Here is a 57,671-nt window from a genome sequence, read left to right on the forward strand (position 1 = left end):
GACGACGAGTGTCGTCCCAGTCACGATGACCGTGATCATCGTCGAGAACATCGTGTCGATCATGTCGCCGGACTCGATTTGCTGTGAAAACGGTGGATCGAGGACAGCGACGGCGATGACGAATGCGACGAACACGGCACTGGTCAGGACCATGGAGACGTGAAAGCGGTTCGCGCGCAGCAGCAACCAGAGTTTAATCCGACTCTCGCCTGAGCGCTCACGCATCGTGTTGGCCGTACTGATATCGGTCTTGTCAGTCATACTGGCTCACCCGATTGGGCAGGTCGCTTGAAAACGAGGTACTTGGTGCCGCCTCCCTCGTAGTCGATCGTCTCCACAAACTCCCAGCCTTCTGCACCGAGTTGATTCAACTCTGCTTTCGGATCCTCTGCTTCTTTTTGGGTCTCATCGCGCGGTGGGCGAAGTGTCTCGTACTCCCAGCGGGTCACTTCTGATTCGGACATCACTACTAGTAGGTACTGTAGCCCTCTATACCCCCTCCACCACCGAGGTAGTGGAGACATTCCTGATACAGAATATGGTCTGCTTGGACGCCCAGCAGTACAACACGCAAGCACTCGGACATCGAAGCGGACAATGGATGGCGAGCACTCCCTCACGCCGCCGGGCCGTTGCAATGATAGTCTTGGATTCGATACGAAGCAGTCCCCCTCGGCAAACTCATCGGTGCGTTCGCGCTCGTCAGTCTCATCCCGTTCACTCTTGTATTCTTTCTCGGTGCTCAGGGTCCAGCTGCGATACTGGCAGTGATCGGGCAATTTATCCTCACCGTCGGTGCGGGGATCATACTTATGTATGTCATCGCTCGTGGGAACCACCTGTCCGGCGACTGAATCGCATTGTGTCCACCCACCGTTTGGAGTATTCCTACAAGAGGGAATCACGAAAACTTGGTGACCGATACGCACTGTGGGCCTTGTTTAGAGGCGTGATATCAGTGGTGTTAGAGCCTTACAGCTTGCTCGATATTTCTGACGGCGGCCTTAGGACGAGTTCTCTGAACTGGCCAAAGCCGGACAGCGGCTTCGTTCAATACAGGTGAAACACATAGCGAGTGTACCTCTCGAATGTTTCTAGCAGATCATCATTCTTCGCCGTCCCGGATGACCATTACCTTGACCCGATTTACGCCGTCAAAGTCGCGGAGTCGGTAGGTGAGGGTACGTACCTGCTCGGTTGGTCCCCGACAAAACAGTGATTCGAGGCACCACTCCCCCTGGTGCGTATGACTCGTGTTGAGGATCACGTCTTGATACTCGTGTTGGACTGCATGGAGTTCCTGTATCACCTCGTGGTGGCGATAATCGAATGCGACGAGCGCAACGATTTCTCCGCTTGTCTCTTTGAGGCGGGAGTGAGACTCGATGTACTCCAACATCGCTTCTCGGACCGCTCGGGATCTATTTTCGATGTCCTGCTCTTGCCAGACTCGGTCGAACTCTTCGACGACTTCGTCTGGAATATTGAAACTCGTTCGCATAGGTATTGGCTCGTCGTGTTTCTACAAGAGGTTCTCGTATGACGATGCACCTATTTCGGTATTAACAACCGTTATTCACGTCGGTAGCAGAGTCTCGATCAGGATGTTACACGGCGAAGCACTCGGTCTCTTCTTCGGGGCAGTTGTGCTCGGCGCTGTTCACGGCATCGAACCGGGTCATGGGTGGCCCGTTGCCGCCTCATATGCGCTCGACCAGACGAACAAGTGGGTGTACGGGTTCGCGGCGAGTCTCATCATCGGCGTCGGCCACCTTATCAGCAGTATTGCGATGGTGGGGGTGTTCTTCTACGCAAAAGACTACTTCAACCTCACGCAGGTCAACGAGCCGATGACGATACTCGGTGGTATCCAAATCGGCGGGCCAGTCAGCCTCGTTGCCGGTGTTCTCCTCATCGCGCTTGGGATCCGTGAATACTTTCACGGGCATTCTCACGGCAGTCACAGTGATGACGGCCACTCCGACCATCACAGCCACGACCACCACCACCACTACCACGATCTGGACGAGCATTCAAGCCATTCTCACGAGCAGGTCCATTCACACAACCACAACAATGGGCTGATCACTCGTTTGAAAGGCTTCGTTCCCTTCGTCAGTGGGCACTCTCACTCACATGATGACCCCGAAGCAACCGCTGACCGTGGCCTCCTTGGAATCGCGTGGTTCGCGTTCGTACTCGGATTCGCCCACGAAGAGGAATTCGAGATTATTGCGCTCTGCGCTGGATCAAACCACTGCCTCGAACTGATGAGTGCGTACGCCCTCACCGTCATCGCGGGTATCGTTGGACTGACGATGCTGTTGATTGCAGGCTACCAGCACTCCGAGGAGAAAGTCAAGCAGTACACACCGTACCTCCCAGCGTTTTCCGCAGCTGTCCTCATCATCGTGGGATTGGGTTTCATCACTGGAGTATTCTGACTTGCCCGTTCAATTCGCATATCTGCTTACCAGTAGATTCATTCCCTCCTCATCTGTAATTATCCCGAGTGTATCTTTGCTACCTATGGGTATCGTCTGAGAAACCCCGTTTACAGACACCCTGGACATGAATAACCGACTTCGAAATAGGCCAAACCGTAATAGTACACGGTTTTTCATAGTGTCGTACTGAGTGTCACAGTCTCATGCAAGTAATAGTCCTATTTGCTCTCGGATCGGACCATGTTATGCTGGTCGAAGGCCAGAGGAACCCACCAACACCCACACCGTGTTCATGGTAAGAGCGCGACCGGCGACAAGACGCAGCGAACGACAGTTCCGCACAACACCGCTCGCTTCGATCGGCCACCGGGAGGGGTATTCCCTTCCGGTGTCGTTCATGGTTGCCTAAGGGTTGACCTTGACTCGAGAGGTCACTTGAGCAAATCACTGATCACGCTACCATCCCGGTTTCGGCTTCTTCGAGATATCGGTCTCGCCGACCGTAGATTCCGCGGGCGGTTGATCGGTTCACACCCGTTTCGTCAGCAATGTCTCTCCATGAACGGCCGGTTTCTCGAAGTCGGATCACTTCGAGGGCAGTCGCGAACTCCCTACTCTCGCGATCGGGGATCCACCGTCTGCCGTCCTCGTCGTAGCAAAGGCCGAAGGGCGGACGTCCGTGGTCGTCCCCACGCTGTTCACGGGCATCCATCGCGGCCTGGGATTTCTTTATCTCCCGCCGTTTGACGTCGCTCCCGACGGCTCTCTGGACTCGGAAAGTGAGCTCGTCCTCCGGTGGGTTTTCGACAAACTCGAGTAGACAGTCGCTGAGGACAGCTGCCCGTTTCAGTTTCCAATAAAATTGGTCACGGGCCAGGCGCGTATCGTCCCACGCGACGAGGTAGTCGTATTCGCCGTCACGGAGTGCCTCGAGTAATGTTTCCACCTTCGGGTTCGCATCGATACGCTCCTCGTCGACGGACTTCATATGCACGCTGAATCCGGTGTGGACGCCGAGATCGATCACGTCCACCTCGTCGGCCAACTGCTCCGCGAGCGCCGGGACACGTTCGCGCTGTAACTCGAGGAAGACATCGTCGTCACTCCCTTGCGACTTGCGGATAAACGCGGCGGCTCTACTCATCAGCTTTCTCGAGAGCACAGATCCATCGAAAGCCGCGATCTCAGCGGTAGTCGGGACTCTGCCTGAGTGACCACAATATCCTTGCCCAGGTTCCGTGAACACGAACTATATGACTGACTCGACCGATCCGGACTCGTCTCCGCTATTCGAGGCCAAAGAATTCGACGAATCCTCTGTATTCTCGCCGGAAGCACTGCTGGAGAACGCCCGACGACAGAAGGACCTCCCGGAACGCTCAGTCCCGGAAATCTGTATCCTCGATCCAGATGGAGATATTATGCGCCAGTTGACGGCTACCGGTGAAGCACAAAAGGATGGAGCGTGGCCCGGCTATCACACCGACCTCTATCGGTTCGAACGAAACGGGGAGGAGTTCGGAATCGTAGGGTGTGTTGTCGGGGCACCGTTCGCTGTGCTACTTGCAGAGCAACTGTTCGCCGCCGGCTGCCAGTTTCTCATAAGCGTAACCTCCTCAGGACAGATTGTGCCCAAGGACGATCCGCCCTACTTCGTTCTCATAGAGCGTGCGCTCCGCGACGAAGGAACGAGTCACTATTACCGTTCGCCAAGTAGTTATGCGACTCTCGATGACGAGCTTCGTGTTTCGGTCGAAGAGGTGTGTAAAACTGTACCTCGACCTGTATACACGGGAGCAACGTGGACAACGGATGCCCTATTTCGGAAACAGAAACTGCAATTGAACGTGCCCGATCAGACGGAATTCTTGCTGTCGAAATGGAGGCAGTAGCACTCTACACTTTCGGCGACGTTCGAGAGCAGCCAGTCGTTTGCTTCGCCCACGTGACCAACCAAATGGGGCAGACAGAGGAGGATTTCGAGAAAGGGGCGGCAGACGGGAGTCAGGATGCATTAGAGGTGATTGACACGGCTGCTATGGCTTGGAGATCTTTGGATTGACGTATCCAGCGATAAGTTCAGGAACGATGTAATGGTGGGACACAGAATCATTCGGTGATTGATTTTCTGGTTTCCGACGAGTTTGGCTGTACGCGAATCCCGGTGATAATCACTTCCCCGTTCGCTCATCGAACGAAATCATAACTGTGGCCCGTTCGACCGATAATCGCCGTGCTGTCTGGCGATTATCGCACTTCAAATGTATGGGCGCTGCAAGCTCACAGCCACTCAGACGCCCGCAGGATTCCTCTCGTTCTGTCTAACGAACGGGGGAAAATCGCGGAGTTTAGATCGACCCGTTATCGGTTCGCGACTCACGACTATGAGTCTCGAGCCAATCGATCCGGAGACAGCACTCGAGCTGTACCTCACGGACAAGGAAGCCGAACTCGCTGAGAGTTCGATTCAGTCGCACAGGTACCGCCTCAAGCACTTTCTGCGCTGGTGTGGGATGGAAGACATCGACAATCTCAACGACCTCACCGGTCGCAAACTCCAGCAGTATCGTCTCTGGCGTCGCGACGACGGAGACCTCTCCGTCGCCAGCGAGAAGACCCAGATGGACACGCTGCGCGTATTCATCCGCTGGGCCGAGTCGATCGACGCCGTCGAACAGGACCTCTCGACGAAGGTCCGTTCGCCATCGATGACGCCAGAGCAAAATACCCGCGACGAGATGCTGGAGACCGAGGAAGCCGAAGCAGTTCTCTCGTACCTCGCCAAGTACGACTACGCATCCCGTGAACACGTCACCGTCGCGCTGATGTGGCATACGATGATGCGTGTCAGCAGCGTCAACGCCCTCGACGTCGACGACTACAATCCCGGCGAGCAGTACATCGAGGTCCACCACCGCCCGGAGACGGACACGCCAATCAAGAACAAGAAAGACGGTGATCGTCTGGTCGCGTTGTCGGATGACATCTGCATGCTGCTCGACGACTGGATCGAAGAGAAGCGACCGAACGTGACTGACGACTTCGGCCGTGAACCGCTCGTCGCGACGAGGGAGGGTCGCGCGAACAAGACTACGCTCAGGAAGTACGTCTACCAAGCAACCCGGCCGTGCTTCCGTGGAGCAGAGTGTCCTGAAGATCGGGACCCAGAAGAATGTGAGGCTGCTGTCAACGACCAGGAGGCGTTCAGGTGTCCCGCGAACGTCAATCCCCACGCCATCCGGCGGGGGAGTATTACACACTCACTCAACAGCGCCCTCCCAGACAACGTCGTCAGTGATCGAGCGAACGTGAGCCCTGCGGTCATCGAACAACACTACGACCGACGTACTGAGAAAGAGAAGATGGAACAGCGGCGGGACTACTTGGATCGACTCTGAGCACAGCATAACCGCACTACTCCACTTTATTTCTGTAATTTAGTTGCGGTGGTTATGTCTGTGATATTCAGTATATAATAATATACGTTTGATAGCATGACTACGATACTCGGAAACGAAGATCCGCTAGCAGTTGCTGCCTGAGTCTCATTTTTTACGCAGATTTTCAGAACGCAGTTCACCCTTCGCATGCCACGTTCGTGGGCGCATAGCGACGATAGCTGCGCCGAGATAGGACAGTACCACAATTCCGATGACAATCGTTCCGGGAATCATCCCGATCGCGGCACTCGTCACCCACGGCTCTGGAGAGAAAGCAGTAATACGTACGAGCCATGCAGCGAGTAACACGGTGAACAGCGGCAGATACACTCGTCGTAGACGGTGCGCTATCGCTTCCTCTGTGCTGATCTTGATCGTCGGTTCCCGATAATCCTGACTCAACGCTTCACGCCAGTTGGGATCGGGCAGCCCAGCAGAGGGGTCAAGCCCATATGCGAAGACGTTTTCCTGCAATTTCCTGACTCTGCTTCGCCAGATGTCGTATCCTCGATACCGACGGGCCTCGATCAGCAGAAAGACCGAGAGCGTGGCCACACCGATGAGAAGGATATAGTGGGGAATGTCAGGCCGCGAGAACGCCCACGTGAGGATCGCAGAGATGACGAGAACGGCCCAGTTCGTCGTTCGATCGAGGCGCTCTCGCCAGAATTTCATACGATGTATCTCGCCCCGATAGAGGTGAGCGGTGGCCGAGCTGGGCCCCATATTTTCCTCAAGAAGGCCTTCTCCCAATTCCCTGTTCTCAGAATCGCCAGGATCGATCTCCTTTGCTGAGGGTTGTGACATTAGACGAGGAGTTGAATGTCGGATTCAGCCATGTCCTGAATCGCCGTCGCTGCCCCGACACCGACGGTGATACCGTCGTAGAAGTCGTTTTCGTCGTAGTCCATCAGATCGATCGTCATCTGACAGGCCTGGAACTCGACACCCATCTCTAGGGAGGTGTCGATGAGTTCCTCGATCGTCGCCGTGTCGTTGTCCTCGATCTGTCGTTCCATCATTTTCGTCGTCATGCGATCCATACCCGGAAGCGCCGCGATCGCATTCGGGACCGGCATACTGGGATTACCGACGGAACTCAGCTTCAGATTCTTCGACTTCTCCTTGTGGAGGATGTCCAACCCCCAGAACGTGTGGAAGACCGTCACCTCGTAGCCGAACGCGGCGGCGGTACTTGCGAGGATGAGCGGCGGGTACGCCATATCGAGTGTCCCCTTCGTCGCGATGATCGACATCTTCGGCTGTTCATCGCCGCTCTCGGACTCGACATCGCTAAGCCGGTCCTCGAGTTCCGTAACTCGCTCTTCGAGTTCTGCACGGCTCAGCGGTTCCTCGTCAGCAGTGGACGTTTGTGGGGTGTCGGTACTCATTGTCTTACTCGGTCTTGCGAACGTAGTGGGTGAAGACGTCGTCACCCTCATCCTGATTGACGAGCTCCACACCCTCGGTCGTATCCGCCCAACCAGCGATGTCACTCATACTTCCGGGGTCAGTTGCAAGGACTTCCAGAACCCCGCCCTCCCCGAGTTCGTCGATGGTCTGCTTCGTCTTGACGACCGGCATCGGGCAATTCTGTCCCTTCACGTCGAGAGTCTCGGTAATTTCGTACTCAGTCATAATATTGACTACACCGTCCAATACTGTCGGCCACAATAAAAGCGTGTCGATGGTGGTCCACGTATTGAGCATTACTATAAGCACCCCAGATACTATATCGGGCGGTATACGGTCTTGATACACACATATCCAAATACAGTATTGTGTAGAGGTAGAATTACTATGCGAAGCCTTATTGGCAGGCCGTTAGTAGAAGGGGATGACGATGACCGAAGAAGACCTTCCCGCCACTGAGGAAAACGTCGAATCGATCACACCGAAACAACTGAAAGAACGGATTGACAGCGGCGAGAATGTCTTCATCCTCGACGCGCGCTCGGAAGGTGACTTCGATGAGTGGCATCTCGAAGGCGAGAACGTCGAGATCGTGAATTATCCCTATTTCCAGTTGCTCGACGGGATTCCACAGGACCTTCTCGCAGAGCTTCCCGAAGAACAGAAGATCACAGTCTTGTGCGCGAAGGGCGGTTCCAGCGAGATGGTCGCCGAGAACCTCGAGGAGGAAGGATACGACGTCAACCACCTCGAACGCGGAATGAGGGGTTGGGCACGCATCTACGAATACACTGAACTCAACGTCGACGTCGACGCGACAATTGCACAGTACCAGCGTCCATCCAGCGGGTGTCTCGCGTACCTCATCGCCTCGAACGGTGAAGCCGCGGTCATCGACCCGCTACGAGCGTTCACTGACGACTATATCCAGGACGTTCGAAATCTCGGTGCAGAACTCACGTACGCGATCGATACACATGTTCACGCAGATCACATCTCTGGAATTCGGTCGGTCGCCGAGCAGACAGACGCAACTGCGATCATGCCCGAAGCAGCGGCGGCGCGTGGCGTCGAGTACGACCGCCAGTACGAAACCATCGAAGACGGGGACGCGCTCAAAGTCGGAGACATCGAGATCGACGTGTATCATACGCCCGGCCACACGACGGGAATGACCGCATACAAAGTTGGGAACGTCCTGTTTACCGGTGACGGACTGTTCACCGAAAGTGTCGCACGCCCTGACCTCGAAGATCCCGAAGCAGCTCGAGACGCCGCGAGGACGCTTTACGAATCGCTCACCGAGAAAGTATTGACACAGTCTGACGATATGATCATCGCACCTGCGCACTGCAGCGATTCCGCAACGCCGAACGAGGACGGCACGTACACCGCTGCACTCGGTGAACTGCGAGACGCGATGGACGCACTGTTGATGGACGAAGAGTCGTTCGTCGAGTTCATCGTCTCGGACATGCCGCCGCGACCGGCCAACTACGAAGAGATTATCGCCACCAACCTCGGTCAGGAAGCGCCCGACGACGAGGAAGCGTTCGAGCTTGAACTCGGACCGAACAACTGTGCAGCGAGCGAGGAGGCGCTAACGAACTAAGATGAGCGAACTCACACCAATGCTCGCGCTCGGGGAGCTCTTTCCGCGAGGGATCCTACCGTATCTCCTCGGTGGACTGCTCGTCGGACTCGGCGCCGCAGTCATCTACCTCGCCACAGGGATCATTGCCGGTGCGAGCACGTTCCTCGAGTCGACGCTGTCGTACATCTCCGATGCGCCCCGGTTCAACCGGTTCAAGTACGTCCAGTCACGAGACTGGCGACTCGTATTCACAGCGGGCATCGTCAGCGGCGCCGCCGTGTACGCAGTCCTCTTCCAGGGCGGGATTTGGACGACAGAGGTTCAGTGGTGGCGGCTCCTGGGCGGCGGCTTCCTCGTCGGCGTCGGGACGCGTCTTGGCAAAGGTTGCACGTCGGGCCACGGCGTTTGCGGCGTCGGATCGCTCTCGAACACCTCGTTCGTGAACGTGGCGACGTTCCTCGCTATCGCGATCGGGACAGCTCAACTCGTGCAGGCGGCGGGGGTGGCACCATGAGCGGCGAGGCCGACCACCGAGAGGCCTCGGGGAAGGCGAGCGGGGAGGAACGACCCGCGAGCGGTACCCGCCGTAGCCCGCTGTTCATGCCGATAATCTACGTGGGCGGGCTGATCTTCGGCTTCGGCCTCGCGATCAGCGGCATGGCTCGCCCCGAGGTCGTACTAGACTTCCTCCAGTTCGAGGACTTCGGCCTTTTGTTCGTCATGGGTGGTGCAGCCGTCGTGACCGGGCTCACGTTCGCCGTCGCCACTGGGTATCTCGATCGGGCGCCGTTGACGGCCAGCGAGTACACGCGCCGAGTGAAAGAGTTCGACCGCAACGTCGTCGTCGGCGGGGCGATCTTCGGTGTCGGCTGGGGCCTCTCGGGTATCTGCCCGGGGGCCGCCTACGCGAGCGTCGGTATCGGTAACTATCCGATCCTGTGGGCGGTCATCGGGATGTTCCTCGGCGCGTACGTACAGGGCTACTGGCGAACGCTTCGCTCGAGCACGACCGACGTGACCGAAACCGTTTCCAGCTAACATTCGATGGTCCCCACAGAATCACCTGATACCGGGTGATCAGAGAACGGATTAACTCGCTCGGTATTGAGTCGTTTAATACCAGTAGTTGGTAATACGGCTTCTTTATTCAAAAGGAGGGTCGAAACTCACGTTCAGTATAGGCCAAGGGCATAACAGCACTGAGCCGATAACTCTCTGTACGAATATGTTCACACGGGACCGCGGTATCGGAGTCACCGAGGCGCTTCACGGATCGGCGCAGGACCCAGTTCTCGTGCTCTTCGCATTACTTACGCAACTCGGCGACGTCTGGTTCCTTTTTCTGTTAGGCGGCGCGCTCTACGTCGCTGGCGACGAGTTCCCGCGGTGGGGGATCGATCGGCGGCGTGGCCTGTTCGTCCTCGGACTCCTGCTCACCTACGTTGCTCTCATCGGGGTACTCAAGCAGTTTTTCTCGCTCCCGCGGCCACCTGGGGCGGGTGATCCCCCCGCCATTCGATGGGTTCCATCCGTCCTGCAGGCGGTGTTCGCGAACATCGCGACGGGGGACGGGTTCGGATTTCCGAGCGGGCACGCTTTCGGGAGTACGCTGGTATGGGGCGGGTTCGCGCTCGTCGTCGTGGAGGACGAACTGTCGCGCGTATGGCTCGGAGTCGCGGGCGTCGTCGTCGGTCTCGTCTCGCTCTCGCGGCTCGTCCTGGGGGTCCACTACCTCGTCGACGTCGTGGCCGGAGCCGGCCTCGGGCTGGTGGTACTGGGTGTGCTCTACGTGATCACCGACCGCGGCACTGCCCCCGGTCGCGTGCTCCTCGTTGCCGTAGCCGTCGGGGCGCTGGGGTTGATACATGGGTTCACCTTCGAGAGCGTGGCTGCGCTCGGAAGCGCCCTCGGCGCGTGGCTCACTTGGCATGGCATTGCCGATTCGACGCCAGCCCACCCGTCGAACCGCAGAGAGGCCGGTACTGGATTTGCCGTCCTCGGACTCGCGGGCGGTTTCTTTGCCCTCCTGTATGCTTTCGAACCACCACTGTTGGTCACGTTTTGCGGCTCCGCCATCGCCGTCAGTGGTGCTGTGGTCGCCCCATTGGCCGGTCAGAAACTCCTCGATCGGTGAAGTGCTCGACCACTGGGCTGAGAGGCGGCCAGGGTATTCGTCTCCACGGACGAACAATACGCAGACGTACTTAGCAAATTACCCATCTCAGTTTCAGACGTATTTCTGAATAAATAAACTGTGCTACCAACAACTGATACGGTAAGCATCGCACTCTTCTGCGGGGCGACGATCGCGGTCAGCACTGCGATGTGCTCTCGACGGTCTGTGTACTTCGGCAGAAGCGAATCGGAACACGGTGTCGGCTCGTGTCGTCATAGATGGGCACAGTATTGTGCTAACTATGCAAATACTTTTGAGTGACAGGCACCTAGTACCGGTAACTGATGCCTGACTCGATGAGTGAAATGCTTCGGCAGGATATGCAGTGTGAGGGCCTGCTGGAGTGTTTCCACAATCTCAAAGAAATCGACAAAGACGTGTTCCGACTACTGAACGAAGCCAGCGAGCCGCTCACCGTCGACGAAATTGCGGACGAAATCGACCGTGAGCGGTCGACCGCCTACCGGTCCGTCAAGCGGTTGATGCAGGCTGGGTTCATTCAGAAAGAGCAGGTCAACTACGATCAAGGCGGGTACTATCACGTCTATCTCCCGCGAGACGCCGACGAGATCGCCCAGGAGATGCAGCGGATGCTCAACGACTGGTACGCACAAATGGGCCAGCTCATCGGCGAATTCAGCGAAAAATACGGCGACACGTCCAGTCAGCCGCCGACCGTCGAAAGCTGATCTCTCTATTCTCGAACAGCGACGAGAATGAACGTCTCAGTTCGTGTCGCCTGATGTCGAATTTTGAAGCCATGATTCCGGAGCGAGGAGGCTGTCTCTTCGGCAGCAAATCGTTCGTCCAAGGGCGGACCTGTTTCTCCCAGTTCTTCGGCTGACCAGTCAGCGATAACGAGACGACCATCCGGACAAATGGCCCGTGCGAGCTCTCGCAGCGCATCTGAACCGGCAAACTCGTGATAGGTCATCGTCGAAACTGCTACGTCGAGAAAGCTGGTGTCGAACGGGAGGTCACTGATTTCTGCTGTGATGAGCTCAACGTTCACCGGTACGCCTTTGTCACGATAGTAGTCGTGCATCGCTTCCTGTACGTCGACAGCATACACCTCGCCTACGTGCGGAGCGAGGTCGTCAGTATAGAAGCCCGTCCCGCTTCCGAGATCAGCGATAACCTCCTCGTCTGATGGAGAGACACTCCAGAGGAGTTCTTCCGCAGAGAGATACCGGTAACGAGACGCCGAATCTTCTAGCTTCTCGGCCTGTTCAACCTCGAATGTATGATAGCCTATAGTGTGCAGTTGTGGCTAAACTATGTAAGGATTAGCGCTGTCACCTCCGAAGATGAGTAAAGAAGTCATCAAACCTCCGTGTACTGTCTGCTGCGTATTTCCGATAGATAGCCCAAATCATAGATATGAACGGAATCACCTCTGGTATTTCGACCAACGGATTTAATAGGTGCTGTTTCATAGTATTGGGTATAATGAGCAATACTACGATCGCCCCTTCGGAAGTCGCTCGACGCGTCCAAGAAGACGACGCCGAGGATCTCTTCATCCTCGATGTCCGCAACGAGGACGATTACGACGAGTGGCAGATTTCCGGGAGTGTGAACATTCCCGTTTACGATGAACTGCTGGACTACGATTACTCCACGCTGGAGTCGCATCTCGATGAGCTGCCCGGAAATGAAGAAATCGTAGTCGTCTGCGTTGCCGGTGTCACGTCGGCGCGCGCCGCCGAATTCCTCCGCGAGCACGGCTTCGACGCTAAGTCGATCGACGGCGGAATGAATGGCTGGGGCCGAGTTCACCGCCAGTACGAAATTCAGGACGTCAACGGGATCATCCAGATCGTCCGCCCCGGCACGGGATGCGTCTCGTACCTCGCTTACGACGATGGTGAAGCCATCGTCGTCGACCCAAGCCAGTACATCGACCAGTATCTCAACGCAGCAGACGAACGTGATCTCGAGATCGTCGGCGTCGCCGATACCCACGCACACGCCGACCACGTTTCTGGTGCTCGTCAGCTCGCCGGCGAACTCGACGTACCGTACTACTTGCATGAAGACGACGCTGGCGAACTCGACAGCGTCGCGGAACTCGAGGACGATGAAACGATTGCTGTCGGGAACCGCGAACTCGACGTGATTTACACGCCAGGCCACACGCCCGGGAGCGTCTCGTTCCAGTTCGACGATGCACTCCTCTCCGGGGACACGCTATTTCTGCGCAGCGTCGGCCGGCCTGACCTCGAGGATAGTGCCGAAGACGCAGTTCGCGAAGCGGCTGGCCAGTTGTTTGATAGTTTGGATCAGCTGACGAATCTGGCCGATGAGACTGTTGTCCTACCGGGCCACTTTAGCGACGAAGAGATTCGTCCGCTCGCTACCGAACTCGGAAAGCTCAGAGAGGAAACGACGAATGAACTTCTGAGCTACGTCGAAGACAACGACGAAACGGCGTTCGTCGAAACCATCGTGGAGAGTCTCGCTGACGAGCCCGCGAACTACAACGAGATCAAGCAGATTAACTGGGGAAAGCAGCCCGGCGGGGACACTGAAGCGCTCGAACTCGGCCCGAACAACTGCGCCGCCAACTAAAGAGATCGAATTGATTCGATTCTATCACCATCTGTGACCTATGTAGCGGCATTATCGATGGAGGGTTGGCCGACCTCGAACTCGGCCAGAACCGTTGTGCAGCCGAGTAACCTATGAGCGAGCAAACCGACCTGAAACAGGGGATTCGCGAGCACCTTGGACAGTTCTCGCTGCACGTCCTACTAGTGTTCGCGACCGGCTTGACGATTGGCTCGGAACGGACGGTCGTTCCCCTCCTGGGCGAGGACGTGCTCGGCGTCGAGTCGTTTTTCGTCATCGCCTCGTTCGTCGTCTCCTTCGGCTTCGTCAAGGCGCTGCTCAATCTCTACGCTGGCAAGTGGGGCGAGGAGTACGGCCGCAAGCCGGTGCTGGTACTTGGCTGGATCACTGCGCTTCCGATCCCAGTGATCCTCATCTACGCCCCGAGCTGGAGCTGGATCACCGTCGGGAACATCCTCTTAGGGATCAATCAGGCGCTGACTTGGAGTATGGCGATCAACGCCAAGATCGACATCGCCGGCCCCGAGCAGCGCGGGCTCGCCGTCGGTATCGACGAGGCGTTCGGCTACACCGGCGTCGCGGCGGGCGCGTGGATCACGGGCGTCATTGCAGGGCAGACGAGCCTCCGGCCAGAGCCGTTCTACTTCCTCGCAGTAGTGGTCGTCCTGGCGACGCTCATCTCGGTTTTCCTCATCAGGGAGACAGTACAGCTCGCCCAGTTGGAAGGCGACGACGATCATCACGATGCGAACTTGCCGTTCAAGGAGGTTCTGAAGCGCGCGACCTATGGTGACCGAACATTGTTTGCTGCGGCCCAGGCCGGTCATATCGAGAACTTCGTTGACACACTGTTCTGGATCGCCGTGCCGCTATATCTCACGAGTCAAGGGCTGGCTATTGAGGCCGTCGGCGTGGTCGTCGGCGTCCACAGCGCGATGTACTTTCTCCAGATCGGGACCGGTGGCCTCGCCGACCGCATCGGTCGACGCCCGCCAGTCATCGCGGGGATGTTCCTCGCAGGTGGCGGCGTCTTCGGGATGGTGTTCGTCGATAGCTACCTCACTTGGGCTATCCTGTCCGGGGTCTCGGGGTTGGGGATGGCGCTGCTCTATCCGAACCTGATGACCGTCCCGAGCGATGCGGCCCATCCGACTTGGCGGTCGGCCGGGATGGGCGTCTACCGAATGTGGCGCGACGCCGGCTACGGCGTCGGCGCGATCTTGATCGGCCTCTCGATGGAATTCGTGAACGCCGAGGCCGCCTTCTACATGACCGCGATATTGATGTTCGTTTCAGGGGCCATCGTATACCTGTGGATGGAAGAGACTCATCCCGACTTTGGTACTCACGAACCCTCGGCGCCTGCGACGGAAGCACCTGGACGACCGATACCTGAAGACTGAGGATTGCTTTTTCTGACCGTATCGGATCTCGTTTCTTCGAACTGGTCGCGTATCTTCGAACGATGTTCTGTGATGAGAATGTGCAAGCACCTGCCGCATCTTGATCCATTCAACCCTGAATCAAACCTGGATTAATAGATCCAGAAGAGACATTTCTCGATTTGGCTCTATTGGAACAGCACACGTTATGGTCACCGATCGCTACCCATCTTGAACTTCAAAACGGGAATCTGTCCCTGACCGACTGGAACGCGAGCCGCCCGAGCAATTGGGCGGGGCCGCGCTTTGGTAGGTCACGGGCGACATCCATCGTACTCGGCGGCTCACTTCCACCAATCCCGAGTTCCCAGTCCGTCTCCGACTCGAAGCGGTCGACCGCAGATTCGACCCGCTTACACACGGCGTTGGTGTCCATCGTCTTGACCTCGCCGTCCTCCATCAGTACGTCGCCGTCGACGATAACCGTCTCCACGTCGGCGGGCACCGCGTTGTTGGCAACCTGTGCCGGGATATTGGTCAGTGGCGTGAACTTCGGCTGTTCGACGTCGAGCAGGATGATGTCGGCGCGCTTGCCGGGTTCGAGACTGCCAATCTCGTCGCCGACACCCAGTGCCTCTGCTCCCTCAATGGTGAGCATCCGAACCAGTTCCATCGAGTCGTACTGGCCAGCGGATCGCTTGAGGTTGGCCGCGAGCCGAGCCTGTCGCGCTTCGCCGAACATATTGTAAGAGTCGTGCCAGTAGTGGTCGTCGATGCCCAACCCGACATCGATACCCGCGGCGCGCAGTTCTGGTACCGGCGTCCATTGGACGTCGCCATCCGTGTTCCAGTAGCAGAAGATCGACGGACAGTGCGCGACCGACGCGTCCGCGTCGGCAGTGCGCTGGACGTCCTCGTCGTCGGCGAGGCGAAAGTGGGCGGCCACCAGACGGTCGTCGAGGAGCCCGACATCGTCGAGGAGGTCAAGCGAATCCTCGGCGCCGTTTGACCGCGCCATCGTGTTGCTCTCCTTGAGTTCGAGCAGGTGCGTGTGGACGAGCAGATCAGAATATTCGTCGGCGAGGGCGGCGGTACGCTCCCAAAGTTTACGGGTACACGACCAGTCGTCGTGGGGATTGATCGTCGCCCGGATGCGGCCGTCGTAGGTGTCGTGGTACTTGTCGATGAACGTGCGGGCGCGGGCGAACTGCTCGTCGATTGAGACGTCCCAGAAGAGGTCGGAGAGCGCCATTCCGAAGAACCCGCGGAGGCCCGCCTCGCCGAACGTCTCTGCACCCGCGCTCGGCCGAACGTCCATCGAATTGACAGTGGTGACGCCGCCTGCGAGGAAGTTCAGTGCCGCGAGTTCGTACCCCGCCTCGGTGAGGGGGTCGTACTCACCCTCGGCGATGTGGCTGTAGATGGCGGTCATCCCGCTCATCATCTCCAACAGGTCAAGGTCGCTGAACGCGCCGATCAGTGGCGTCAGCTCGAGATGGGTGTGGGCGTTGACGAGACCCGGCATCACGAGTGTACCCTCACCGTCGATGACGCGGGCGGCCACGATGTCTGCATCATCGTCCCGAGACGACCGCACCTCAGTGATGCGGCCGTCCTCAATGAGCACTGTTCCTCGTTCGTAGAGCCGATTTCTGTCGTCGACCGTGAGAACGAATGCGTCGTGAATCGCGATGTCAACCGTCATTTGCGCCTACTATTCAGATTTTCATCTAATTTCTCTTATTGGTACCCGTTTTCACCCAGTTGAAAGCGCGGGCACGGTCCGGGAGTTCGAAAAAGCGCATCTCGTCTGGAGCGACTGGCCAGACCGTGGTGATCACGCGCCATTGATAGAAGAGAAGCTTGGCCCAACGGGAATCACCGACTGCGGCATATCGACCGATGTCAAACGACGGCCCCTGCCGCAGGTCGGGGACGATGCCGCGTAGGTTCGACAGAGACGTCCTCAACGTCCAGCTTGGCGCCTCCTCGTACATGTGGACTGTGTCGTATTCTACGGTTGTCTCTGTGAGACGATCATACAGTTTTCTGAACCCTTCTGTCGTACAGGTTCCAACACGGACGGCGACAACATCATCGGCAGTTGCTTTGAGCACGTCGAACATCGGGTCAAGACTACTCGCCGTGGACATGAGGTCAGAGTGAGTGGTCAGTCATTAGTGAATTATTACTGATGGCCAGACTATTCGCGCAAGAGACGCTTCACCGACTCCATACTGATAAACCGCGGTGCCTGTTCGCAATACTCCTCGTATTCGTTGCCGTAGTGTTCACGGAGCCAGGGTTCTTCGGCGAATGGGAAGAGGATATAGACGAGGGAGGTCAGGAAACCATGCACCGCTAGTTTCCGTGAGTTTGCCACAAGAATCGTCCCGACAATGAAGGTGACAAATCCGACGCTTTGTGGATTCCGAGTATATTCGTAGATGCCATCGGTGAGAAGGTCTCCTCTCGTCCACTACTTTCCATCCACCCGAGTTCGAAGAGTGCCGAGAGAGAAAACACCATGCCGAGCACCGAGAGGAGCGCACCGCCAATCCGAAGGGGTGTACTCGAGACGCGAAAGGAGTCCCAATCACGGTAGGCTAGCACGAGAAACCCGGTGAAGACAATCGAAAGTACAGACCAGTTGAACCACCATCGCCATCTGCTGTCGCCAATCGGCCAGAGACGACGGTCTGGAACAAGTGCACTGACGACGTACCCAATAATCAAGACGGCATCAGCGACGATCATGGTAAGGAGAGTTCGATCTGATCGGGAAGCCATAGACAAAGTTGGTTCCTGTCAGGACAAAATCGTTGCTGCCCATGACGACCACAACCGTTCAGGTGACCGTTTGCGTCATTCGTCGGTACCCTTCGTACACAGCCGGCATTCCGAGGGGGAGTGCGAGGAGTCCGAACCCGAGGAGGGCGTACTTGGCCCCATTCTGTCGTCGTACCGCGAGGATCATCGCGACGATACCGAACAGTGCAATCACATAGGCGGTGTTACTCCAGATTACGTCGTACGAGGAGCAGTACAGCCAGCATACGAACGTATAGGAGGGAGCGTTCCAAGTCGGCGGATTGAGTTTCGGCCAAAAGAACCGACAGTACGTCGTCCAGCCGAGCATAGCCAGCGTGGGAAAGCCAGCGAGCCACAGCGTCGAGTCGAGCGGCGTCCTTGCTCCGAATCGCCTGTAGCCAGCGAGGAACAACGTTGGAAATCCGAGGATCCATAGCCAGATGCCGAGTGTGTACGTTACTGGCCAGTGTTCGATCCGTGGCTGCTCAAAGGGGAGGCGGAGCGACTCCGGCAGTGTCGCCCACGGGAACGAGGGGTCAGGGACTGGGTTCGTGACGAACGCCACCAGACAGAGTCCCGTTCCAACGAATAGTCCGTACAGGCCCAGTGTCGTATATCGGTCAAGCCAGGCAGGGAGCGACGGTTGTCCCGTCGTGTGGCCGTGGTCGGATGGTCTCGTCATTCCTTGTATCAGTCTTGCCGTGACTCCGTGTCGCGTTCGAGTGCCTCTCGTCGCTGTTCGTATTCCTCGTCGGTCAACTCGCCGCGAGCGTATGCGAGCCGGAGTTCTTCGAGCGCTTGGTCTGAATCACTCTCACTGCTAGCGACTGCCCTGTAGATGAGGTAGCCACCGCCGACGATGGCAGCCAGGAATAGGAGTTGCATCACGATTCCGACGATAAACATCCACCCCGACATCGTTCCGTCGCCCCACATTCCTCCGCCCCACATCCCGCCCATCATCGACCCGTATCCCATCATCCCGAAGCCCATGAAGAACATCGGGAAGATGACGAACGCACCGATGATAATGAGGAGAATCGTGACCAGCCGTGTATCGTCAGTTTGTTTTGGCATATGTGTACCTCCGTGAGCCCGCCTCTAGTATTAAGTACGTGACTCCGATTCAATGCGATTTCGCCTTAGAACCACATAGAATTGGACTCTGTGAGTTTTGAACCCATAGCAAGTATCACTTGAATACCATTATATTAGGGAAATCTGCAATGGAGGAACCTTAATACTGTTTGTCTCCGATGACCAACACGTTAGCAGTTCAGAAGCAGGGCTAAGCCCTTGCAGTTGCAGGCTGATGGTTTATTCAGTTTTCGAATACTTTCTCGGGTAGAATGTTACTCCCAGAAACCGTCTCGAAGATCGAGAGTCTGAACGACGAGCAACGCGACTGCATCGAGAACTGTAACGAGGCCGCAGAGGTCTGTGAGTGGTGTGCGGACGAGTGTCTCTGGATGGAGGAGATGGAAGAGTGCGCCCGGATCTGCCGGGACGTCGCCGACCTCACGTCGATGCACGCCCGCTTCATGGCCCGCGGGTCGAACTACAGCGGTCAGCTCGCCCAGGCTTGTGCCGAGGCGTGCGAGGACTGCGCCGACGAGTGTGAGAACCACGACGCCAACCACTGCCACCTCTGTGCGGAGGCCTCCGAGAGTGCGCCGAAAGTTGCCGCCAGATGGCGAACGCATAACCGAACGACCGGTGGAACCTCCATTTTTCATCATCAAACTGCGCACTAATCACGGAGAATCCTATAGGTCTCTCCAGAATCGAACAAACCCGTCACACTACCAATCAGAGAAGACTTTCCGGCCTGAAGACTAACTAGATGGTGTGAATAGTCAGGTTCTGCACCAACCCGAATTACCAATCTCTCTAGCAATCTTGCTGGTGAAATCGTCTGCAAGTGTATCGACTGTCCCATCGGGAGGTGTACAAAATGAATCTGCTCTACCTCGGTGTTGGCGTGGTCCTACTCCTGTTGGCCGTGGTCGACCTTCTCTGGACAACGCTGTGGGTCGAGGGGAGGGCTGGTCCCCTCACGTCCCGACTGATGTCCAATACTTGGGAGGTACTCAAGAAGGTGGCCGGTGAGCGGCCCCGCGTACTCTCGTTTTCCGGACCGTTGATTCTCGTTCTCGGGCTCACCATGTGGATTGCACTGCTCTGGAGCGGATGGACGTTGCTCTTCGCAGGCGGCGAGGAGACTCTAATCGATACGCGAAACACCGGTCCAATCTCCTGGACGGAGCGGTTCTACTTCGTCGGCTACACGGTCTTCACGATGGGGAACGGGGATTTCACGCCGAACGGCGGGATCTGGCAGGTCGCAACCGCGCTCACGACGGCCAGCGGGATGCTCTTCGTCACACTCAGTGTCACGTATGTTCTCAACGTCCTCAGCGCCGTCACACAGAAACGCTCACTGGCGAGCAGCATCCACGGACTCGGTGGACAGAGTACGGAGATTCTCGAAACGAGCTGGGACGGCGACTCGTTCCAAGGACTAGACGGACCGCTAAACCTGATCGCGAACCAGCTCGGTACGCTGACAGCGAACCACAAAGCGTACCCCATCCTCCACTACTTCTTCACGACAGAGCGGTCGCAGGCACCGACGACAAACATAGCCATATTAGACGAGACGCTCACGCTTCTCCGGTTCGGTGTCGACCCAGAGCACCGTCCGAGTGAGCCAACTATCACGCAAACTCGGTCGAGCGTCCAGACGTACCTCGATGAACTCGAGAGCGGATTCGTCGGACCAGCATCACAGCCCCCACCTGCCCCCGACCTCGAACAGTTGCGCGACAGTGGGATCCCGACTGTTTCGGACGAGGGGTTTACCAACTCGCTTGTGGAGGTGGACGACCGATGTCGACTTCTACTGGGCCTCGTTGAATCGGATGCACGAAACTGGCCCAACACCGACAGCCAGTAGGAAATTACCGCCAAGTCATGTCATGAGCAACACATCCCTCACCTGTTCTTATCGGTACCCTCTCCAAATCTATCACTAACGGAGGGTTTCAACTGGGCCTTTGATTCCAAAGTTTGGACCCCACTGTACCAGGATGATAGAAGGGAAAAACCGCTAAAGAAAGAGAACCGTATGTATTTCTGTATGACGACGACCATCTCCGTAGAGGGAATGACTTGCGGTCACTGTGAGCAGACGGTCGAAGAGGCGCTTCAAGATGTGTCCGGTGTGACCGACGTGATCGTCGACCGAGAGGACGAACAGGCGAGCGTCGATGATGACGTGGACGCCACGGCCCTCGTAGAAGCCGTCGAAGAGGCCGGGTACACCGCTCACACCTAAGGAGAACATGGAGCGATCCTAGGCGAACGGCCCCACCGTTCTCTTCGGAGTTTGTCCATACTGATCCTAATATACGGTTTCAGGGGGTGAACATTCAGGAAGCCGGCGGATCTACTGTAATAGAGAGAATGACTCATGGAAGACCACGAAGATACAAATGAGAACCCCACGGAAGGGGAAAATCAGCAGGATAACGGCAGTCACCACCAGTATGGATCCGGCGACCATGATGAAGCGGTTGACGAGGCTGACGAGCAACGAGTAGAACAGGAGCTACTAGAGGTGGAGGCTCAATCTGCCGCCGAGGACGAGGCGGCTCCCCACGAGCAGCACGAGCACGCCGAACACGAGGGCGAAGGACACGACCACGGCGAGGGCCATGGAGGGATGCACGAGGGCCACGAGCAGATGTTCCGCCGGCGCTTTTTCGTCTCAACATTCCTGTCAATTCCCGTCCTCCTGTACAGCGAAACGTTGCAGGGATGGCTTGGATTCACCGTCCCAGCGTTCCCAGGGAGCGAATGGATCAATCCCGTTTTCGCGGTCATCGTCTTCGCGTACGGCGGGATTCCATTCCTCCAGATGGCGGTGCCGGAGCTGAAAGACCGGTCACCGGGGATGATGACGCTGATCTCGATGGCCATCACAGTCGCGTTCGTCTACAGCCTGGCCACCGTCATCTTCCCTGCACAGTCGGCGTTCTTCTGGGAGCTCGTCACGCTGATCGACATCATGCTGCTAGGCCACTGGATCGAGATGCGGTCGGTACGCCGTGCCTCGAGCGCGATCGACGAACTGGCGAAGCTAATGCCCGATACCGCCGAGCGGATCACCGACGACGGGGAGACCGAGGAAGTCCCGGTGAGCGAACTCTCCGAGGGTGACCTCGTGCTCGTTCGGCCGGGTGCGAGTGTCCCTGCTGACGGCATCGTTGAAGAGGGTGATTCGGACGTTGAGGAGGCGATGATTACGGGCGAGTCGAAACCGGTCTCGAAGGAACCCAGCGACGAGGTCATCGGCGGGACGATTAACGGCGACGGAAGTCTCCGCGTGCGCGTCGGTGCGACAGGCGAGGAGACGACGCTCGCGGGCATCATGCGACTTGTCGACGAAGCCCAACAGAGCAAGTCCCAAACGCAAGTGCTAGCCGACAGAGCGGCCGGCTGGCTGTTCTACGTCGCCCTCACGGCGGCAGTCGTGACAGCAATCGCGTGGACAGTCGCGGTGTCGTTCAACGCAACGGTTATCGAGCGGGTCGTCACGGTGCTCGTCATCGCCTGCCCACACGCACTCGGGCTCGCCATCCCGCTCGTGGTCGCGATCAACACGTCGCTCGCCGCTCGCAACGGGATGCTCGTGCGCGACCGCATCGCGATGGAAGACGCACGGAATCTGGACGCCATCATCTTCGACAAGACCGGGACTCTCACTGAAGGCGAACACGGCGTCGTCGACATGGCGACCGTCGACAGCATCGACGAAGATGACGCATTCGCGCTGGCGGCGGCCGTCGAGAGCGACTCCGAGCACATGATTGCGCGAGCCATCCGCGAAGCCGCCGAAGAGCGAGACCTCACTACTCCCGACGCGACCAACTTCGAGGCCATCAAAGGTAGGGGCGTCCGAGCGAACGTCGACGGAAGCGAGATGTACGTCGGCGGGCCGAACCTGTTGACCCAACTCGATCGGGACGTTCCCGATCATCTCCAACGCTTCGCTGACGAAGCCGGGCAGAACGCACAGACGGTCGTGTATCTCGTCCATGAGGGAGAGTTGATTGCCGCCTTCGCGATGGCCGACGTGATCCGAGAGGAGAGTTTCCGCGTCGTCGACGCGCTGCACGACCTCGGCATCGAGGTAGCAATGCTGACCGGCGACTCCGAGGACGTCGCCAACGCCGTCGCCGACGAACTGGGCATCGACACAGTGTTCGCGGAGGTCCTCCCCGAGGACAAGGACAAGAAAGTCCAGGAGCTCCAAGATCAAGGGAAGCTCGTAGGGATGGTTGGAGACGGCGTGAACGACGCGCCGGCGCTGACGCGGGCCGACGTCGGAATCGCGATCGGGAGCGGGACCGACGTCGCGGTCCAGTCGGCAGATGTCATCCTCGTCCAGAACAACCCGATGGACGTGGTTCGGCTCGTGAAACTCAGCAAGGCGAGCTACCGGAAGATGCAGGAGAACATCGTCTGGGCGGCCGGATACAACGTCTTCGCACTCCCGCTTGCGGCGGGCGTCCTTGCGCCGATTGGGATTCTGCTGTCACCCGCTGTGGGGGCTCTTCTGATGTCCTTGAGTACAGTTATCGTCGCAATCAACGCGCAGTTGCTCCGGCGCGTTGATCTGTCTCTCCCGAACCTTTCAGGATCGGCACCACCAACCGATGCTGACACTGTCTAGCTAAGGAGTGAACAGGTCGAAAATCAAACTGTTCGATTATTCTATTGATGCATCTGTGGAATGTGAGACGCCGTCGATGAGTATCTGTTTCTCAGCGTGACTGTGATTTGATGGTCTGAATATTGAAAAGTAAAGCTCCACTTCCCGTGGTCGACCTCATCAAGTTTAGCTAACACTTCAGGATCGATGTACTCGTATAGCGAATCGAGTTCCGTCGGATCGACCCCATCAGCGGTGGCCACAGCATCGATGACGGCGGCGATGAGATCAGTCTGAGTCACCTTCAGTCATCTCCAAGAAAACTCGACAGTTGTCGATCAAACTCTGGGGGACTTCATCAACCGAATTGAGTATTTTGGTTGTAACGAATGCTGCCTCAGCAAAGGTGGGGCCACGCTGGACACAGAACGGTTCGGATGCCCACCGAATGTATCCTGCATCAGCGAGTAGCGGAAGGTGGCGGTGGCGTAATTTGGTGGATAACGTCTCGGAACTCATCGATTGGTTAGGTGTTTCCGCGGCTTCGGGCAACGGGAGTCGTCGTTCGGCTGGTTCTTCTGATAAGGAAATTATGATAGCGCGTCGTGGTTCAGCTGATAACGCCTCAAACATCTGATTCCAGCGGCCAGCCCATTTTGTCTCTCCTGACGGGTCGATGACGTTTTGGTAACACCACACCATGTAGACATAAAAAGACTCGTGGCACAAGCTAACATGTGATCTTGATCAATAAGTACATTGTATCGAACCTTGAAGGGGACCAAACCGATTGTCCGTAGAGAGGTCAACGGAGTCAGTTCTGGGGCTGCTCAGTGGCCGCGTTGGTGGAAGCAGTCCTGGCAGCTTCCCTCGAAGCCCACGAATATCGACCCGTCCACTTCGTCCGCTGATGCGATCAGCAGGACATCGAGAACCTCAACAACCTCACCGGACGGCAGCTCCAGCGTTACCGCGTCTGGAGGCGAGATTAGGGCGACATCTCGACGGTCTCGGAGAAAACTCAGATGGACACCCTCCGCGTGTTCATTCGCTGACTCGAGACTGTCGACGGCGTTGAACAAGACCTCAGAAAGAAAGTTCTCTCACCGAACATCACACCGAGCAGAACGCCCGCGACGTGATGCTGGACAGTAACCGCGCCACCAGCGTGCTCGCTGAACTCGAGAAGTACCACTACGCGTCGATCGAACACGTCACGATCGCGCTCATGTGGCTGCCGAACTCTGTGAGGAGTGCGCCGATGGATGCGAACGGCACGACGCAGAACACTGCCAGGTCTGTGCGGACGTGCTCCGCGAATGCTCCGAGACCTGCCGGAACATGGCGTCAAGCTGATCGGGGGTGTAGAACCGAACCAACTTGCAGTGCGGTCGGCGTCGACCGGCCGCTCACGGGCCTCGATTCGATCCAGGCGACCCCAAGCTTGAACACCGGATTCGTGATATGCCATACGTGGCGCCGCTGCCCGCCCTCTCGCTCGTCGTTGACGAGACGGCGCCGACGATCCGACGATCGATACTATCATGCCCTCACCGAACGCGCAGGATGCCGGTACCGAGTGCAAGGAGCGCTCAGAGTACAGGCTGATCGGGGAGTACGGCGCCGTTGGCAACCTCGAAACCGTCGCCCTGATCGGCCGCGACGGCGCGGTCGACTGGTGTTGCTTCCCGCACATCGAGTCGCCGAGTCTGTTTGCCCGCCTGCTCGACAGCCGGCGCGGCGGCCACTTCACCGTCAGTCCGTCCGGCTCGTTCGAGGCGAGCCAGCGGTACCTCGATCGGACGAACGTTCTCCGGACGCGCTTCGAGACGGCGTCCGGCCGGGCGACCGTGACCGACTTCATGCCGGTCCCGACCACGACCGACGGCGTCGAGGACGCTCACCATGCGCTATACCGCAAAGTGGAGTGCGACGACGGCCCGATCGACCTGAACGTCCGATTCGAGCCCCGTTTCGACTACGCGCGGACGACGCCGTCCGTCAAGCGATCGCACCACGGCGTCGTCGCTCACGGGGACGGCGAGTCGGCGTTTCTCACGGGGTCGGTCGAGTTCGACGTTGAGGAAGGCGGCGCCGGCGCCTCGCTGACGCTCGAAGAGGGCGAGATGCGCTGGCTCGTCCTCGGCTACGACCGCGAGATTCCCGATCGGCCGGCTGAGCACCGGCGAGTGCTTGACGACGTCGTCGCGTACTGGCGGGACTGGGCCCACGAGTGTCCCGACGACGAGCCGTGTCCGATCGGCGGCCCGCAGCACGACCTGGCGGTCCGGTCGGCGCTGGCACTCAAGCTGCTGATCCACGACGATACGGGGGCGATCTGCGCCGCACCGACGACCTCGCTACCCGAGGATATTGGCGGTGTCCGGAACTGGGACTACCGGTACAACTGGATCCGCGACTCGGCCTTTACCGTCCAGGCGCTGGCCGAGCTCGGCCACGTCGAGGAGGCGAAAAACTACTTCGAGCTGTGTCTCTCGCACTGCTCCGGAGGGCTGCCGGCTGACATCCAGCCCGTCTACGGGCTGCACGGCAACGACGACCTGCCCGAGCGGACGCTTGATCACCTTTCGGGCTACCGGGACTCGGCGCCGGTCCGGGTCGGCAACGCCGCCCACGAGCAGCGACAGCTCGACATCTACGGCGAGCTGATCGTCGGCGTCCACGAGACGACGCGCTACGGCGCCGAGATCACCGACCGCGCCTGGGCGGCGATCCGGGACATCGTCGACTACGTCTGCGACGAGTGGTGTCAGCCCGACGTCGGGATCTGGGAGGTCCGGGGCGACCCGCAGAACTTCGTCTACTCGAAGGTGATGTGCTGGGCGGCGATCGACCGGGCACTCCGGATCGTCGACGAGACCGACTACGAGGGCCCCGTCGAGCGCTGGCGCGACGTTCGCGGGGAGATCAAGGAGACCGTCCTCGAGAAGGGGTACAGCGACGAACTCGACAGCTTCGTCCGCTCGTTCGAGGCCGACGACCAACTCGACGCCGCGACGCTGCGCATCCCGATGGTCGACTTTCTCCCGGCCGACGACGAGCGGGTCCGGGGGACGATCGACGCCGTCCAGGAGCGGCTGACGACCGACGACGGGCTGGTCGACCGCTTCGAGGGCGACGACGGGCTCCCCGGCGAGGAGGGCGCGTTCGTCGTCTGCTCGTTCTGGCTGGTCAACGCGCTCGCGCTTGCGGGACGGGACGACGAGGCCCGCGACCTGTTCGAGGACGTCTGCGAGTTCGTCAGCCCGCTCGGCCTGCTCTCGGAGGAGATCGACCCCGAGACGGGCGAGCTGCTGGGGAACTACCCGCAGGCGTTCAGCCAGATCGGGCTGATAAACGGCGCGCTCGCGCTCGACGACGCCGGAGAACGCGACGCGTCCTCCGAGCCCTCACTCGCTGACGCTCGCGAGGATGCGGGAGCTTCACGATCGGAGGATCAGGATGGCTGACAGCAACCGGAAGCAGGAGAGCGGAGGCGCACAGGACGACGGCGACGACATGCAGGAGCCCGGCGAGATGATGCTGAACCATCCGCTGAAGGAGCTCTGGATCCAGTACGGCATCATCTCACTGGGCATCTGGCTCGTGTTCGCCCCGACGGCCCACGGGTACGAGAGCGCGCTGATGACGTGGAACGACGTCGTCGCGGGGCTGGTGCTCGTCGCGCTCGGCGTCGTGACGATCTGGCGGAAGAACCCGTGGGCGTCGTACGCCAGCGGCGGCGTCGGCGTCTGGCTGCTGCTGGCGCCGCTGGTCTTTCACGCGCCGACGGCGGCCGCCTACCTCAACGACACGCTCGTGGGGATCCTGGTGATCATGTTCTCGATCATCATCATGATGCGCATGCGGATGGACGGGGCGGCGGTCCCCTCGGGCTGGTCGTACAATCCCTCGACGGCGGCCCAGCGGTTCCCGCTGATCGCGCTGGGCATGTTCGGCTTCTTCGCCTCGCAGTACATGGCGGCCTACCAGCTCGGTTACATTGACTACGTCTGGGACCCCTTCTTCGGCGACGGCACCGTCCAGATACTCGACTCGCGAGTGTCAGAGGCGTTCCCCGTCTCGGACGCCGGCCTGGGCGCCGTCGCGTACGCGATCGAGGCGCTGATGGGCTTTATGGGCGGCCGGAGCCGCTGGCGGACGATGCCGTGGATGGTGACCTTCTTCGGCATCGTCGTGATCCCGCTGGGGTTCGTTCAGGTACTGCTGGTCATCACCCAGCCGGTGCTCGTCGGAACGTGGTGTACCCTCTGTCTGCTGTCGGCGTTCGGAATGCTGTGGATGATCTCGCTCACCGTCGACGAGGTCGTCGCGATGGTCCAGCTGCTCGACCGGCGGACCGACGAGGACGCGTCGCTGTGGCACGCCTTCTGGATGGGCGGACACCTCTCCGAGGCGGACGCCGGCTTGAACGGGGACACCCGATCGGAGCGGAACCGGCCCGCGGGGATGTTCTGGGGGATCTCGATCCCGTGGTACCTGCTCGCGTCGATGGCGGTCGGCTTCTGGCTGATGCTCTCGCCGACGGTCTTCGACACCGGCGGGCTGCTCGCCGACAGCAGCCACCTCGCCGGCGCGCTCGTCGTCTCGATCGCGGTGATCGCGACGGGGGAGCCGGCTCGGGCGCTGCGGTTCGTCAACATCCCGCTCGGTGCGTGGATCGCGGTCGCGCCGTGGTTGTTTGGCGCGCCGACGCTGGCGACGTGGAGCGGCGTCGTCGCGGGTGTGCTGTTGATCCTCCTGAGCATCCCGCGGGGCCAGATCCGCGATCAGTACGGGTTCTGGCAGGAGTACATCGTGTAAGAAACAATGATTGACACAACCGATACGGACGATTCTGAAGTCGTTGTGGTCACGGGCGCGTCGGCGGGCGTCGGCCGGGCGACGGCCCGCGCGTTCGCCGAGCAAGGTGCGAAGGTCGGCCTCCTTGCGCGGGGCGAGGCCGGACTCGACGGTGCGCAGGAGGATGTCGAGGACGCCGACGGCGAGGCGCTGGCGGTGCCGACCGACGTCGCCGACGCCGAGCAACTGGAGGACGCCGCCGACGCCGTCGAGGACGAGTTCGGGCAGATTGACGTCTGGGTGAACGCCGCCATGACGTCGGTGTTCTCGCCCGCGACCGAAATGGACCACGAGGAGTTCCGACGGGTGACCGAAGTATCCTACCTCGGGTTCGTGTACGGCACCGAGGTCGCGCTCGACCGGATGGACGTGGGGGTGATCGTGCAGGTCGGCTCGGCGCTCGCCTACCGCGGTATCCCGCTCCAGTCGGCCTACTGCGGCGCCAAGCACGCGATCCAGGGGTTCACCGAGTCGGTTCGCAGCGAACTCATCCACCAGGACAGCGACGTCCAGCTCACGATGGTCCAGATGCCGGCGCTCAACACGCCCCAGTTCGACTGGGTAAAGAGTCGCCTGCCGAAAGCGCCCCAGCCCGTGCCGCCGATCTACCAACCCGAAGTCGCCGCCGAGGCGATCGTCTGGGCGGTTCGAAACGATCGCGACGAGCTGTGGGTCGGCCGCTCGACTGTCAAGGCAATCCTCGGGAACCGCGTGATACCGCGGCGCCTCGACCGCAAACTGGCGTCCTCGGGATGGAACTCCCAGATGACCGACGAGCCGAGCGACCCCGACCGGGCGCACAACCTCTGGGAGCCGGTTGACGACGAGACGGACCACGGCGCGCATGGCCGGTTCGATGATCGGGCGCGCGAGCGCAGCCTCCAGCTCTGGGCGTTCACCCACCCGGTAGAACTCGCCGCCGCCGCATTCGGGGCCGTAATCGCCCTGCTGGCCGCCCTGACGTTCCGGAAACGCGAGAAAAGGTAAGATCAGCTGCCCACCTTCTCCCCACTCGCCTCATCCTCAGGTGTGCGAAAGCTACGCGGACGAGACTGGCAGGTAGCCCTACGCAGCGCGCGGGGCCAACGACAGCCGTTGCGAAACTTCGCGTTTAGGTGCGGCTACCGTCATGAATATGACAGGGGAGCCACGGCTATGGTACCTGCCATAGCAAGGGCCTAGCCCTTGATGAGTCTCTGCATGAAACGACAAAGGATGCTGTCAAGAGGTTTGATGCCACCTTGGTCAGGGGATTGGGGATCTTCCGTCTCCTAATACCTTGTTTGATTCCGTGTTCGTTGACCCTCCTGAGATAGAGTGGTCTTGGCCACTTGGCTGACTATCAGAAAATAATTCTAATGAATAGAGTAGAGTGTTGTCGTCTTCATTAACGAGCGCATTAGCAGTGTCGTGCTCTCTGTCTTAGCCTCGGTCACCCGCTTGGATTGCTGACGAAGCTATGGTATCTATGTCAACGGAGCAGATAATCTCTGTCAGTTGGTTAATAGCGATGTAGCCTTCACTACGCTACCGATGATGTCGGACCTAGAAGCTTCGAGTAGATCCAGATGATGAGCGCGTGAAGGTCTCCTGATCCACGAAAGGAGAATATGAAATTGGGACGAGCGAGGGTTCTTCGCTCGAGTTAGAGTCGAAAAGAGAGGTAGAGTTCATCGAAGTCACTAAATAGGGAAATCCTAGGAGAATCATCAAGTTATTTTCGTAATTTCTATTCCATAAATTATTGTGATATGGGATGACTATTAGTCTTATTCTTGGTTAATCATTAACCTCGCTGCCCCTATGTCCGTTTTCTATATGGGAGTGAGAGTTTACGAAGTATTCATACCTCTCGACAAGAGCTAATTTATAACTCACCATTCCGCCAATCGAAAATCTATATAAAACATTTAAGTGAAGCCAAGAGGAGCAATTATTTGCCGTTTTAGCCACCAAAAAGCGTTTTACTAAACCTTCTAAAGCTCACTCGCGGCGAAGTCGGGTAGTAGAGTTCGCCAGGCTACGGCGAAATGCGCCATTTGAGATGAAGATCGCAGAACCCGCATAGAGCGATCTATGTCAAAATCGAAATCACAAAACGACGATAGTATCGAACTGGAAAACTACGTCCGAAGCCTCAGCCAGACTGGAGATGTCCACAGCATCGCAGTGGCGAAAGAGTCTCTGCTAGAAGAGGGAGCACTTATCATCAAGGTTCACGCTGACCTCGCTGACGTGGAGTCTGTGGACGATCAAAAGCAGCTTCAGTTTGCAGGGGACCAGACGCAGGCCGTCGTACACCTCGAGTCCTGGGGAGTAGGGAGTCCATTTGAGGTTCCCATCTTCCTGGAAGGGCAAGTCGCAGTAGAAGACGGTCTCAAGCTCCTCAAGCAGTATGCTCGAGATCCAAAAGAAGCGAACTTGTACGATCTAGTGCTCAGTGAGCATGAGTAAAGAACCCACGCCACTGCCGCCATCGAAGTACAAGAAGCTGCTCGAGGCCGCAGAAAAGAGGTCAAGCCGACACGGGTTCACCGTGTACGCGCTCGGCCACACTGGACTACGCGGTAGTGAGTTCAGTCGTTTGAGCTGTGAATGGCTCGATAGCGAAAAGCAAATGCTCCAAGTCCCGGCGGATGCAGTTAAGGGCATAAGGTCTCGAGTGAGGTCGATTCCGCTGTCCGAAGACGGGGTCGAGCGGTTTAAGGAATTCTTCACAACGCGAAGTGAGGTCGCTATCACCCATTCAACGGTGACCAAACAAGTCAAATCAATCAGTGAAGACACTCTCTCCGAGAACGTCTCCCCTCAAACACTTCGATCAACGTTCGCAATGCGCCTGCTTCAGATCGGGGTTCCACAATCCGAGATTCGCCAACTCCTCGGGTATACCCCATCAAAGTGGGATATTGTACCCGCGGACAGTTACGGAGTCGCTGAAAAGAAGATCCGCAGCGGGCTGTATTAGGCCGCTTCATTTCTGGAGTTCTCCAGAATTTTCGCGTACGAAGATTGTATTATGCAAAATTGTGCTTTGGTGAATGATTGGACAGCGTCTGTTTCGACCCATAGAACTAGTGGGGCCAGCGGAGAGACTACCTTGACGACCTGTAACGCGACGACAAGTCAAGCAATCTCCTCAATCAACTCGAACCCATCTTTGAACTGAACGCGTCCGTCGAACCCGTTTCGTGAGAGTGCCGAAGCAATACCTTCGCCGACGTCAATATCGGTCGTCACGATGCACGCAAATTCGACGTCATCGGCGTCGAGGCGTTCTGCTGCAACGGCCGCGAGTGCGGTGTCTGCTTTCTCGATCTGATCTTCCCGCCGGTTCGATGATTGGGCGATATATGTTCGGACATCATCCATTACCTGCGACACGGTGCTGTTCGCATAGTTTGGCTCCTCGGCGACCGTTACCCAGCCTGCATTGATCGCACTGTCGATCAGAGTTGACCCGGTGTACTCCGATTTTGGAGCCCACTGAGTTCATCGTATACGCGTTGTGGAATTGCGGATGAGAGGTCGTTCTGCCGGGCGAACTGTTCCAGCGCGGTGTACTTGTTGTTTTGCTGGCGTCCACAAGCCACGAATGGCCCCGTATCTGCGACTCAGACGACACTCTCTTCCATCGGATCGAAACGACCTGCTGCTACCATTATTTGTCATCCACGGCGGGAAGCGTGAGCGAGAACGTTGAGCCTTCATCAGGTTCGGAATCGACCCAAATTTCGCCGTTGTGGCGCTCAACGATCCGCTGACAGAGCGCCAGTCCAAGACCGGTCCCCTCGTACTCGTCGTGAGTGTGTAACCTATCGAATATGTCAAAGACTCGGTCCTGATTATCTGGGTCGATGCCGATCCCGTTATCGTGGATCGAGATCACCCACTCTCGCTTGCGTCGTTTCGCATCGATGTGCACACGAGGTGGCGAACTGCCGCTATACGTGATAGCGTTTTCCAAGAGATTTTGGACGACTTGGCGGAGTTGGTTGCCATCGCCTTCTACACGTGGGAGTTCTTCGGCCGTGATCTCGGCATCAGTCTCTTCGATCTGAAGTTGCAAGTCTTCGAGCACGTCGTTGAAGACGGTTTCTAATTCGACCGGTTCGAAGGGGTCACCGCGCGTTTCGACCCGCGAGTATTGCAACAGCCCCTCGATCATCTCACGCATCCGATCGGCACCGCCGACGGCGAACTCGAGGTACTCTTCGCCATCCTCGTCGAAGACGTCGGCATACTGGGTTTCGAGCAACTGGAGATAGCTCGAGACCATCCGCAGCGGTTCCTGTAAGTCGTGGGAGGCGGCGTACGCGAATTGTTCGAGACGCTCGTTCGATTCTTTGAGTTCCTGTTCACGGTGCTCGCGTTCGATCTCGTAGCTCGCCCACTGGCCGATCAGGTCGAGGAAGGTCCGTTCAGTTTCCGTAAACTCACGATCGCGCGCCTCGGTACTACCGACCCAGACGGTGCCATACGGCGTCGAGCCGTTCATCACTTTCGTCCCGAGGTAGCACGTCAGCCCGTGTTCGAGGTGGATCTCGTCGTCCTCCCACTCAGTGCCGCGGACGTCCGCTATTCCGACCGGTTGATCGCTTTCGAGGACCTGTCGGCAGTAACAGCCGTCGCTCGGATCCGTCCATAGTTCGCCGGACTCATCGCCTGTATCATCCCCGTAGCCAATGGCGATTTCGTTGAGGAATCTTTCGTCCCACGACGGGAGGTGAGTCAACCCTGCGGCATCGAGATTCATCCACTCGCGCCCGAGGTCGAGGAGATCCTCGAGTTTCGTCTCGAAATCGCGGTCGGGATCAGCCGTAATAGTGTGGCTCTCGCGCAGGAAGCGTTCGCGGCGGCGGTACTCCAACTCGTAGCCGATACACTGCCCCATCAGGTCGAGGAATGTGCGCTCAGCCTCGGTGAAGGGCTTGCGCTGTGTTTTGCTGGCGAAACATAGCGTTCCATATTCGCGGCGATCGACCCGTACGGTCGCCGCGAAGTACGCCTCCAACCCGTACTGGTCGTGAGCGCGAAGATCGTCCAACCCGGCGTCGACTACGTCTGCGACGGCGAGCGGCTTATTCGACGAGAGATGTGTTTCGCAGTACGTCCCCTCGAGCGAATCTACCGCACCCGGCTCAATCTGATCGTGCGGACCGACCGCGTCGACGACCTCGAACTTGTGGTCGCCAGCGTCGATGCGGTTGAAGTAACCGTTTTCGAGGCCGAACCGCTCGCGCCCCAACTCGAGCAGGCGGTCGAGTTTCTCATCGAACGACGCCTGTTGGTCGGCGATGACCTCGTATAGTTCGCGCTGGTACCGCTCGTGTTTCTTGCGCTCTTCGATGTACCGGATGTTCGCAAGCACAAGCGACCGACCGTCCAGCGTGACCGTCGACGCCGTCACTTCCGCCGGAATGTCCTCGCCATGTTTGGTACGGCATTGGAGATTTTCGGTCCACCCGGAGCCCTGCTCCCGCACTTCGCCGACGAACGCGCGAACCTGCTCCATCTCGTCGGGGTGCAGCTCAGACAACTCCATGGAGAGCAACTCCTCACGTGTGTACCCGAGTTTCTCGCAGGCTTCCGGGTTCGCGTCGACGATGTCGCCTGCATCGGGATCGACGAGATAGATGGCGTCGTCGCTCTGTTTGAAGACCGTCTCGAACCGGTTTTTCGTCTGGCGGAGCTCTGTTTCGCGTTCCTTTTGCCCGGTGACGTCACGCGTCAGCGCCACCTGCACGGTCGTGCCGTCAGGGCGCTGGAACGGGGCCGCGTGAGATTCCATGTGACGACGCGTCCCTTCTAACCCGATAATGTCGAACTCTAAGATACCACTTTCGCCCTGACAGATTCGCTCGTTGAACTCGCGGAATCGCTCCCGATGTTCGGGGGCGATCAGATCGTAGACGCACCCGCCGGTCACGTCCGATGCGGTGTCGGCTTCGACCATCTCGAGTCCGGCAGGGTTCATCTGGAGCAACGTGCCGTCAGGTGCGACCGTCTTGATACACTCGGGCGTAGTCTCGATGAGCGCATTCAGGTGTTCTGTCCGTTCGCAGAGTTCGCGTTCGCGTTGTTGGCGCTCCAGTTCGTACGCGATCCACTGACCCGTCAGATTGAGGAACGTGCGCTCGGCTTCAGAGAATTCTGTCTCGCGCGACTCTTCGGACATGAAGAACAACGTCCGATCGGGACCGCCCTCGACCTTGAGGATGGTACCGAGATAGGTTTCGAACCCGTACTCGCTGGAGACGCGGCGGTCGTCGTATCCGGCTGCTGTGGCGTCGACGATGCTCACGTGGTCATCGGCCTCGATAGTTCGCGCGCAGAACGTCTCCGACAGCGGGAGCTTGAGCCCGGGTTCGTAGCTCTCGTGGTCGCCACTGACGTGTTCGACTTCGATCCGGTCGGCGTCTGGGTCAACCATCGCCATCCCACCGAGGTCTAGGTCGAACCGGTCGCGACCGAGATCGAGTAGTTGCTCGAGTTTCTCTTCGAAGTCGAGCGTGGGATCGGCGGTGATCTCGTAGCTGGCGCGGAGATACTGTTCACGCTGCTGAAGTTCGGCTTTCGTGTCTGTTTGCTCTTGAAGGGATCCTAACAGGCGATCGACCTCGCGACTCGGTTTTTGGGACCCGAAGAACTCCTCAGGCGGAGTGTAGTAGACATTGTGGCTGACTCGCCCGTTGTGGATGAGAAGCGGATGGGTATTGATGACGTCGCGGATAACCTCGGCGGAGAACCGATTGCGATTGTACTGGCAGAGCGCGAGGCCGTCCACGTCGTCGAAGAGGTAGTTAGCTTTGGCCTCGCACTTGACGAGTTCCTCGCACTCGGGGTCTTCCTCCAGCACGCTGCTCATCTCGCCGGTCATGCGCAGCGCCTCGTACTCTTCGGTGGCCTCCCCGATGGCGGCGTCGATGAAGTCGATAGTCTCGTCGGCGTCGAACGTCTCGTTCCGGAGGTACGTTTCCTGCTCGTCGTGGATGGACAGTTGCCCGGACTCGAGGGCGGCGTCGACGTCGATGCCGTACTCTCGCATCGCTGCGACGACCTCCTCGCGGGAGTTCTCGTAGGTGATATAGAGACATCGCTCGCCGCGGTCCAGTCCCTGGCGAAGGAACGGAATGGCGGCAGCGAATTGTTCCTCCTGGGACTCGTAGATGAGCGCGAAGTGGTCGTTGGTATGCGCGTGTTCGTGGTCACCGATCGGTTCCACTGGGCCACGGAACTCCGGGCTTGCTTTGAGGGCTTCGAGACCAGTATTGACCGTTACCGTATCGCCCGAATCCGAGGATGAGGAGGGTGCGTGCTTACTCATGGCTCACCTGCCAGAACCAATCGCCGTACAGGCGGTACCCATGACACTCTTTGGAGAATGGGCCGAAACCTCCACGGGGGAAGCCCACGAGTTCAGTCATGGGTCACCTGACTGTTTGGTCCATGCGTTCTTGCACGCCTCATCACAGAACGATCGGATAACCAGATCCCCTTCAGCATCGGTCTCGGTAACGATCGGACACCACTCGTCGTTGGGAAGCGTCGCCCCGCAGGTGGCACACTGCTCGAATTCCTCACCCAGGCCTCCATCTGCGACTGGCTGGCTGGGCTTTTCGTTTGGGTCTGGCATCGGCTTTGGAGTAGTCACACCCACGCAGTCACGCCTCAATATCGCGCTCAGTGTCCGAGTCGGTCAGCGTTACTGTCACCTGATTTCCACTGGCAACGACAACGTCACAACCAGCGAACGTAAACCGAACCGTGGCCGTACCGGAGGCTCTAGTCTGACATCGCGACTGGAAGAGTTGGTCGAGGGCATCCGGATCAATCGCATAGTAGAGTGGCGGGAGATCGAGCGGATCAACGTTCTTGGCGTCGGCTACTGCAAGAACGACTTTCGTGCTCAGTTGTTCGGTGGAGGGATTTGCGCTCACGGAGGGGGCGATGTCTGACACAGATAGCTATACGCCCCGGCCGGGGAAGGCGATTTATTGTTGGTACGTAACCACCGCTCGCTCCGCAGCTTATCTATCTAGACCGGGAGCAGTGGATCACGATTCGTCGTACAGCATCGCGAGCAATTCGCGCTGACAGGCACGGAGATGGTGATTGACCGTCGGCTGTGACACACCCAGCGCATCACCGATCTCCTCACCGGTACTCTTCCGGGGGGTATCGAAAAAGCCGCTAAAGTACGCCGTCTGGAGGACTTCGCGCTGTCGGTCGGTGATCCTATCTTCGAACGCGGCCTTGAACTCGTCGGGTGTCCGTGCCGTCCGCTCGCGGGTTCGGCGGGCTGTCAGATCCAAATCGCCATATTTCGACTGAAGCATCTCGATGAACTCCCGGACGTCGGCCTGCGTCGGAAGCGAGACGACTACCCGCCCGTTGCCCTCTTCAGCTGTAATCGTCTGGGGGACTGCCCCGTGGTCGAGCAACGTCGCAACGAAACTCTCCTCAGTTATCGTTGCCTCGAAAACGCATTCGTCTTCGTCTTCGGTGATGAGTCGGAGGTCCGAGACTGCGAACGACTGGTCGACGAACTCTTCGATCACCGCCGGTGCTGCACCGTGAGTGGTGAAGAAGACGCTGATAGACCCGTCTTCGTGCGACAGAACGTTATCGAGTTCGTACGCGCAGTCGGCATAGTCGACCAACTGGAGAATCGGGACCTCCAGATCATTGATTTGGAATTCCAGCTCGACGATCTCGTCGCTCACGAGGGCTTGCTTGCTCTCGAGGGCGTTGATCGCGTGGGCGACTGTCTCTCCGAGTTCCTCGATAACCTGGGCTTCCATCCCAGTGAAGGTCTCGGGTTGGTCAGCCTGGACCGTGAGAACGCCGTAGAGCGACTCCTCGTAGAGAATCGGCACGCTGATCAGAGACCGATAGCCCCGTTTGAGCGCCTCTTTACGCCACGGTTCGAACGGCGGATCTGACCGAATATCCTGTATCGTCTGCGATTCGTGCGACTGAGCGGCAAGCCCGGCCGGATGGTTCTCCGTCGGGCCGTCGTCGGCGGTGATGGCGTACTCGTCTCCATACGTGGCGTCGGCACCGGCCCAGGCGACGGAGGTCAACGTCTCGGAGGCCGACTCTCGACGGCCGATCCAGGCGACCCGGTACGGCCCTGAGGCCGCTAATTCGGTGCAGACTGCCTGTTCGATCTCCCCGCGTGTCGAGGCGTCGATGAGTGCCTGATCGATGGTCCGGATGATACTGTTGATCCGGTTGACGCGGGTGAGCGACTCGTTCTGTTCCTCGAGCGTCGCTTCTCGTTCGCGGAGGAGTTGTTGGCGTTCGACGTGATTCAAGGCCGCTTCGAGATCCGCCGCGACAATCTTCACAAAATCAATCTCCTCGTCGCTCGGAGTATCAACTGACTCGAAGCCGGTGATGAAAACGCCGTGTTTGCCGACTGGAGTGATGATGCCGCTGGTTACCGGATGCTCATCGGACTCTCGATCGAGGTGATCAGCGAGGTCATCGATGACGAGGGGTTCGTCGTTTCCAAAGACCTCCCATGGGAAGTCGGACGTGGGATTGAGAAATGGGACGTTGGACTGTACCTGTGCAGCGCGAGTCGTTTGACCGTGTGGTTGAAGCGTTCCGCTCTCGTCGTCGTAGAGAGTGATCGACGTGATCGGGAGGTCCAGATCACCCTCCGCCGCGTCGATGACAGTTTCACTCACCTCCCGTGGGGTCTCGGTCTCGAGAAGGTGACGCCCCATCTCGTCGAGGGCAGTAAGGCGGTCTTCGCGGCGCTTTCGTTCTGTCAGGTCGCGTGTGATTTTCGCGAACCCACGGAGCTCACCATCGTCGTCGTAGAGGGCGGTAATAACGACACTCGCCCAAAATCGGGAGCCATCCTTGCGAATGCGCCACCCCTCGTCGGCGATGCGGCCCTGGGCAGCAGCTTGCGCCAGGAGTTCGTCGGGGGAGGCGCTCCCCTCGTCCTCTGGGTAGAACAGCGAGAGGTGTTCTCCGAGAACGTCCGCCTCTTGATAGCCTTTGATCCGTTCGGCGCCTTCGTTCCAGGTCTGAATGTACCCTTCCGGATTGAGCATGAAGATCGCATAGTCCTGGACCTCTTCGACCATGCGCTGGAACCGCTCTTTCTCCTGGCGCAGTTGCTCCTCGTATTCGTGGCGCTCGGTCATGTCCCGCGTGACTTTCGCAAACCCGCGGAGCTCACCGTCGTCCTGAATCGGCGTGATCGTCACGTTCGCCCAGAACCGCTCGCCGTTTTTGCGGACGCGCCAGCCTTCGTCGTTAAGGTAGCCCCGCTCTTGGGCCTTTTTGAGGTTTTCCTCGGGGGTGCCAGCTTTGACGGCTTCCTCAGGATAGAATGTGGAGAAATGCTCGCCGACGATTTCCTCCTCCGAATAGCCCTTGACCTTCTCGGCGCCCGTGTTCCAGCTCTGGATATACCCGTCAGGGTCCATCATGAAGATGGCGTACTCTTCGACGTTCTCGACCAGCAGCCGGAACTGTTCGGTAATGTCCCGCTCGCGACGGAGAGCCTCTTCCCTCTCGTGGCGGTCGCTCAGGTCACGCGTGATCTTTACAAATCCCCGGAGGTCATCGTTCTCGTCGTAGAGAGCGGTGATGGTGACGCGGGCCCAGAACTTCTTTCCGTCCTTTCGGACACGCCACCCCTCGTCTTCGATCGATCCCTCGACCGCAGCTTGATTCAGTAGGTGATCCGGTTCGGTGTCTGCGTCGTCCGGATAGAACTCCGAGAGGTGTTCACCGAGAATCTCCTCTTCTCGGTAGCCTTTGATCCGTTTGGCCCCCTTGTTCCAGGTTTGAATGTACCCATCTGGATCAACCATGAAAATAGCATAGTCCTTCACCGCCTGGACGAGAGCTTGATACTCCTCCTCGCGCTCGATCTCGCCCGCCGTCTGCTGCTCATCGGCCGGCATCCACCAGATACAATTATCAGCCCCGGTTTCTTTGCGCTTCAGCGTGCCCTTCGCGGCTAATGTGGTGAGCTTCTCGGATGCAGCCTTTTGCTCACAGTCAAGCTCATCCGCAACTTCCTTTGTGGTAAGGGGAGTTCCTGCACCCCCTGCGCTGTTGAAAACTTCTCGTATGCCGGCTAGCGACGTCTCTGGGGAGCTACCCGACTCATCCATGCTTGTGCCTGAGTATCGCCAGACGGAAAGACCAACCGCTCCTGGACTCTGGTCCTTGTTACTCACCGCTGTCCCTAGATGAGTATAGCGGTAATACTATGTTGTAGGCCCTGAAGACGGAGATTCCTGTATTCCGGTCCTTGAATGGACAGTTGTCACCTTCTAATGCGAACAAGTAATTGAGCTACCCACCGCTAAAGCGGTGGGATTCAGCGTGGACTCCCGTTCTGGCCGCAGTTAAGGCAGGAGAATAGCCTCCGTTCACGTTTAACATCCCGCTGTTCAAGCGCACGCCCAAGGGTACGCCTCCATCGCCCCCAGTTTGGTCGCGACGGAGATACCGCAATCCGATGTTCTTCGCAGCGTTGTAGTCAGCGTGGTTCTCATACCCGCACTTCAGGCACTCGAACTCCTCGCCATCGCGGTTATCAGGGTGCGTGAACCCACAGTGTGAGCAACATCTCGATGTGTTCTCAGGGTCAACCTGCTCTACATCGATGCCGTGTTCCTCGGCTTTGTACTCCACGTAGTCGTACAGGCGGTCGAACGCCCACTTGTGCCCCCACGACGCACCAGTTCGCTCACGAATGTCGGTCAAATCCTCAAATGCGATGACTGAACAGCTGTTCTCACGAGCTTCCGCGACGAGTTCGTTGCTAATGCGGTGGAGCGTCAACGTGAACCGACCTTCCTCTTTCCGCCCGACGGACTGGATGTTCTCGTGAGCCCAGCGCGTCCCGCACTGTTGAAGCGACCCACGGCGTTTTTCGTACTCGCATCGCCAGTGGTCAAACTCGTCGCCCGTCCAGAACGCGCCCGTACTGGTGACAGCGAGGGTGTTCACGCCGAGGTCAACCCCGAGAACCGTTCCGTTCTCGGTGGTCGCCTTCTCCGACGTATCAGACTCCACGTCCTTCTTGCAGTGGATATGAAGTACCCAATCGCCGTCTCGGTAGTGCAGTTCCGCACCAGTCGTTTCGTACGCGTCTGAAAACAAGTACTCCGAGTGCGGTGTATTACTCTCCTCGTCGGGCAGTACGTAGTCAACTTCGATGCGACCGTCTGTCGTGGCGAGGGTCAGATAGTCGTCGTAGAACGTTGCGGTGCGCTTGTCGTAGACGACGTGTGGGCTGGTGAACGTGGGTTTGCTGGCTTTCTTCCCGTTCTTCCAGCGTGCGACGATGCTCTTGCAGGCTTCGGCGGCCTTGTTCCGAGCGGCTTGCACCAGTCCACCGTTGAAACCGTCCGTCTGCTTACGCACGTCGTCATAGGTTTCATCGTCCAGCGTCGTCTTGCTGGTGGTGACGTATTCGCCTTGGAAGGCGTGGTCGACGACGTACTGTGCCGACCAGAGAAACGTGTCGACAGTGTCCTCGAGGAGTGCGGCGTCGTCGCTGTCCACGTCGAGCGCAACGAGGACGGTACGCCGCACATCCATATCTTATATGTCGTGTTGGTATTTCTTAACCATTGGGGAGTCGGCCTGCCACCGTGGCGTGGTTTGATTCAGCAGTGATGGATTCATCCCACGGCTAAAGCCGTGGGTTTTCTCCTGTATCTCGTATAACGCGCTGGGGGAGTTTGCACACGACATCAGCGTTCCGGACAGCGCTCCGAAACCGTGCGTATCTCGGATTTGATGGATGGCCGATGGCAAAGAAGATGTTTGCATCGACGAAGACGTCCTGTTCGGGAGAGAGTGGATTACCTCGGCTCATTCAACGGCCTCATTCGGGGGAATCCGACTCTGTCGGGGCTCCATCTGCCTCATCAAGGGAAGGAAGATCCATCTGATCATGGACGTCCGGAAATAGATGCTCGAAGAACGGATCATGCGTTCGGCCAACAGTCAGCGCTGGCTCGAGCGCGTAGATGATCATCATCGCTTCGGTTTCGCGAACGTCAATATCGGTCGCGACCATCCGCTGGGTCGTCTTCCCAGCAAAGTGCAGCCCAGCACCTCGCAGCGCAGCGACGAGTTTGCCAGCACCGTAGCGGTCCATGAAATACTCGACGTCCTCGTCAACTTCCTGGAGTGCAAGTGCGTGCAGGACCGTCGGCGTGATGACGATGGGGACGTACTGCTCGACGATGATGATCGGATCGGCCGTCAGCTGCTGAGGACGTGTCGAGTCATCTCGATCAACGAGCCCGAGGTCGACGAGTTGGTCGACGTACTCGTAGGTCGTCGATTTCGATAGCTCGAGGCCGTCCATAATCTCCGGTGGCGAAACGGGCCCCCAATAGCAGACGTAGACGTACACACGGGCGAGCGCTGGCTGGTTGAGCAGCTGCACGACCGTCTCGAGCTTCGGTGCGTTCTGGGCAAGCGCTGCCGGGTCGAGCGTCTCTTCATCCATGATGTCTGTCGGTGGGGGATCTAACACGTCAATTCCACCGTCGGGACGAATGCGATCCATATCGGTCATATCCGTTTGTTCGAAGTCCATGTACTTCAGACTAGCGCCGACTCTTCTCTACTTGTAGGAGACTATTTCTGGCGGAATTGCTAGACCGGCTTGAGAACGAAGTGGTCACACCGACACGCCACATCTCGAGCCGGATCGGATGTCTCTGGACGCGATCTTGATAATCGGTTTACGAGTTCCGTTCGGAGTTCCTCTCGGCGGAGTGTCTCAGTGTGGCAGCCGAGTCGAGCATTGTGATGTCGCTTCAAGAAGAACTCTCCTTTGGAATCCGCTACACTATACTGTGTTCGTTTTTGACCCCAGAGATGTGACGACCGGTACTCAGCGCCGATATTTCCATGTGTGAGTTCAACGAGCGCCCATTCGACGAACGAGATTATCGACGTAGTGCTTCGATCATTCGGAACAGAGAGTTGAGGAATGCCGCAGGATTCCCCAATTGTACGGTTTTGAAGCGGTTCAGACTCAGGACTAACTGGTTGTGATTTCTGAGAACTCATGGTTCACAGGGAGTGATGTTACTCCCTCGCCCCTCTGGGGGGTCGATAAACCCGTCAGAGTGCTTTGGAACAGGTCTCAGTTGTCATCCCCGACGAACCGCCGTGCACGACCCCAGATCGAGTCACTGTCATCAGCACCTGCCTCATCCATCTCAAGGTTCGAAGACTGATCACGACGCTCGAGTGCCTCCTGACAGTTATTGAGTTGCTCTCGAAGCGCTTCAGTAGCCTCCTCGAGGTCCGCAATACGTTCGTCTTTCTCCTCAAGTGTTGCCTCGAGTTCGTCGACGCGGTCGGTCAACAGTCGATTCTTCTCGACCAAGTACGCATGATTTTGCGCTGGTTCGTCACGACTGCCGGCGGTCGACGACTCGCTCTGTCTGGAACTCGCCTCACTTGAGTCCTCTCGAGCGTCCGGATCGTAGAACTCGGAAGTGTTCGCAATCGCTCGTTCGATGGTCTTTTCGCCGTACGTCGATCCATCGGCGTAGTGGACCTCGTCCCACTTCTCCCGGAGAAGCCCTGACTGCCGAAAGAGGGCATCCACTCGAGTGTAGTTGCCGCCTGTCCAGAACGCCAGCAGACAGCACAGCGCCATATCGGCTTCCGACTGACTATCATACCCAGTAGTCGAGCCACGCCATAACCGCTCGAATTTCTCACTGTTCGACGCGTTTCGGGCCTTCTTGAGCAGGTCCTCGTCCTCGAGGTCAACGTCGGTATTGACTGCTGTGCCTGTCGAAGCCTGCTCGTCAGTCACACCATGGTACCCTGACTCAGATGTTCCATCGCTCTCACTGTCTTGGACGTGTTCACGATGGATCGCCTCGAGTGCATCCTGTCGACGAGCAACGCGACTGGGCATCTCCTCGAGGGAGTCACCGGTCACGGTGAAAAACCGGGCTGTGTCGTACAGTTCAATGCTTCCACGCCGATTCCGTCCGTCCGGGAGCTCACCCTCGATGAGCACATGGAAGCCAGTTCCCGACGGAGAAATCTCCGTATAGGAATCAAGCCGCTCGATAATGTCCTGTGCTGCGTCGTCGACGTCCCTAGTCTCCGGATCTCGGCAGTCATCGAGATCGACACCAACGATAGGATCATCGTCGGTGAACACGAACCCGACGCCATCTGCATCCCCCGAATCGGCGTACTCGAGCGCGGGTTCGACCGATGTCCATGTTTCGGGATCCGTCGAAGACGCGAACTCACCACTCCCAGGTTTCACCGGAATCTTGGTCGGCTTCCCGTCTCGAGATTCTTCTCGCCAACACACCCACTGGTCGCGCTCACGTAACTGCTCGGGAAGTACTGAGATCGTACGTTCAGACATCGCCGATCCGCCTCGTACTGCGCGTCCATCTGGTCGCATACCACCTATCCGTATGCTGATAAACACGCCATAATCCGGTCGACTGCTCGCTACCCTGTCCAACGGGTGCAACCCGTTCTATACTAGTTGGTTTTGAGCGTGGATTTGCCCTGAACATCGCCTCCGTACTGCGGTTTTGCCCTGAACAGTTACCAATTCCGTGACCTGAACGGGAAATTTGCCCTGAACAAATTTGTCGATACGGCGGAAAATGGCAAATATACCGGTTAGTACTCGGATTTCGGAATGTGGTCTGTGGGGACGAGATTTTCAGTGGTCCAAGTGGCTGAATTATATTCATCGTTCTGATAGGACCTCTCACTCAAGGAACTCTGATCCATCACTGGTCAGATCGATACCGGCGTAGACAGTCACGAGATCGTCACCATCTCTGACTCGGGTATCCTCATAGTCGACGACGTTCGCAAGCTTTCGACCAAACCAGCTCGCGTTTGTCCCATCAATGTCGTGCTGGTCGGTCCATCTCGAGTAGGCCTGAAACAGTGCTGCCTTTGGAATTTGTGCTCCAGAAGCCTCCCTGATGTACATCGCTGCGAACGCCTCAATGCCGTTGCCGTCTGGGTCAACCTCAACTGGCTCTGATACTGATGAACCTGCCTCTGAACAAATAAATATTTCCATAAGATATTACCCATACACTAACTAGTATGAGCCAGAAGGCAGAACGGATGAATTACGAGGGCTCATAGTCCAAGTGAGGGACTATATTCGTTCCCCGTTGAGGGAGAGACCGATGACCTAACCACTCTAATGACCGAAAGATAGTTTCAATTTCACTCACATTCGGAATCACGAGGAACGGCCGATAGTTTATAAACCTCACATACATCTCTTTTAGTGACTGATGACTGGCCCGAAGGAATCTATTAGCATCGAAAACGTGGTGGCATCGACCGGTATCGGACAGGAACTCGATCTCCAAAGTCTCGCAATGGACCTCGAGGGGGCCGACTATGACCCCGAACAGTTCCCCGGTCTCGTCTACCGAACCCAGAATCCCAAGTCCGCCGCACTGATCTTCCGTTCCGGGAAGATCGTCTGTACTGGTGCGAACAGCACTGAAGCCGTCCACGAGAGCCTAAATATTGTCTTCGATGAACTTCGTGACCTCCAGATTCCAGTTGAGGAGGATCCAGAGATCATCGTTCAGAATATCGTCAGTAGCGCTGACCTCGGCCGTAATCTCAACCTGAACGCAATTGCGATTGGTCTCGGACTCGAGAATATCGAATACGAACCAGAGCAGTTCCCCGGACTCGTGTATCGACTCGATGAACCTGAAGTCGTCGCCCTCCTCTTTGGCTCCGGGAAACTCGTTATCACTGGCGGAAAGAAGGTGGATGACGCTAAGCAGGCCATTGATGTGATCGTCAACCGCCTCGAAGAACTCGGTCTGCTTGAGTGAGGATGTAACTCATCATTATCAATATGGGAAAATAATCGACTAGAGATAGTTCAATCAGTGGACAGCTGTCGTCACCGGACAGCCACCCAAGACCGTCTCGCTGGGAACTGCCGAGGACTGCTCGAAGAGGAAGACCCACAGCTACCGAACCCGGCGACCAATCGCTCGCAGTCGGTAGATTAGTGGGGCGTGTGAGAGGGGCAGGCTCTCTCGAGGGGGATCAGCGGAGTCCGTCCACGGTCACCGGAAGACGTCAGCTGTCTCCGGAGGCCGTTCCGCTTCCAGTCGCTATCGCTTCGGTGCTCGAGTCAGTCTCTGGGCCGGCACTCGAGGCCCTTGTCTCGCCCGGGATCTCAGCATCCGTCGGGAGGACCAATCTGCGTTCGGTGTACTCGAGGCCGTTCTTTCGTTGTGTTCGCTTGCGGACCGCCAGCCGGTGTTTCGAGAGTTCGAGGACGGCGTCGATAGTTCTCGAGACGAGTTTCTTCGCATAGGTCTCGCTAATGCCGTCTTCCTGGCGGCGGATCCAGTGTTTCAAATCCGAGGCGGTGACGTACTCGGCAACGGACTTGCAGCCGTCCGTCCAGGGATCGTCGCCTCTCGTGGGGTCGGCTCTGGCCTGCCAGAGCCTGGCAGCTAATCGAGTCGGGAGGGAGTTCGCCGTGGAACGGCGCATGTCTGCGTCCATCCGGGCGAGTTGCTGGATCGGAAGGAGATCGCCGTGAGCGAGGGCAACATCGTCGGTCCGGTCGATCGGATCGCTCGAGTCGGGCACACGGTAGTAGGTGTCTCCGTCGTCCGTAGTGAACTTCTCGAGGTGATCGCCGGTAACTTCGATTTCGTGGGGGTCGATAGTATCCGTTCGGAGGTGGGCCCCTTTCTCGAGTTCGCGGGACTGGAGTTCGCGGACGCGATCCTTGTTGGCGGCTGCTTTCCTAAGGGCCGCCTTCGCAGCGCGTTCCGTTTGACTCGTTCGGGACTCGCACTCGGTCAGTTGCTGTTCGAGGTCATCGATGTCCGCCTCGAGGTCGTCGATTCGGTCGTCCTTCCGGTCGCACTCGGCCTCGAGTGCTTCGACGCGGTCCTCGAGGGTTGTGACGTAGTCACTGAGGGCCTCGAGCTCGCGGGCAATACTCTGAACATCGGCGTGATCACGCGAGTCATCGCTCATCGCGATCACCGTCGCTGTGGTTCGGATCGTCCTGGGTATCGGTCTCGCGTTTCGGGCTGCGGTCTTCCTGGACGCGCTGGAAGGCTCTTGGCTCCGGCCCCAGATAGGACGTCGTAAATGAATCACTGCGGACGACTTCGGGTACGTCGTCAGTGGACTCGTTGTCCTTGTGGTCGGGGAGCGAGAGCTCCGGCCCGAACAGCTCGAGTCCGACGCGTCTGGTCTCTGCGTCGATCTCTCGAAGCCGGCGTTTCGCATTGCGGCGTGTTTCCTCGTCGAGGTCCTCGAGGGCGGTTGTATCGTCGGTATTCTGGACGTCCGCGAGTACACTGCGAGTAAGTTCCGTGATCAACTCGAGGCGTTCTCGGATCGTGTTCTCGGGTGTTCCTCCGTCGGTATAGAGGTCCGATGCGGATCGCGAGCCCGTGGTCCGCTCGCTGCTATCAGTAGGGACTCGAGTGGTTGTCGTCGATTCGTGTCGTCGGTCGAGGCTTTCAAGACCCCGCAAATCGTCGTTTGACATGGCTTCCGGTGGCTAATTACGGAAGCTACTCGCGGATCTGGTGCCACAAACACCGGTCCGCTACTTTGCGACTCTCAAACTGAGAGAGTGGTGTATAGCTTCCGTACTTGATACAATGAACTCTACTGACATAAATGTTGACAACGGATGTTGACTGAATAAAACAACGTTCGTATACACACCTGCATTAGATAGTGCTAATTTTTCTGTATTGCTGGTTGGCACTCACGAACAGATGGTTGAGCGGGTATCCTGGATGGCACCTGTTGACTACGAGATTATGCTCTTTTTCGATGCTCACCCAATCTTAGTTTCTCCAAAAGTACTCGCAGTGAATATCGAGTACGATCGGCAATATGTGAGCAGACGATGCAGCGCACTATCTGATGCCGGGCTTCTAGAGTCCGTCGATACTGGTCTCTATCAGCTGACGGATACAGGAACAGCGTATCTTGAGGGCGAACTCGACGTAAGCGAACTGGAGACCAACGAGTAATTCGGTCATATCTACTGATGTAGCTGCCTTGGCTGTCATTCAGAAAGCCTGATACCTCTTGAGGGGAGAGCTTATTCTCCTTATATAACTTATACAAATTATATTTTATAACTGTCCACTCTGAGAGTTGATTTGATTAATATAGTTTAACTTCGGTCCATTATGGTGTGGTAATCGCTGCTAATCCATCCCAGCTCGGATACACTCCGCCTCTAATAGGTCGACTGCCTAAGAGAGGTACGATAGGCCAGAATCCGATGAGCACTGACCTCCTCACATCGTAGTTACAGATCTTGTGAATTGATAGCACATATTATATAGACAGATATCGATAGTAGTCATGACGACACTATGTCAGCCCTGACCGCACGTACCGTGACGCTCACACTCCAGCGGGAAGACTTGTGGACGCTCCACCACGTATTGCTCGAGCGACTCGAGGCAGAACAGACGTCACCGGAACCCGGCGCTATCGACCCGCCGCCACTCGCAGTGTGCCGAGTGTTTGATACCCTGGAGGCTGGCCGGACCCGCGTTCGCATCGCAGATCTTGAAACAGTCACGAAGGTGCTGCGCCACGATGGTGCCTGTCCGCCATGGTGCCTCGACTGTGATCGGCTCGCGGCGTTGTGCAACCAACTCACGGAACTCTGCGAGCAGCATCACCACCCGCAGACGATCGGGGCCGCGGACGATTGAGGGAAAACTGCCTTCCCGATGCGATAGGGAGAGGACAACTCGCTAGATCGGATTTCAGCGAGGGTGACTGCAGTCCCTCGGCGCATCTGAGGACTAGACTGTCGCCAGGGTAGTCTGCCATAGTGCGGCCATCAGTTATACAGGGTAAGAGAGACAGTCCCAACCGGGACGGAGGCGTGCGGTCATATATCATGGCCTACTTGACCGCCGCTACCAGCGATACGACCACCACAGTCGGTTTCTCCGTCCTGTCTTCCTACTGGTGAGCAATGAGTGTGGCACACAGGTTTTTCGCACTTCCCGTGGGACAGAGGCCCATGGACTGGACGCTCTGGTGGGGAATCGGCCTGCTCTGTGTACTGATACTGGTGTTTCTCCCGTGGAGAGCGACTGGTGACGCGGCCGACCAGGAAGTCCACGACCGGAATTCGCCACCGTCCACTAGGGAGTCACCATCACTAGAGGAGAGCGACGCTGAAGGGGTGACCGCGGCTAATTCGGCACTGACCGATCGGCAGCGGTGCCCCACCTGTGGTACGGCCAATGACCTCCACTATCCCTACCCTTTAACAGCGAGAGAGTCCCGCCGTTTACGGCGGGCATGAGTCGCGTAAACTCGGTTAACGCACCGCCATGTTACTCTACTCCTGAGTCTCCAACGCTTCAAGACCAGTCTCTAACACCTCTATATAGGCTTCCGAGAGGTCCATATCATTCGCCTCTGCGTAATCTTTGATCCGCCCGTGCAAACCGTGCGAAATGTCAATTGCTGGCCTCATTGGTACTTCCCATATTTCTCGTAGGAGTTTTCGGCATGGTGGGGATTCTCCTCCTCGCATTCCGGGCAGACGAACAGATAACTATCTGGTTCCTTACCGTGCTTTTCCTTAAAGCGTTTGCGGGCCGCCTTTTGCTCCTCGAACAATCCAATCATATCAACTGTCCTCCAATCATCGCTGGTCAGTCCGCAGATATAGCAGGTGAGTGGCGTTTCAGTCGTCATGCCCCATAAGACTTATTTGACACAAAGACGTAAAAATTGTGGTATGAAGCGTACCAACACGTTCACCGTGCGGCCACTCTCTGACAATGGAGAGCAACTGCTACGGGACCTGTTGGACGCTTCCGCCGCTCTCTGGAACGAGGTCAATTACCTGCGCCTCATGCGGTACAATGACAAAGACGGATTCAAGGGCGACGTATGGGACGCCGATACCGGCACACTCGAAGGGAAATACAAAGATGTTCTCGGTGCATCCACCGCCCAACAGGTCATTCGGAAGAACAGCGAAGCGTGGCGCGGGTTCTTCCGTCTGAAAGAGCAATTTCACGACGAATCGAATACGTCGGTTACGGAACACCCCGAACCACCGGGATTCCGTGGTAACGAGGTCGATGGACGCCAACTTAAGACTGTCATTCGCAACACCTCGTACACCGTCGAGTGGGGCGACCGCTCCCGACTTGAGATACTGGTCGGGAGCGAATTGAAAGACCGATACGACCACATCGGACGTCTTCGATTGGAAATCGCTGGCGTTCCGAATTGGCCTGACTATGAGAAACAGGGTCGGTTGGACCTGTGGTACGACGAGACTGACAGTACCTTCCGAGCTTCGCAACCCGTGACTGTTTCTGACAATGCACGGGCAACTCCACTGGCCGAGGAAAAGGCCGCTCTGGACATTGGTGCAAACAATCTCATCGCCTGTACCACCACGACCGGCGAGCAATACCTGTACGAAGGTCGGAACCTGTTCGACCGCTTCCGCGAGACGACGCGAGAAATTGCCCGGTTGCAGTCGAAACTCGAAGATGACCGATACAGTAGCGAGCGTATCCGACGGCTGTATCGCAAGCGAACTCGTCGCCGCGACCACGCCCAAGAAGCGTTGTGCCGTGACTTGATGGACCGACTGTACGATAAAGGTGTTTCGATGGTGTACATCGGTGGGTTGATCGACGTGCTGGAAACGCACTGGTCGGTCGAAACCAACGCCAAGACCTACAACTTCTGGGCGTTCAAGAAGTTCACCGAACGACTCGTCTGTACCGCCGAGGAGTACGGTATCTCGGTTGAGGTTCGGTCGGAAGCGTGGACTAGCCAAGAGTGCCCGCAGTGCGGTTCGACAGATCGAACAACACGGCATCAGGACACGCTCACCTGTCCGTGTGGATTTGAGGGGCACGCCGACCTCACGGCGTCAGAAACGTTCCTAGAGCGGAACACAAGCGAACCAGTCAGGCCGATGGCACGGCCCGTGCGGTTCGAGTGGGACGACCACGATTGGTCGGAGTCACCACGCTCTCATGAAAGTCCCAAAGAACAGCGCACAGACCCGAGTACCGTCCACTGTGATGGGAATGTTGCTTCCGGGGAATCAGCGTAGCTGAGGCTCCCACGGAAGAAACCCCGTCGTTCACGACGGGGAGGATGTCATTGTCGCGAGTTTATCTCCGAACTGTCGTGAACAACAGGAGGTCACGGTATCCGTGTCGCCCAGTGACCTGCACTCCAATAACATAGTGGCAGTGAACGCACGTCGTTTGCAACGGGACGGGTTTTTCTGCGCCGTCGTCGGAGCCTCTACTAGGATGTCACCTGATCCGCTAAAGGGGGATGAGGCGGTGACGACAGCGAACCCGTTTACCGAGGGCTCAGCCGAGGCACGGCTCTACGATGTGATCGCCCAGCTACAGGCGCCACAGCCAGTGACCGAGCTTGCAACCCGAAGTGACTGCGCGCCACAGACCGTTCGCGAGCACCTCTGGTCGTTCGTCAGTCTCGGTATCGTAGTCGAATACTCGCATGAGCCACTGACTTATGCCCGCAATGACGCCTATTTCGTCACGGAGGACGGGTAACACCCATGCAGGCGAGCTGTGGGATGCTGTTGAAGGCGTCCCTTCCATCAGTTTCGGGCTCTCGGTTTGGGGCTTGAAGTCGCCGCCGACCGCTATCGACCACGGAACGTCCACGATTTCTTCAACACGATCGAAAAACCGGAGCCCGATCGTTCATCGCTAACTCGTGGTGAAGGCGCCGCAGTCCACGAGCGACTCGAGGTTAACGGCAATCTCCTCTTGATAGACTAGTTCCTACATTGGACCCCACTGACACCACTCGCGTTGGCCGTCGCCGCAACTACGGCTTGCGGAGTCCGGTCGAGCTGTTTGTCTCCAGGCACTGTCAGCACCTCACCGAGAGTGCCTCAACGACAGGAGACGCAGGTCAGACCGACAGTGGCTGATAACGACTGCCGCGACGCAGTGCGCTATGCCTGCATGGGCGTCACTGGACGAGTACTACTGGTTTCGTGCTGCTCGAGCAACACGAGATCGAAGCGACCCAGACCACTCGACAGGTCGACAGCCCGCCGTTCATACGAATGTAGCAGCGCCCCCGAAGAGTCCGAGTGTCACTACGAGGCGGCCAAGACTCCCAAGAAACGTGGCAACTGCGAATTTCGGCATGTCCTCCTCGAGGACGGCAAATGCATATATCGAGAGAGTATCGGGGAAAAACGGCACGCACAGCGCGAGCGCTAAGCCACCGTAGCCATAGCGACGCGCGAGTGTGACTGTTCGGTGTTCAGCCCATGTGATGATGCCGACGCGGGAGCGGCGCAGCCGGCGGATGATCGGTCCGGCCTGCTTTGCCTCTTGCCCCAGCCGAAACGCGACGACACTCCCGGCGGTTTTACCAGTCGCACTGACCCCCATGATAAGGCCGAACTGTAGCCAGAGTGGAACACCGAGGTTGAGGGGAGTAGCGAGGACGATCTCGCTCGGACCGGGTAACACGAACGCGATCAGAAACGAGTAGAGGAAGACAATACTCAGGCCCGGCCATCCTGTTGCCCCCTCAATGACAGCGTGGGCGCTCTCAAGGAACTGCGGAAGAAGCACCGTCCTGCCTATCAGTCCAGATATGCCCGGTGCGATCATTAGTCGGGGGGTTCGCGAGCGGGTGTGAGTACTTTCTGGTTCGGCGCGGTGGCGATGGCCCACGCGCTGGTGATGTCTTGAGGTCGCTGTCGACCACGGCATGCCACTATGCCGCTATTGACACTGCTACTGGACTGATCTCGGGCTACAAACCAGGGGCAGGCCTGTCGACTAGTTAACGGCTGCTTCGATCGGATCAGAGAGCAGGGACACGAGCCCCGCTAAGCGGAGAACACTCCCGTGCAGGCTCTCCCAGAAGTAGATACATCAATCTAGTCTCCGGGGAGAGCCTCGAATGACTCTAGTAGAAAGAACAACTAATAGGCTAGAATAAGATAGTTGGAAACAAGTAACGAGAGAACGCAAGATGCCATCAGAACGATCATCCTCAGCGGACGACTCTGAGCACGACCCAGATATGAGCGAATGTGCGATCTGTGGTGCAACAGATTCACTCTCGACGTATTCAGTCACACAACCATCACGTGACAGGTCTCCGATCAGCCTCTGTCCGACGCATTATCAGGTCGCAGCTGTTCTGAGTGGCTCTCGGTTCCAGGAGTCGGCTGTTTCGACCGACTTTGATCTCCAAGAGACACGGAAAATCACTGTTCGTGTCCCACGCGCATTGATCGAGAGCGCTGACGCTGCTGCTGAACAACAGAGCCAGACACGGAGTGAGTTCGTTCGTGACGGGATACAGATGGCTATCGAACTCCAAGAGATGGAAGCGGCATTTGACGATATTATCTCCCAAGCAGTAGACTCCCGGACCGACGCAGAAGCTGAGGGTGATGTCGAGTTTCTCAAAGAGCGTATTCGAACGCTCGAGTCTCTTCTCGAAGAGAGCATCGACAAAATCTGACGCGTTCGAGGCTACGTTCTGAGGGCTGAACCGGGCCTGCACCGGGCTGTCCAGCAGGATGACGGTACGCTTCGCTGGGGTATATTACACGCAGCGGTGGGACGACATGGGCTTGAGCGAGGTTATCTGTACGCCACAGCTATAGGGCACCCAAGAGGGCGGTGGCTACCCAAAAGAAGACAAGCAGGCCGCCGGCGGTGATGGCGGCGGCACCCAGAAGTGGAAGGAGAAGTCGGCCGATCCGCTGACCCAGTACGAGACTGGCTGTGACTGTGTCCTTGGGGCGATATTTCTGTTCCATGCGAACGGTGACCACAGTTGGTGCCTTGAAACTCAGTCAGACATCCGACAGACGGAACGTGAGGGACGACGCCTCCCGCATCCGTCGCGTCCGGTGAGCCGACTCGGCGATACAGCAACAACGGCGAGGACGTGTCTGCAGCGTCCTCCGCTGGAGTGACTGTCCACGGTCAGTTGGTGGAAGATAATCGGTCACCACAGCCGACTCCTATCGCGGCCGCCATCAACTGGCTCGAGCGAGATGACACCCGCTGGGCCGATCGACTGCGAGCACGATCCCGCGGTAATTGCAACGGTCTGTAGGGCTAGCGAACGGCCCACGCAAGCGGTGGCAGCTCTCGACTGGTGTGTGCTCGTGACCAAGACAAGTCGGGTGATATGGATACAGCCAGATTGTAGCGATGCACTGCTCGTCCCTCTCCCATCGCCTGTTAGCAACTCGGCAGCGGTGACTGCAACGCTGGAAAGTCCAATAGACGTCGTCAGAGAAACGCCAGCCGAGGCCGGCGTTGGAGCCCCCTCCAGTGATGGTGTGTCAATGGAAGGTACGAGACCGGACCACTGTGGCTATTGACGATGGACCGATCCCGGAAGTGACGAGGAACCGTTGTCTCGGGGTCGGATCAGGCGTTGGATAGACGACCGAATCCGCGTTCCCTCGTCAGTTACTGCTTGATACTATATTGATAAAAATTTGTTGGCCAGCATACACTATCGGATATTGGTTACGGTAGTACGTTCAGCAAGAGACGGGATACGCTCGACGGAATCTCTCTTCTCTCCGTGGCGGCACACCTCTGAACCCAAGACGACCATCCGCAACACCGATCCTGAATGCGGGAGGGGATACTCGAGGGCGATTCACTCACGACGGTACTCCTGCCGCATGTAGACTCTACTATCGAATGGTCAGTACGGTAATAACGCGATCCACTCCGTTGCCCTCGACTGCAGTAAACAGGCGCTGATCCCGTCAAATATCAAATGGCCATCACTACTATACACTGGTAGTTGCGAACACTATTCCATATGCCAACCTGTAGTGACTGTGGCGAGTTCGTCACCCGGGACTTCATCCGCGTATTTGGTGTCGACGGCGAGGTCCACGGCTGTCCGCATTGTCTGACCAACCGCGAGTTGGGCGACGGGAACGCCGCGCATGAGGAGTGACGGTGGCGCAGGGTAGTGGCCGGCGACACCCACAGTCCGGATAGGCCCGGAACTGCCGGGCTGTCCGGGTGGCAGGCTTAGTCCGTGTTCTGTGGTCTCGTTGTGTCTCTCCCCTTGCTGGCCTGCCATAGTTGACGACCACTCGAGTCGGTCCTGGCGGGAGTTCCCACTCAGATACTCCTCCTCGATTACAGACTGTCCGCTGATACACCTCTGTCCGTGCAGCGAGGCGATCAGTTGGGACATGGTCGCGCCGGTGGCTTACGCTTACTCGGGGGATATCGGCCTGCCTGCCGATAGAACCACTCCGGCCGACGATGTGACGCGCTACTAGTAGTCGGGTACTAGAAGCCTCAGGCTGGATGCCGCGTCGCCAGTGAGTAGAGATGTGTTCAAGGTAGTGCTGTCTCGAGTGCACCTAGTTGATCTCCCAAGTTGTCGCCAGCGGATCTCAGATGCGTCACGACTGCATGCAATCGCGATCCGGCGTCCGAACAGGAGTTGAGGATTGATGGGAACGCGAGGACTCGAACCCCGGGCCTGCTGTCCGCCACTCGTCGGCAACGCCAGTCGCGTGTGCCGCGCGGACTCACACCCAGACGCCACCTCAGTGGGACAGCCGTTCTCCCAAACTGAACTACGTCCCCCGTTTGAGTCAGGATATCAATCCCAAAAAGTCCGCTGGGGGCTAGTACTATCATTCTGATGGATGTTCTGCCGCCATCTCGTGGAGCCTTGTGAGCAGCCCCGAGCTAACCCACTAGCCGCAGGCGCAGAGCAGTGTGTATTGCTGCCACCTTAGGTAAACTATCCTAAATATTAAGGGCAGATACATTATTGGCCGGGAAAGGGGGAGTATGAGTGAAGACGATATAACAAGAACAGACTACTGTCCGCACTGCGACGCTGAGCGAGCCATCCGAATCACTGTCCCGTGGCAGGCCGATCTCTGTACTCACTGCGGGGAGAACATCGACGGGGGGACAGACTGACACCAGGGATCTGATGGCGGGACGGCAATCGCTTGGATCCAGAATCGGCGTCTTCACTGGGACTATGAGAGATGGCCTCGAGACGACTCCCTACTGCGGGTGTCTCCTCATGATCGTCGCCATAATTTTGCGACAGTGAGAAGCCGCGCAGCACCGTGTTCCGCACCTCACGAGGAGCCGTTGCGCGTGAGAAACGCTAGTGGCTCGAAACGTGGGTTCACTAGGGGGCCCGTTCACTTGTGCGCGCGAGCCGCATGGTCTAGCAGTGACCGCTAGAACCAGTTGCCGATCAGACTGTCGCCCATGACGCAAGGCGTTACTTGTGCTGGTTCGCGTTGCGTTCGTACTTGATTATCCCGTCTGTCTCGCTGTGGACAACCTGATTCTCGTCTTCCAGCAGGTCGAGGTGACCAATCACTTCAGACATACCGGGGAACATTTCGGTCGCAGGCAGGTCTGGGAACATATCCTTCATAATCTGATACGCCGTCGTCGGCTCGCTATCGGCCACGAGGTCTGCGATCCGTTCTTTGCGGTCGTGGTGGTGGGCGATCGTCGCTCGTGCCCGTTCCTGAAGTGCAGGAATGGGATCACCGTGGCCACCATATCCGACCGTCACGTCGATATCGAGCACTTGTCGAAGCGACTCGAGATAGGTTGGCAGGCTGCGCGTTCGCTCGTTGTCCGAGCCAGGGGCGAGCGTGAGTAGCGGATTCGGTGTAATGTCGGGCAGAACGTGGTCGCCGGTAAATATGACGTCGTCAGCCGCGGCGAGATAACAGAGCGAGCCAGGGGCATGCCCTGGCGTCGAGACGCACGCTAAATCGACGCCGACGTCGATGCCGTCCCCGGCAGTTACTTCGCGGGTGACAGTGACCGGTGCTTGGTACTCGGTGTATGGTTCCGGCAGCTCGAGGACCGTCTCGACGATCTCCGTCGGCATCCCCATCGAGATCAAGAACGGGCGGAAGTACTCCTGCTCCCGCTCGAAGTAGCCGATCGGGTCCGACAGGTGACTGACAGCGTCCTCGTGGGCGAGGACCGCTGCGCCTGACTCCTCGACGAGCCGCTGTGCGAGCCCGAAATGATCCATATGCGGATGGGTGATAAGGACACGTTCGATATCAGCGATCCTGTAACCTAAGCGAGCGAGCGCCCCTGTCAATTCCTCGTAGGCTTCTTGGGTTGCTGGCCCGGGGTCGAGGACAGTCAACCCGTTCCCAGTAAAGACATAACAGTTCACTCGTCCGACGCCGAACGGCGTCGGGATCGGTATCCGCTCCATGTTCTCCATGAGTATACTCCGTACTCGATTACAGATAATATTCACCGTCGCACTGATTCGTAGCCGGCGAGTACTCGGCCGGTCTCGGTCGGTATCTGTGCTACACCACGTAAGTCAACTTCTCCACCCTAGTCGCTCGCATTGACATCCTCCCGCCCTAAAGGGCGAGGATTCCCCGAAGGGGATATTCAGGTTGCGCGTTTCCTCGGTTCTCAAGTACGCTTTCGCGTGGAACGTCGAAGGTCGCCACCGAGTTGTGACCAACGGTGTGCTTTCCAGCGTGTACAGCCCTGTCAATGGGGCCTTCCTCCCCGCGTACAGCGGGCGTCAACGACGGCTGGCTATTCAACCAGCAAGGTAGCACGGGTCGCCTCACCCGAAGTGTTAGGCCGTGCATGGTTCACCCTCCCGGTGTGCGATGTTCTCCGAAGCGTTCAGGTCAGCGTGGCGTCCCCGACCGCACTCCGAACACGAAAAGTGGTCGCCATCACGGGTTCCCATCGAACCACACGCCGAACACTTCTGACTGGTGTGGTACGCATCGACCTTCTCGACGCGGATTCCAGCGCGCTCGGCTTTGTACGTGATGAACTGTTGGAGTTGGTGGAAATGCCACGAGTGGACACCTGACCACGAACTGTTCTCGCGGATACCTTCGAGGTCTTCCATCCGAATGACAGGATCCTCGAACTGTTCCGCGAATTTGACGAGGCGACGGGAGAGTTTGTGGTTCAAGTCCTTGATTCGACGCTGTTCTTTGTTACCCACGCGGTTACGTGCGCGAAGCGCACCCGCTTCCGAAAGCGAATCGCGTAGGGAACGATATTTGCGTCGAACGTACTTCGCCTCACCACCCGACACCAGCATTGACTCGTTCTCACCATAGGCTGTCGCAGCGAGGATGTGTCGTTCGCCTATATCGACACCGATGGGTG

Annotated in this window: 51 protein-coding genes, 1 tRNA gene and 5 pseudogenes (2 of these 57 cut by a window edge); 25 read left to right on the forward strand and 32 right to left on the reverse strand. The window is 57.8% G+C overall.

All coding sequences use genetic code 11. The features are described from left to right. From LDH66_RS21950 to LDH66_RS21960, 3 genes are all read right to left on the reverse strand, one after another. On the reverse strand, positions 1-261 hold the 5' portion of the coding sequence (locus LDH66_RS21950) for a DUF7972 family membrane protein (RefSeq protein WP_226483216.1). It extends 756 nt beyond the left edge of the window; 261 of the gene's 1,017 nt are visible here — the first part of the coding sequence; it begins with the start codon at positions 259-261; its stop codon lies off the left edge, out of view. Then, a complete protein-coding gene (gene sp36, locus LDH66_RS21955) occupies positions 258-464 on the reverse strand; it encodes a Sp36 family protein (protein WP_012945603.1) in 207 nt (68 codons plus the stop codon). The genes LDH66_RS21950 and sp36 overlap by 4 nt, the downstream gene beginning before the upstream one ends. 641 nt (positions 465-1,105) lie before the next feature. Further along, complete coding sequence (locus tag LDH66_RS21960) at positions 1,106-1,501, reverse strand: CopG family ribbon-helix-helix protein (protein ID WP_226483217.1); 396 nt, start codon at positions 1,499-1,501, stop codon at positions 1,106-1,108. A 103-nt stretch (positions 1,502-1,604) separates the two neighbouring features. Between LDH66_RS21960 and LDH66_RS21965 the strand changes: the two genes are divergently transcribed. Then, a complete protein-coding gene (locus LDH66_RS21965) occupies positions 1,605-2,444 on the forward strand; it encodes a hypothetical protein (RefSeq protein WP_226483218.1) in 840 nt (279 codons plus the stop codon). A 454-nt stretch (positions 2,445-2,898) separates the two neighbouring features. Here LDH66_RS21965 and LDH66_RS21970 read toward each other — a convergent pair whose 3' ends face one another. Beyond that, positions 2,899-3,609 carry a recombinase family protein gene (locus tag LDH66_RS21970; RefSeq protein ID WP_226483219.1) on the reverse strand — a complete coding sequence of 237 codons (711 nt, stop codon included), beginning with the start codon at positions 3,607-3,609 and terminating at the stop codon, positions 2,899-2,901. 259 nt (positions 3,610-3,868) lie between these two features. Between LDH66_RS21970 and LDH66_RS21975 the strand changes: the two are divergent. Both LDH66_RS21975 and LDH66_RS21980 read left to right on the forward strand, forming a co-directional pair. Continuing rightward, positions 3,869-4,509, forward strand: a pseudogene (locus tag LDH66_RS21975) (nucleoside phosphorylase). Positions 4,510-4,831: 322 nt separating this feature from the next. Next, positions 4,832-5,845 carry a tyrosine-type recombinase/integrase gene (locus LDH66_RS21980; RefSeq protein WP_226483220.1) on the forward strand — a complete coding sequence of 338 codons (1,014 nt, stop codon included), beginning with the start codon at positions 4,832-4,834 and terminating at the stop codon, positions 5,843-5,845. 147 nt (positions 5,846-5,992) lie between these two features. Here the strand turns inward: LDH66_RS21980 and LDH66_RS21985 are convergent, their stop codons facing one another. The 3 genes from LDH66_RS21985 to LDH66_RS21995 are packed head-to-tail and all read right to left on the reverse strand — an operon-like array spanning position 5,993 to position 7,525. Then, positions 5,993-6,694: a DUF2270 domain-containing protein gene (locus tag LDH66_RS21985; RefSeq protein ID WP_226483221.1), complete on the reverse strand. Its 702-nt coding sequence runs from the start codon at positions 6,692-6,694 to the stop codon at positions 5,993-5,995. Further along, on the reverse strand, positions 6,694-7,278 hold the full coding sequence (locus tag LDH66_RS21990; protein WP_226483222.1) for a DsrE/DsrF/DrsH-like family protein: 585 nt from the start codon (positions 7,276-7,278) through the stop codon (positions 6,694-6,696). Before LDH66_RS21990 ends, LDH66_RS21985 begins: the two co-directional genes overlap by 1 nt. Before the next feature lie 4 nt (positions 7,279-7,282). Further along, positions 7,283-7,525, reverse strand: a complete 243-nt coding sequence (locus LDH66_RS21995; protein ID WP_264182587.1) for a sulfurtransferase TusA family protein — start codon at positions 7,523-7,525, stop codon at positions 7,283-7,285. Between the two features lie 205 nt (positions 7,526-7,730). Between LDH66_RS21995 and LDH66_RS22000 the strand changes: the two genes are divergently transcribed. From LDH66_RS22000 to LDH66_RS22020, 5 genes are all read left to right on the forward strand, one after another. After that, positions 7,731-8,912, forward strand: coding sequence for an MBL fold metallo-hydrolase (locus tag LDH66_RS22000; RefSeq protein ID WP_226483223.1), 1,182 nt, complete (start codon positions 7,731-7,733; stop codon positions 8,910-8,912). Between the two features lies 1 nt (position 8,913). Beyond that, positions 8,914-9,408, forward strand: a complete 495-nt coding sequence (locus tag LDH66_RS22005; protein WP_226483224.1) for a YeeE/YedE family protein — start codon at positions 8,914-8,916, stop codon at positions 9,406-9,408. Positions 9,409-9,494: 86 nt separating this feature from the next. Next, positions 9,495-9,932, forward strand: a complete 438-nt coding sequence (locus LDH66_RS22010; RefSeq protein WP_226483278.1) for a YeeE/YedE family protein — start codon at positions 9,495-9,497, stop codon at positions 9,930-9,932. 187 nt (positions 9,933-10,119) lie between these two features. Further along, positions 10,120-11,028 carry a phosphatase PAP2 family protein gene (locus tag LDH66_RS22015; protein WP_226483225.1) on the forward strand — a complete coding sequence of 303 codons (909 nt, stop codon included), beginning with the start codon at positions 10,120-10,122 and terminating at the stop codon, positions 11,026-11,028. Between the two features lie 326 nt (positions 11,029-11,354). Continuing rightward, on the forward strand, positions 11,355-11,759 hold the full coding sequence (locus LDH66_RS22020) for a helix-turn-helix domain-containing protein (protein ID WP_226483226.1): 405 nt from the start codon (positions 11,355-11,357) through the stop codon (positions 11,757-11,759). A gap of 5 nt (positions 11,760-11,764) precedes the next feature. On the opposite strand, the gene LDH66_RS22025 is transcribed toward LDH66_RS22020, so the two are convergent. Further along, complete coding sequence (locus LDH66_RS22025; protein ID WP_226483279.1) at positions 11,765-12,325, reverse strand: class I SAM-dependent methyltransferase; 561 nt, start codon at positions 12,323-12,325, stop codon at positions 11,765-11,767. Positions 12,326-12,519: 194 nt separating this feature from the next. On the opposite strand from LDH66_RS22025, the gene LDH66_RS22030 reads away from it, so the two are divergent. Both LDH66_RS22030 and LDH66_RS22035 read left to right on the forward strand, forming a co-directional pair. Further along, positions 12,520-13,641, forward strand: coding sequence for an MBL fold metallo-hydrolase (locus tag LDH66_RS22030; protein ID WP_226483280.1), 1,122 nt, complete (start codon positions 12,520-12,522; stop codon positions 13,639-13,641). 113 nt (positions 13,642-13,754) lie between these two features. Continuing rightward, the gene (locus LDH66_RS22035; protein ID WP_226483227.1) at positions 13,755-15,044 is read left to right on the forward strand and encodes an MFS transporter; all 1,290 of its coding nucleotides are present in this window, start codon (positions 13,755-13,757) and stop codon (positions 15,042-15,044) included. Between the two features lie 217 nt (positions 15,045-15,261). Here LDH66_RS22035 and LDH66_RS22040 read toward each other — a convergent pair whose 3' ends face one another. The 5 genes from LDH66_RS22040 to LDH66_RS22060 form a co-directional block, all read right to left on the reverse strand. Continuing rightward, positions 15,262-16,728, reverse strand: a complete 1,467-nt coding sequence (locus LDH66_RS22040) for an amidohydrolase family protein (RefSeq protein WP_226483228.1) — start codon at positions 16,726-16,728, stop codon at positions 15,262-15,264. 25 nt (positions 16,729-16,753) lie between these two features. Further along, positions 16,754-17,149, reverse strand: a complete 396-nt coding sequence (locus LDH66_RS22045) for a SpoIIAA family protein (protein ID WP_226483229.1) — start codon at positions 17,147-17,149, stop codon at positions 16,754-16,756. 77 nt (positions 17,150-17,226) lie between these two features. After that, complete coding sequence (locus LDH66_RS22050; protein ID WP_226483281.1) at positions 17,227-17,472, reverse strand: methyltransferase family protein; 246 nt, start codon at positions 17,470-17,472, stop codon at positions 17,227-17,229. Between the two features lie 399 nt (positions 17,473-17,871). Then, positions 17,872-18,399 (reverse strand): hypothetical protein, encoded by a 528-nt coding sequence (locus LDH66_RS22055; RefSeq protein ID WP_226483230.1) that lies wholly within the window; start codon positions 18,397-18,399, stop codon positions 17,872-17,874. A gap of 125 nt (positions 18,400-18,524) precedes the next feature. Next, positions 18,525-18,911, reverse strand: a complete 387-nt coding sequence (locus LDH66_RS22060; RefSeq protein WP_226483231.1) for an SHOCT domain-containing protein — start codon at positions 18,909-18,911, stop codon at positions 18,525-18,527. 272 nt (positions 18,912-19,183) lie between these two features. Between LDH66_RS22060 and LDH66_RS22065 the strand changes: the two are divergent. The 4 genes and pseudogenes from LDH66_RS22065 to LDH66_RS22080 all read left to right on the forward strand — a co-directional run bounded on the left by LDH66_RS22065 (position 19,184) and on the right by LDH66_RS22080 (position 23,571). Continuing rightward, positions 19,184-19,539, forward strand: a pseudogene (locus LDH66_RS22065) (four-helix bundle copper-binding protein). Between the two features lie 249 nt (positions 19,540-19,788). Beyond that, the gene (locus LDH66_RS22070; protein WP_226483232.1) at positions 19,789-20,790 is read left to right on the forward strand and encodes a potassium channel family protein; all 1,002 of its coding nucleotides are present in this window, start codon (positions 19,789-19,791) and stop codon (positions 20,788-20,790) included. 183 nt (positions 20,791-20,973) lie between these two features. Then, entirely contained in the window at positions 20,974-21,171 is a 198-nt protein-coding gene (locus tag LDH66_RS22075) for a heavy-metal-associated domain-containing protein (RefSeq protein ID WP_226483233.1), read from the forward strand. A 135-nt stretch (positions 21,172-21,306) separates the two neighbouring features. Beyond that, on the forward strand, positions 21,307-23,571 hold the full coding sequence (locus LDH66_RS22080) for a copper-translocating P-type ATPase (RefSeq protein ID WP_226483234.1): 2,265 nt from the start codon (positions 21,307-21,309) through the stop codon (positions 23,569-23,571). A 41-nt stretch (positions 23,572-23,612) separates the two neighbouring features. Here the strand turns inward: LDH66_RS22080 and LDH66_RS22085 are convergent, their stop codons facing one another. Then, complete coding sequence (locus tag LDH66_RS22085; protein ID WP_226483235.1) at positions 23,613-23,852, reverse strand: HalOD1 output domain-containing protein; 240 nt, start codon at positions 23,850-23,852, stop codon at positions 23,613-23,615. A gap of 934 nt (positions 23,853-24,786) precedes the next feature. On the opposite strand from LDH66_RS22085, the pseudogene LDH66_RS22090 reads away from it, so the two are divergent. The 6 genes and pseudogenes from LDH66_RS22090 to LDH66_RS22115 form a co-directional block, all read left to right on the forward strand. Continuing rightward, positions 24,787-24,906: pseudogene (locus LDH66_RS22090) on the forward strand (four-helix bundle copper-binding protein); the annotation flags it as partial. 188 nt (positions 24,907-25,094) lie between these two features. Then, the gene (locus LDH66_RS22095) at positions 25,095-27,020 is read left to right on the forward strand and encodes a glycoside hydrolase family 15 protein (protein WP_226483236.1); all 1,926 of its coding nucleotides are present in this window, start codon (positions 25,095-25,097) and stop codon (positions 27,018-27,020) included. Further along, complete coding sequence (locus tag LDH66_RS22100; protein ID WP_226483237.1) at positions 27,013-28,374, forward strand: vitamin K epoxide reductase family protein; 1,362 nt, start codon at positions 27,013-27,015, stop codon at positions 28,372-28,374. The genes LDH66_RS22095 and LDH66_RS22100 overlap by 8 nt, the downstream gene beginning before the upstream one ends. Positions 28,375-28,380: 6 nt before the next feature. Then, a complete protein-coding gene (locus LDH66_RS22105) occupies positions 28,381-29,400 on the forward strand; it encodes an SDR family oxidoreductase (protein WP_226483238.1) in 1,020 nt (339 codons plus the stop codon). Positions 29,401-30,489: 1,089 nt separating this feature from the next. Beyond that, complete coding sequence (locus tag LDH66_RS22110; protein WP_226483239.1) at positions 30,490-30,867, forward strand: hypothetical protein; 378 nt, start codon at positions 30,490-30,492, stop codon at positions 30,865-30,867. Further along, on the forward strand, positions 30,860-31,381 hold the full coding sequence (locus LDH66_RS22115; RefSeq protein ID WP_226483240.1) for a tyrosine-type recombinase/integrase: 522 nt from the start codon (positions 30,860-30,862) through the stop codon (positions 31,379-31,381). Before LDH66_RS22110 ends, LDH66_RS22115 begins: the two co-directional genes overlap by 8 nt. Positions 31,382-31,539: 158 nt before the next feature. Here LDH66_RS22115 and LDH66_RS23345 read toward each other — a convergent pair. The 11 genes and pseudogenes from LDH66_RS23345 to LDH66_RS22160 form a co-directional block, all read right to left on the reverse strand. After that, a pseudogene (locus LDH66_RS23345) lies at positions 31,540-32,006 on the reverse strand (PIN domain-containing protein). 68 nt (positions 32,007-32,074) lie between these two features. Continuing rightward, on the reverse strand, positions 32,075-35,638 hold the full coding sequence (locus LDH66_RS23350) for an MEDS domain-containing protein (RefSeq protein WP_425492994.1): 3,564 nt from the start codon (positions 35,636-35,638) through the stop codon (positions 32,075-32,077). A 198-nt stretch (positions 35,639-35,836) separates the two neighbouring features. Beyond that, complete coding sequence (locus LDH66_RS23355; RefSeq protein WP_425492995.1) at positions 35,837-36,049, reverse strand: DUF7576 family protein; 213 nt, start codon at positions 36,047-36,049, stop codon at positions 35,837-35,839. Between the two features lie 28 nt (positions 36,050-36,077). Beyond that, positions 36,078-36,374: a DdfA family disk-determining factor gene (ddfA, locus tag LDH66_RS22135; protein WP_226483242.1), complete on the reverse strand. Its 297-nt coding sequence runs from the start codon at positions 36,372-36,374 to the stop codon at positions 36,078-36,080. A 96-nt stretch (positions 36,375-36,470) separates the two neighbouring features. Next, positions 36,471-39,560: a PAS domain S-box protein gene (locus LDH66_RS22140; protein ID WP_226483243.1), complete on the reverse strand. Its 3,090-nt coding sequence runs from the start codon at positions 39,558-39,560 to the stop codon at positions 36,471-36,473. A 184-nt stretch (positions 39,561-39,744) separates the two neighbouring features. Continuing rightward, complete coding sequence (locus LDH66_RS22145; RefSeq protein WP_226483244.1) at positions 39,745-40,998, reverse strand: RNA-guided endonuclease InsQ/TnpB family protein; 1,254 nt, start codon at positions 40,996-40,998, stop codon at positions 39,745-39,747. A gap of 94 nt (positions 40,999-41,092) precedes the next feature. Then, complete coding sequence (locus tag LDH66_RS23410) at positions 41,093-41,278, reverse strand: PIN domain-containing protein (RefSeq protein WP_484549490.1); 186 nt, start codon at positions 41,276-41,278, stop codon at positions 41,093-41,095. 9 nt (positions 41,279-41,287) lie between these two features. Next, complete coding sequence (locus tag LDH66_RS22150; protein ID WP_226483245.1) at positions 41,288-42,010, reverse strand: DUF7437 domain-containing protein; 723 nt, start codon at positions 42,008-42,010, stop codon at positions 41,288-41,290. 59 nt (positions 42,011-42,069) lie between these two features. Further along, on the reverse strand, positions 42,070-42,489 hold the full coding sequence (locus tag LDH66_RS23415) for a DUF8030 family protein (protein WP_484549491.1): 420 nt from the start codon (positions 42,487-42,489) through the stop codon (positions 42,070-42,072). Between the two features lie 76 nt (positions 42,490-42,565). Next, entirely contained in the window at positions 42,566-43,822 is a 1,257-nt protein-coding gene (locus tag LDH66_RS22155) for a phage NrS-1 polymerase family protein (RefSeq protein ID WP_226483283.1), read from the reverse strand. Between the two features lie 357 nt (positions 43,823-44,179). Next, positions 44,180-44,479 (reverse strand): annotated as a pseudogene (locus LDH66_RS22160) (hypothetical protein); the annotation flags it as partial. A gap of 247 nt (positions 44,480-44,726) precedes the next feature. On the opposite strand from LDH66_RS22160, the gene LDH66_RS22165 reads away from it, so the two are divergent. After that, positions 44,727-45,287, forward strand: coding sequence for a TATA-box-binding protein (locus tag LDH66_RS22165; protein WP_226483246.1), 561 nt, complete (start codon positions 44,727-44,729; stop codon positions 45,285-45,287). A gap of 253 nt (positions 45,288-45,540) precedes the next feature. Here LDH66_RS22165 and LDH66_RS22170 read toward each other — a convergent pair whose 3' ends face one another. Together LDH66_RS22170 and LDH66_RS22175 are read right to left on the reverse strand one after the other, a co-directional pair. Then, complete coding sequence (locus tag LDH66_RS22170; protein ID WP_226483247.1) at positions 45,541-46,458, reverse strand: DUF8008 family protein; 918 nt, start codon at positions 46,456-46,458, stop codon at positions 45,541-45,543. After that, the gene (locus LDH66_RS22175) at positions 46,448-46,810 is read right to left on the reverse strand and encodes a hypothetical protein (protein WP_226483248.1); all 363 of its coding nucleotides are present in this window, start codon (positions 46,808-46,810) and stop codon (positions 46,448-46,450) included. Before LDH66_RS22175 ends, LDH66_RS22170 begins: the two co-directional genes overlap by 11 nt. A 406-nt stretch (positions 46,811-47,216) precedes the next feature. Between LDH66_RS22175 and LDH66_RS22180 the strand changes: the two genes are divergently transcribed. Next, on the forward strand, positions 47,217-47,477 hold the full coding sequence (locus LDH66_RS22180) for a MarR family transcriptional regulator (RefSeq protein ID WP_226483249.1): 261 nt from the start codon (positions 47,217-47,219) through the stop codon (positions 47,475-47,477). 1,474 nt (positions 47,478-48,951) lie between these two features. Here the strand turns inward: LDH66_RS22180 and LDH66_RS22185 are convergent. After that, the gene (locus LDH66_RS22185; protein WP_226483250.1) at positions 48,952-49,179 is read right to left on the reverse strand and encodes a hypothetical protein; all 228 of its coding nucleotides are present in this window, start codon (positions 49,177-49,179) and stop codon (positions 48,952-48,954) included. A 43-nt stretch (positions 49,180-49,222) separates the two neighbouring features. On the opposite strand from LDH66_RS22185, the gene LDH66_RS22190 reads away from it, so the two are divergent. Beyond that, positions 49,223-50,566, forward strand: a complete 1,344-nt coding sequence (locus LDH66_RS22190; protein WP_226483251.1) for an RNA-guided endonuclease InsQ/TnpB family protein — start codon at positions 49,223-49,225, stop codon at positions 50,564-50,566. Between the two features lie 991 nt (positions 50,567-51,557). Here LDH66_RS22190 and LDH66_RS22195 read toward each other — a convergent pair. Continuing rightward, positions 51,558-52,124 carry a YqaA family protein gene (locus LDH66_RS22195; protein ID WP_319004379.1) on the reverse strand — a complete coding sequence of 189 codons (567 nt, stop codon included), beginning with the start codon at positions 52,122-52,124 and terminating at the stop codon, positions 51,558-51,560. Between the two features lie 367 nt (positions 52,125-52,491). Here LDH66_RS22195 and LDH66_RS22200 point away from each other — a divergent pair, with 367 nt between their 5' ends. Further along, positions 52,492-52,989, forward strand: a complete 498-nt coding sequence (locus LDH66_RS22200; RefSeq protein ID WP_226483252.1) for a ribbon-helix-helix domain-containing protein — start codon at positions 52,492-52,494, stop codon at positions 52,987-52,989. 1,329 nt (positions 52,990-54,318) lie between these two features. Next, entirely contained in the window at positions 54,319-54,459 is a 141-nt protein-coding gene (locus LDH66_RS22205; RefSeq protein ID WP_226483253.1) for a DUF7563 family protein, read from the forward strand. A 512-nt stretch (positions 54,460-54,971) separates the two neighbouring features. Here LDH66_RS22205 and LDH66_RS22210 read toward each other — a convergent pair. The 3 genes from LDH66_RS22210 to LDH66_RS22220 form a co-directional block, all read right to left on the reverse strand. Beyond that, a tRNA-OTHER gene (locus tag LDH66_RS22210) sits at positions 54,972-55,106 on the reverse strand. Positions 55,107-55,767: 661 nt separating this feature from the next. Further along, positions 55,768-56,745: an MBL fold metallo-hydrolase gene (locus tag LDH66_RS22215; protein ID WP_319004380.1), complete on the reverse strand. Its 978-nt coding sequence runs from the start codon at positions 56,743-56,745 to the stop codon at positions 55,768-55,770. Between the two features lie 375 nt (positions 56,746-57,120). Next, positions 57,121-57,671, reverse strand: the 3' portion of a protein-coding gene (locus LDH66_RS22220) for an RNA-guided endonuclease InsQ/TnpB family protein (protein WP_226483254.1). The gene runs 499 nt beyond the window's last position; 551 of the gene's 1,050 nt are visible here — the last part of the coding sequence; the start codon falls outside the window, past its right edge; it ends in the stop codon at positions 57,121-57,123.

It is taken from the genome of Natrinema amylolyticum, assembly GCF_020515625.1.
GTDB classification, from domain to species: domain Archaea; phylum Halobacteriota; class Halobacteria; order Halobacteriales; family Natrialbaceae; genus Natrinema; species Natrinema amylolyticum.

What these genes read in the sequence shown, in the direction of transcription:
- LDH66_RS22110 (WP_226483239.1), top strand. Translation starts at nt 30,490, where the DNA reads ATGTCAAAATCGAAATCACAAAACGACGATAGTATCGAACTGGAAAAC.
- LDH66_RS22190 (WP_226483251.1), top strand. Translation starts at nt 49,223, where the DNA reads ATGAAGCGTACCAACACGTTCACCGTGCGGCCACTCTCTGACAATGGA.
- LDH66_RS22100 (WP_226483237.1), top strand. Translation starts at nt 27,013, where the DNA reads ATGGCTGACAGCAACCGGAAGCAGGAGAGCGGAGGCGCACAGGACGAC.
- LDH66_RS22200 (WP_226483252.1), top strand. Translation starts at nt 52,492, where the DNA reads ATGCCATCAGAACGATCATCCTCAGCGGACGACTCTGAGCACGACCCA.
- LDH66_RS22035 (WP_226483227.1), top strand. Translation starts at nt 13,755, where the DNA reads ATGAGCGAGCAAACCGACCTGAAACAGGGGATTCGCGAGCACCTTGGA.
- LDH66_RS22095 (WP_226483236.1), top strand. Translation starts at nt 25,095, where the DNA reads ATGCCCTCACCGAACGCGCAGGATGCCGGTACCGAGTGCAAGGAGCGC.
- LDH66_RS23355 (WP_425492995.1), bottom strand. Translation starts at nt 36,049, where the DNA reads ATGCCAGACCCAAACGAAAAGCCCAGCCAGCCAGTCGCAGATGGAGGC.
- LDH66_RS22030 (WP_226483280.1), top strand. Translation starts at nt 12,520, where the DNA reads ATGAGCAATACTACGATCGCCCCTTCGGAAGTCGCTCGACGCGTCCAA.
- LDH66_RS23410 (WP_484549490.1), bottom strand. Translation starts at nt 41,278, where the DNA reads ATGAGCCGAGGTAATCCACTCTCTCCCGAACAGGACGTCTTCGTCGAT.
- LDH66_RS22005 (WP_226483224.1), top strand. Translation starts at nt 8,914, where the DNA reads ATGAGCGAACTCACACCAATGCTCGCGCTCGGGGAGCTCTTTCCGCGA.
- LDH66_RS22155 (WP_226483283.1), bottom strand. Translation starts at nt 43,822, where the DNA reads ATGTCTGAACGTACGATCTCAGTACTTCCCGAGCAGTTACGTGAGCGC.
- LDH66_RS21990 (WP_226483222.1), bottom strand. Translation starts at nt 7,278, where the DNA reads ATGAGTACCGACACCCCACAAACGTCCACTGCTGACGAGGAACCGCTG.
- LDH66_RS21995 (WP_264182587.1), bottom strand. Translation starts at nt 7,525, where the DNA reads ATGACTGAGTACGAAATTACCGAGACTCTCGACGTGAAGGGACAGAAT.
- LDH66_RS22150 (WP_226483245.1), bottom strand. Translation starts at nt 42,010, where the DNA reads ATGGACTTCGAACAAACGGATATGACCGATATGGATCGCATTCGTCCC.
- LDH66_RS21960 (WP_226483217.1), bottom strand. Translation starts at nt 1,501, where the DNA reads ATGCGAACGAGTTTCAATATTCCAGACGAAGTCGTCGAAGAGTTCGAC.
- LDH66_RS21965 (WP_226483218.1), top strand. Translation starts at nt 1,605, where the DNA reads ATGTTACACGGCGAAGCACTCGGTCTCTTCTTCGGGGCAGTTGTGCTC.
- LDH66_RS22010 (WP_226483278.1), top strand. Translation starts at nt 9,495, where the DNA reads ATGCCGATAATCTACGTGGGCGGGCTGATCTTCGGCTTCGGCCTCGCG.
- LDH66_RS22140 (WP_226483243.1), bottom strand. Translation starts at nt 39,560, where the DNA reads ATGGATGAGTCGGGTAGCTCCCCAGAGACGTCGCTAGCCGGCATACGA.
- LDH66_RS22105 (WP_226483238.1), top strand. Translation starts at nt 28,381, where the DNA reads ATGATTGACACAACCGATACGGACGATTCTGAAGTCGTTGTGGTCACG.
- LDH66_RS22060 (WP_226483231.1), bottom strand. Translation starts at nt 18,911, where the DNA reads ATGCCAAAACAAACTGACGATACACGGCTGGTCACGATTCTCCTCATT.
- LDH66_RS22075 (WP_226483233.1), top strand. Translation starts at nt 20,974, where the DNA reads ATGACGACGACCATCTCCGTAGAGGGAATGACTTGCGGTCACTGTGAG.
- LDH66_RS22180 (WP_226483249.1), top strand. Translation starts at nt 47,217, where the DNA reads ATGGTTGAGCGGGTATCCTGGATGGCACCTGTTGACTACGAGATTATG.
- LDH66_RS22170 (WP_226483247.1), bottom strand. Translation starts at nt 46,458, where the DNA reads ATGAGCGATGACTCGCGTGATCACGCCGATGTTCAGAGTATTGCCCGC.
- LDH66_RS22020 (WP_226483226.1), top strand. Translation starts at nt 11,355, where the DNA reads ATGCCTGACTCGATGAGTGAAATGCTTCGGCAGGATATGCAGTGTGAG.
- LDH66_RS21985 (WP_226483221.1), bottom strand. Translation starts at nt 6,694, where the DNA reads ATGTCACAACCCTCAGCAAAGGAGATCGATCCTGGCGATTCTGAGAAC.
- LDH66_RS22195 (WP_319004379.1), bottom strand. Translation starts at nt 52,124, where the DNA reads ATGATCGCACCGGGCATATCTGGACTGATAGGCAGGACGGTGCTTCTT.
- LDH66_RS22000 (WP_226483223.1), top strand. Translation starts at nt 7,731, where the DNA reads ATGACCGAAGAAGACCTTCCCGCCACTGAGGAAAACGTCGAATCGATC.
- LDH66_RS21980 (WP_226483220.1), top strand. Translation starts at nt 4,832, where the DNA reads ATGAGTCTCGAGCCAATCGATCCGGAGACAGCACTCGAGCTGTACCTC.
- LDH66_RS22185 (WP_226483250.1), bottom strand. Translation starts at nt 49,179, where the DNA reads ATGACGACTGAAACGCCACTCACCTGCTATATCTGCGGACTGACCAGC.
- LDH66_RS22015 (WP_226483225.1), top strand. Translation starts at nt 10,120, where the DNA reads ATGTTCACACGGGACCGCGGTATCGGAGTCACCGAGGCGCTTCACGGA.
- sp36 (WP_012945603.1), bottom strand. Translation starts at nt 464, where the DNA reads ATGTCCGAATCAGAAGTGACCCGCTGGGAGTACGAGACACTTCGCCCA.
- LDH66_RS22040 (WP_226483228.1), bottom strand. Translation starts at nt 16,728, where the DNA reads ATGACGGTTGACATCGCGATTCACGACGCATTCGTTCTCACGGTCGAC.
- LDH66_RS22045 (WP_226483229.1), bottom strand. Translation starts at nt 17,149, where the DNA reads ATGTTCGACGTGCTCAAAGCAACTGCCGATGATGTTGTCGCCGTCCGT.
- LDH66_RS22205 (WP_226483253.1), top strand. Translation starts at nt 54,319, where the DNA reads ATGCCAACCTGTAGTGACTGTGGCGAGTTCGTCACCCGGGACTTCATC.
- LDH66_RS23415 (WP_484549491.1), bottom strand. Translation starts at nt 42,489, where the DNA reads ATGAGTTCTCAGAAATCACAACCAGTTAGTCCTGAGTCTGAACCGCTT.
- LDH66_RS22080 (WP_226483234.1), top strand. Translation starts at nt 21,307, where the DNA reads ATGGAAGACCACGAAGATACAAATGAGAACCCCACGGAAGGGGAAAAT.
- LDH66_RS22115 (WP_226483240.1), top strand. Translation starts at nt 30,860, where the DNA reads ATGAGTAAAGAACCCACGCCACTGCCGCCATCGAAGTACAAGAAGCTG.
- LDH66_RS22145 (WP_226483244.1), bottom strand. Translation starts at nt 40,998, where the DNA reads ATGGATGTGCGGCGTACCGTCCTCGTTGCGCTCGACGTGGACAGCGAC.
- LDH66_RS22165 (WP_226483246.1), top strand. Translation starts at nt 44,727, where the DNA reads ATGACTGGCCCGAAGGAATCTATTAGCATCGAAAACGTGGTGGCATCG.
- LDH66_RS22215 (WP_319004380.1), bottom strand. Translation starts at nt 56,745, where the DNA reads ATGGAGAACATGGAGCGGATACCGATCCCGACGCCGTTCGGCGTCGGA.
- LDH66_RS22070 (WP_226483232.1), top strand. Translation starts at nt 19,789, where the DNA reads ATGAATCTGCTCTACCTCGGTGTTGGCGTGGTCCTACTCCTGTTGGCC.